Origin of the sequence: Dysgonomonas sp. UBA7710 (genome assembly GCF_002482385.1) — a bacterium.
Taxonomy (GTDB): Bacteria; Bacteroidota; Bacteroidia; order Bacteroidales; family Dysgonomonadaceae; genus Dysgonomonas.
Genome location: NZ_DLFW01000041.1, coordinates 167,542 through 225,040 on the forward strand (window position 1 = coordinate 167,542; position 57,499 = coordinate 225,040).

The window sequence follows — 57,499 nt, forward strand, 5'->3', positions numbered from 1 at the left end:
ACCGGCCGTATATTTTGAAACAAATTCACCTCTGACCAAAAGTATTTGCGTTTTTTTATTTATTTGAAATACAATCTAAAAATAACTATTAGTAAGCTATACAATCATTCCACCACCCTGACGGATTTATGTAGATCAATTACAAACAATAAGCAATTCAATAAAGTAACAAATTGAAACAAAAATGTATTTTTTAAAATTTTAATCTATATTAAGCAAAATTAATACAAGTTTCAAAAAAGGTAATTTCTATGTAATTCTAGGCAAGTTTGAATAACAAAACAGATAAAAAGTCCAACTACTTTTGTAATTGTTCAATGAGAGACATGATAGCAATGCCTGCACTTCCTGATTTGTTAAATAGATTCGAACTCCAATTATAAAGAAAAAATAATTATGATTTCACAGATTATCCAAAAAGATAAACTTATAAAGAAAGGAGAATATCTGCATATCGACCTACAGATAAAAATGCCGCCTTTTTACATAGCAGAGAATGAATATATGACACTGATACCTCTGTTGGCTGTAGGTGAATATAAAAAAGAACTCCCTTATTTTCTGATTAACGGAAAAAGCCGGCACAAAGGCTATAAACAAATGGTACGTTCGATAGGAAAAAAAACTGTTACTTCCATTTATAATATATATAAAGCAATCAATGGAAGTAAACCATTAAATTGCACATATTCAGTGCAAATCGAGTACGAAAACTGGATGGACGAAGCCAAAATACAAATGGTATTGCAATAACGGATCTTTCTGGTTAGAATTCGACAGATATAATTGCATAGCCCAAAATGCATTTATAATCCTAATAAAGAGTATTTGAGAATTGCGGAAAAATAGTGGATGGCAATATACTCTTTAACTAAAATCACCCACGTAAAAAGGATAATCTGCATAGATATATTATTCTACGGTCAGACCTGATGTCATTTAAAAATATTCTGATAACACAATTAATTTATTATTTATTAAAAAACAATTGAAAATGAAATTTAAGTATGTAATGATTACAGCTGCTACTCTCCTATTCGGTTTTGCGAGTTGTGGTAGTGATGAAGTTGTCCCGGCAGACACCGGAGAACCGAAAAACGTAACAGTCAAAATCGTGAAGCCAACAACGTATGCAGAAGAAGAAACTGCGATCGATGTGGCTCCGGATATTTATGATGCAGAAGTATTCTTTATCGGTGGTGGAAATATACTGAAAAGAGGCTCTATGGACGATAGCGAAGTTGGATTCCCTGTTAAGCAGTTTACAGATGTCCCTGCGGCTGCTACAGAAATTATTATAGTTGGTAATAGTACCACCTTAATGTCTCCGGCATTGCCAACCACTATAACTACCAAGGCCCAGCTAGAAGCTGTAATGTTTGAGCATGGTGTACAAACTCATGCAGAAACTGCGGTCAACTTGTTAGGCTCTGGTACTATTACCGGAACTGGGGATGCAGCTGTAAATGTTCCCGTACGTGCAGCTATTTCCCGCATCGAAATCGGTGAAATAAAAGCTAAAACGGCCAGTGCGGAACTGCCTCTGGTAGATTTTAAATTAACTGGAATTTATATCAATAATACTTATACAAAAGTCAGCCTGAACTATGCAGATGTTCCAACTCTCGCAACAGATATTCTGCAATACGGGGCGAATGCTACAGCATTTACAGACGGATCATATCCGGTACGCTTCAAAGATGAATGGGCAAATGCCAGCGTAACTGCCGATGCATCTTTCAAGCCGCTTAATCCTCTACACAAATGGGCATACTTCATTATGCCGCCTGCTGCCGGGAATGGTACCACTATTGACGCCGAAGTTCAAACATCTGTACCTCATATTGTTGCAAAATTAGAAGATGTAACAACAACCAGTGGTAACCTCGGGTTTTCTCCTGCTTATTTGACAATAACAAAATTGATAGATAGCAATACAACTCTTGAACTGACTCATCTCGAAGCCGGAAAAGTATATAAAATCACATCTATCGATATAGATGGAAAAGATTTAAGCCCAAAACCGGAAACCGGAGCCAGAAACGTTACTGTGACCGTTCAGGTACAAGCATGGGTAGGTGTAGATGTTGAACCTGCTCTATAATCTAAAATAGGCGCACTAGACTTAATTATAATTCATGCAGGCAGGCTTTTCTGCCCGCTTGCATGGATTTTTAAAAAACGAGGAAATTTAAATAGAAAATAAATGAAACTGTTGAAAGCTCTGCCTGTATTTATTCTATCTATATTCTTATCCGGATGTATAGGCGACAATATGGACGACTGTCCTCCTCTGAAGAATGTTATTTTACATTTCAACTATCCCAGTTTCCCGGATCATGTAAACCGGGTGAATATTGGTATTTTTGATAAAGATGGGGCACACGTTCTCAATCAACAGATTGACAAGGAAGATCTAAATATATTCCAAGGAACATATTTAACACTCAATACAGGAGAGTACACTGCTATTTGCTGGGGCAATGCTTTTGATGATACACGTATTACCTGTTTCAATCCTAATTCATTTATGCACGATGGGGAAGTTTCACATCCCAACTATGGTACAGCTCTGCAAATACCGACACATGATTCGTTATATTACGGAAAACATAATTTCACGGTTACATCCAGAGACAGAGTTGAACATACTGTTTATTTCAAACCTTCACACATCAAAATATATGTATATGTAAAAGGTCTGGCAGCATTATCTACAGACCTCTTACCTGCACACTATCCGGTAGTAAGGATAAACAATCTCAACCCTACCTGCAATTTCGACATGCAAACGGCAGGAACAGGCACAACTTACTATCCTGATATAAATATAGATAGTACAGAAAAAATGGCTATCGCACGATGCAACGCTTTGCGATTTGAAAATGACAATCCTATAACGATAGAACTTTTGGACAATGCTATCGGAAACAACATATTATGTACAGTGGGACTCCGTAAATTTATGGAAGATAATTCTATTACTGTTCAGGAAGGCGAAGAACTGACTATTCCTATACTGATTCTGTTCAAAAATGGAAATGTAACGATAGAACTTCTTAAATGGGAAGAAGTACCTGTTGAACCAGAAATTTAATATAACAGATTAATGATGAAAAAAATATTATCCTATATCATATTAATCCTCTTTATTCTGGGATTTTCCTGCCAAGACAATGACAAATCAAATGACATTGTAGATGAGGGAAATATGAAAACTGTTACGCTCTCATTGAAACTACCCGGAGATATGCGTAAAAACGCCTCTTCCGGTACCAAGTCGATGACGGAAGAACAGGAACAGGAAGTAACAACAATTGATGTCCTTGCTTTTATGAATGATGGTAGTGGAAATTATCTGTATGCATACAAGTCGAAAGGGGAGAACATATCCCTGCATGACGGAGAGGGCACATTCAAAGTAACTCTTGCCGAATATTATAAATCCCAGGCTTTAATTATATTAGCGAATGCGTCTGACGAATTAAGCACGGTTAATATTGCATTGAACGATAATATAAATTCTGTCCTTCCCCTTCTGGTAACCTCCAGCGATACGGAATGGGATGCAAACAACAACAATTCAGGTATATTACGCAATATTCCGATGTATTGCAAAACAGCCCCTGCTATTATCAGTAATACAACCTCGAATTTAGGTACTTTCGACCTGACAAGAATGCTGGCCAGACTGGATGTAAGAACAAAGACCGGCATCGCTAATTTCCAATTGGTAAATGCATGCATATTTAATCGTAAAAACAAAGGATACATAGCTTACAAAGATTACTACTGGGACGGAGCAAAAGTAATGATGGCGGATGTACCTGAAGATGCCACAACAACAAAGTTGAACAATATCCTATATAGTACAGATGCCTCTCATCAGATTATACAAAGTATATATACATTCGAAACTAAAGGAGCGGAAACCCGGAGCGAGGCTACAACCATTATTATCGGCGGCTATTATGATTATCCGGCTAATGCGTCAAAAGTGACATATTACCGGATAGACATTCCGACAACATCTATCAGGGACTTTAGTGGGGATATTCTCCGAAACCATCTTTATGATATTGAGATACAATCTGTAGATGACGAAGGCGCGGAAACACCCGAAAATGCTTTTGATGGGGAAATAAAAATAACCGCTACAATTACTCCATGGAATCTCGCCAGGCAAAATGTAATATTCGAAGGCCAGTATAATCTGACATTGGACAAAGCTTCTATTGATTTCAAAAATCATATTGGAGACCAGGAGATAGAAATAAGTACGACCCATCCGTCGGGAATAAGTATAAGCCCTATTACATACACTAATGAAAACGTGACAGGATGGCTCGAGATAGCACAGGTAAGCGCCAACAAATGGAAAATATCTACTAATGACGACAACTATCAGGCAAAGAGACAGGCACAAATAACTGTAACTGCCGGTAATATGAATTATGTGGTAAAACTGTCCCAGAAAGGCTGTGGTGATAACGGAACAGCCGAATTAATGGAAATAACCGAAAACAGTGCCTATTATACTCATTTGTATAACGGAAAATGCTGGATGGTTGAAAATTCAAGAGAAGAAAAACTGTTAAGTGGAAACGAACCCGGCTATGCTTCTGATAAATATGGAGATGGAGGCACAATTATAGGCCCTGTACCGGGAACGGAGAATCATCAGCACTACTATACATGGGGACAGGCAACCCTTGCTGACAACGCATGTCCGCAAGGATGGCATCTGCCTACAATAGCGGAATTCAATACACTTATCAGTGCAATTACAGCGCAACCTTCCACTCTGGGTAAGTTCTGGATCGGAACCAATTATAATAACAGTATGTCCGGTTATTATATTAACGCCAATAATGAATGGCACGACTGGAATATTAAAGGATATTGGTGGTGTTCCTCAAATGACAATAATCCTTACTATTATACAGGTAACGCCAATAACATGTATGGCCCTGTACTGACCGACGGAAACAACTGGCTCTCGGTACGTTGTGTAAAAGATTAATATTCAATTCTATCATAATGACGATTTACATTCATATAGAAAATGAAAAATAAAATATATAACATAAAGAATATAAATAAGCTGACCTACTTGCTGTTAATCTCTACGTTGCCTCTGATTATCTCTTGCCGTAACGAAGAGACTAACATTGAGCCGGATGATACGTCAAAGCATGCCATAAACTTTACATTAAACATTCCGGGGCTGAATCTGCCATCTACATATTCTATGGATGGTACTAAAGAAAATGAAGTGAATGAAGTCGACGTATTTATTTTTAAAGTAAATAATTCGGGAGACCAGACTTTTATCTATCATAAAAAAGCGACAAATATTAAAAATGGGAGTGGCACTGCTAAATTTCATACTGTAATAGAGGAAGATACCGATTGCAATATACTACTGGTAGCAAATGCACGGGCACAAGTCGATAATATTTTAGGTTCGCTCACAACCGGTATATCTACAAAGGTCGATGTACTAAATCTATTGGAATACTCCTACGAAAACAAATGGGAGGCGGATGGTAATGGTATTTACAGAAATATACCCATGATAGCCGAAACAGGCAAGATAAATATAACAATAGGAATGCATATAACAAATGTATCCTTAGTCAGAATGCTGGCCCGTATAGATGTTAAGGTAAACGCAGCTGTTGCTCCGGCTACATTCGAATTATCCAACATCTATCTATGCAATTATAATACCAACGGGCGCATTGCATCCATATGGAATGCTCTGGGCGAATTATCTTCCGCAGCAGCAACCAGCCCTAATCTTCCTGCTTCCACCGGAAGAAAATCCGGTGCGGAAAATGCAATAAAATATGAAGCGAACGGATCGGCCGGATTCAGCGGTGAAATATATACATTCGAGGCAAATGCTGCCAGTGACAACAACGGGTATGACCACAGCGACCGTAAAGATGCAACCTGCCTGATTATCGAAGGAAAATATAACGGAGCAAATGAAGCTTCTTTCTACCGGGTCGATTTCACATATCCTGAAGCTGCTACAGGAATCGAAAAGGGAGATTATATGCCTCTATTGCGTAATTACAGATATGAAGTAGAAATAAATGGCGTTACAGGAAGCGGACTTCCGTCTATTGAGGAAGCTCTGGCATCATATATGGTTCATTCTAACCTGGATATTATACCTATAGTATATGATGAGGGCCTCATTAAAGATATTGTTTTTAACGGACGATATATGCTTGGTGTAGATATAGGGGAATTTTTGTCGTACTCGGGTAGAAATCTCAATGGAACTGAAGAAGCCTCAAAACTGGTAATCAATACCAATGAACCGGAAGGTTGGAAAATAAAAATCACTGATAAAAATGGTAAAGCAGATCCCGATTGGCTGAAAGTAACCAACAAACAAGGAAATACAGGCACTACCCAGATAGGTTTGATTGTAAATACCACCGCAGCGGATAAAGCAGAAATTGGATATCTGGATATCTTAGCCGGAAATCTGATAAAGAGAATAACTTATTATAGTGTTGATCCTCTCTTCGAATTTAAAGATCTGACAGACGGAGCAACTATCGACTTTGGAGCGGCAGATCAAAGCCTGATTTACAATGTAAGATTCAGAACCAATGCGCGTTGGAAATATTCTGCATCGGATAATACAAATAACAATGCCTTTCCAAACACAATTTTAAGCATGTCGCATCCATTAGAAGCTCCGTATAATGTCGGGGGAACTTCAGCCCAGATAGCAGACATAACGTTTCACTTTATGCCGTCGATAGACGATACTCCTGTTGCAGGTACAAAGTTTTCCACAACACTGACATTCTCTACAAGCTATACCGGTGATTCAGGAAACGATGTTGTGAGAACTCTCACATTCAAGAGAACGGTTCCTGCATATGTCGGCTTGTTCAGCATGGAACCGAATGATATAGATTTACCATCAGCTGGTTCTGTAGTAAAGATTACGGCCACAGCTAACGTAGCATGGAGCGGAATAGCAAGATATGCAGACAATAGTATGCTTGCATCTACCGGTTCCACAACTGTTCCTGCTACCCCGAAAAGCTCCGGCTTTTCAAACGTTACGGTACGCGAGAATCTCGAATCTTCTGCCCGTGTCATTAATTTCTATATTAAATATACCGATACCAATGGTGTACAACATGAGTCGTATGTAGGTCAGTTGATACAGAAAAAAGCAGGGCAATAAATATAATAGATGAAAAGAAATATACCATATCGAATATCAGCATATATATGCATAATAGTATTACTATCGGCTATCTCGTGTTCCCATAACCAATCCCGGTCATATGAGAATTACACTGAAATAGAGAATAGATACTACCATCTGAAATCCGCAAATACAGATGCAGAAAAGGAAGGCCTGAAGGCATATGTATGCGATACTTTAAACTTCACCGAGTTGTATGATTCCCCGTTATGGGATCAGTTTATTGAAGACTGGATAAGCCTGTTCCGTAAAAATCCGGCCCAAGCGTTTCCGACTGAAGAATTTACACATATTTCCAAGAGAATACTTGATCGTGTTGCGATAGAAAACCCTGAAATTATCGAGCCTTTAGTCCACACATCAACAGAAATCTTAATTGGCATAGGTCAGAAGAAAATAGCCGCTTGTATCGTAGCATATTCCAATGGGATAAATATAAGAGCGAACGACGATAGCGAGATAGCCATGAGGCTACTCACAGCAATGATGCTCCCCGGCACAAAAGCTCCCGCCCTTATAGGACTGAAACGGGCCGGAAACAAGGAGAAGCTAATCATTTTCTACGATAGCAATTGCTCCGACTGCAAATCATTATTGTCAAATATAAGCGACAGATATAAAGAATTATCGGAGAAAGGAATAGATGTAATCAGTTTATCGGCAGACACCGACAAAACACTATATACGAAATATGCTAAAAACTTTCCATGGAAAAATAAACTGTGTGATTACCAATCATTCAGCAGCGGGAATTTTAAGAATTACGGAGTAGCGGCAGTTCCCACCATGTATTTGATCGGTTCTGACGGACTAGTTGTAGACCGGTTCGATACATTGGAAGAAACCGATCTGCTTAATAAAGAATCTGATATAAAAATAATAAACAATGAGAAAAAAGCCCTTCGCTAATACTATGATTCATAAAAATTTGTCTTCATCCACATATTGGAAACACCGAAGTTGAAGATATGTGTAGTTTTGTAAAGTCTGAAATCCTGTGAGTCGGGAGATTCGCAGGATTTATTAAAAAAGGAAATTAATCTCTTCTAAAACAATAATATCAATGACGGTTGGCAGTAAAATATTCAAATCAGCGATAATCATATTGACAGCAATACTATCCGTATCCTGTATATATGATGAGGATATACACCCTGTGAACAGGGTAATACTCGTCTATCTGGGGGGAGATAATAGTTTGTCTGACGAAGTATATGAAAAGATAGAAGCTATCCGTGTAGGCTGGGACAAAGAAAATAAAGGTAAACTATTGATCTATAATGACCCTTCCGGTGCTTCTCCGCAACTGATAGAAATATGCACATGCCATAAAGGGAATCCGATAAAAGAAATTATCCATACATATGGCGAAGAAAACTCTGCAGACAGCAAGGTATTCGGCCGTGTTATTAATGAAGTGAGAACAATATACCCTGCATCATCATATGGTCTCATCCTATTTTCTCATGCCTCAGGATGGCTGCCTCAGGAGACATTGAAAAATCCCAAATCTATATTAATAGATAATAAGCGGGAAATGGATATCACCGATTTTGCCGATGCTATACCTGAAAATTACTTCGATTTCATAATCTTCGAGGCCTGCTTTATGGCCGGTATTGAAGTAGCATATGAGCTCAAGGACAAAGCAGATTATATACTGGTTTCTTCTGCCGAAATAGTCTCCCCGGGTTTTACCGAGATTTATAAACAATCGGCCATAAGCTATCTGTATGAGTCTCCTGTCAACCTGAAAGGATTTGCACAATCGGCATTTAATTATTTCAACTCACAATCAGGATTTCTCAATTCTGCTACACTGAGTATAATAAAAACATCTGAACTGGATGCTTTGGGTAATATTATAAAAAAGAATTACAATAGAGACAATACTGTCGATATAAATACAATCCAGCATTTCGACAGATATACATACCACCTCTTCTTTGATTTCGAAGATTATTTTTCATCATATCTGCAAACCGATATGCAAAGGCAGGAACTATCCGAGGCTATTAATTCCTGCATTATCTATAAAGCTGCTACCTTTCTATTCATGGATGGATATAATGGTTTTGAAATAAAAAAACACTCGGGATTAACCACGTATATCCAACAAGAACAATTCCCGTATCTAAATACAGAATATCAAAAGCTAAAATGGTATAAGAAGATTTCAGAAAATTGATTAATCAAAGGTAAATATCCGAAATGTAAGGAAAACCAAAAAATATAAGAGATAAAATGATAAAGAGGTTGTTAAATACACGAAGTTTAAAAATCGTGTTGTTTGGGACGATACTGTTACTCGGCACAATGAACAAAGCAAGTGCTCAATTTTATTCCGTTAAAACTGATATACTGGGCCTGGCTACCACTACATTGAATGTTGAGGGCTCGGCCGTTGTGAGTAACCAATGGACTCTACATCTACATGTACAATATAATCCATGGACATTTCCGGACAATAAAAAAATGAAAAATCTGACATTCCTGCCGGGTACACGTTACTGGTTCAACGAGACCTACAGTTATAGTTATTTTATAGGCTTCAATGCAATTATCAGCAGGTACAATGTCGGAGGATTATTCGGTAGTGATTACCGCTACGACGGAATGGGTTACGGAGGAGGAGTATCATTCGGATTTTCAAAACCTATCCAAAGGCGGTGGAATCTGGAGTTCGAGCTAGGTATAGGTGGTGTATATTCCAATTACGATAAATATCCTTGCATAAAATGTGGGGAGAAAATAGACGAAGGGTCAGGATTCTTTCTGTCCCCGAATAAGGCTGCGATAAGTTTGGTTTATTTATTCTGATATAAAGGATTTATGAAAAGAGAAGATTGTAAAAGGACAGAGAATAATGTTGAGAAAAAGAGGAACGCGACAAATGCTATAAAACCGCTAAAATCTTTAGTTTACAGCATATTGACAGTAAGTTCAATTTCGCTGACTGTAATGTCGTGCCGTTCGGATAAAATAATGACAGAAGCACTTTACATGCAATACAAAAATGTGAAGTTGGAGCTACCACCGGGAGACGAAATAGGAGACTCTTTCTCTTCAGGAGGAATGCTCTCCGAAGTCGTTAACTATACAAATAAAGAAAATGGTGCGAGTAATGAAGCAACGTATAGTACCACAAACAAGTTGGATGCAAATACAGTCTACCGGTTAAATGAAGTGGTGGTAACTTCGCGTTCAAGTTTCACACCCGAACGGGACGGCCGGGTATCGGTTAATTTCCTTGTACGGGTTCCTAAAGAATTAATTTCACCGAACTGGAGTATTATACTCACTCCACAACTATTGCATAACGATTCAGTAGTACCATTAAAAGATTTAATTATAAAAGGTGAAGATTTCTACAGTAAGCAACAAAGCGGTTATGAAGCCTATGACAAATATCTGGCATCTATTGTCGACAAAAAAGATTATGACAGTATATTCCTCGACAAACAGGGCATAGCCAAAGATATATATGACCGTCAGAGCCTCTATCTCGGCCTCTATAAATCCGAATGGAACGACATGATGGATTATCAGAAATGGAAAAAGATGATGGAAGGCCGTTATATGACATTCAATGTAAAACAGGAAGCTAACCGTCTTGCCTTATGGCATAAATATCAGAGAGAGGCGGAATTTCTTAAAGTGAAGAATCTGGCTACAGATAAAGACACGACAGGTATAAGTGCAAGCTACAATAAAAAATTTGAAAAACGGGCAGGATTACTCCCTCAATACAGATTAAAACGGGAAATCAAAGAAAAATCAGTACCCCGGAAATTCAAAGAAGTACATGCCGAAGGTCACACTGTTGAAGATATCAAGAGTCATTCAGTGAGTGAAAGAGATTCTGTTGATATATCGAAGCACCGTTATTTCTATGACAAGATTATAGAAAATGAGATGAAAGACAGTCTCAAGAACTATAAATTCAGAGAATTGGTACCCTATGAAATCCGTAAGGATGTCAAGCTGGATAGTATAGCTGATACTGGTTCAGATTTTGTATATCTCTACAATCACGAATATCCTGTCAGTGCAGGCCTGAAAAAAATTCGCATCACGATGAAAGGGCATGCACGCGCAATAGATGAGAGCGGATATACTTTCCCCAGAATGGATACGCTCACATACCTGATATCATCTATAGACCAGCTAATAGATACAACATTAACTATAAAAAAGACCAAATTGTATCGTAATATGTATAGCCTCCTGACTATTTATCCAAAATTTGCAACAGGCAAGGCTGTATTCAATGTGCGTCACGAAAACAATAGGATGCAAATCGATACACTTATGAGTACCTATAATGTTTTCACTAAAGAGAAAGGCTTGGATATGGATAGCGTGGTAATGACTGCCTCTACTGCTCTTGACGGATCTTTCGACAACAATGCATATCTGAGTAAACAACGTGTGGAAGCGGTCAAAGACCATTTAAAGAAAACATATGGAGGCGGTATAGATGTAGAGAATATTTTCAAGATACGATATATCGGAGAAGACTGGAACGGATTAGTAAGACTGCTCCAAAAAAGAGATGATATTGAACACAAAGGCGAAATACTACATATGATCTCCAATGCCACATTCCCTGATGCTTGTGAAGAAGAAATCAAAAAGCAATATAAAGAAGATTATAGAATCATACGTGATTCTATTTATCCTAAACTGCATAAAGTGGAATTGGCATTCAATATGAGCCGTCCGGGAATGGTTTCTACAGATTCTATACAAAGTGAATTCCGAAGCGAATATTATGAAGGATTGCGTTTACTGAAAAACCGTCAATACTGGGAAGCTCTGGAAATACTGGCAAACTATCCCGATTATAATACAGCGCTATGCTTCACGAGTATGGGATATAACGACAGAGCCTACAACCTGCTGGTACAGTTAGAGCAGACAGCTAATGTGAACTACCTTTTAGCTATCGTCTGTTACCGTCTGAATAAGAAAGAACTGGCTGTAGAATACTTATTAAAGGCCTGTGAACTGGATAATTCCAAAATATACAGGGCTCCACGGGATATGGAAACCAAAAGCCTGATAAATACATATAAATTAAAACCTAAGTTGGATAAGATAGAAGCTGACGCTGCTATTTAGGTCTGGTTGTTGAAGACGACAGAAAATCCAAAAAGAAAAACTCTATAAATATTTGATTTATAGAGTTTTTGTATAATTACCATTTATTCATATGTATCTTTTTCTCATCATATTTATCTTTCACACTTTGTGGTCCCATCGGATAACCTACCGGAATGACCACTAATGGTAATATTTGAGAAGGTAATTCTATATTTTTGCTTACAGTTCCCATCCGGTCAGGATAAGGATAAGCAGCCGTCCATACCGCACCTAAGTCTAATGCTTCAGCTGTCAGCAAAATGTTTTGTGTCGCAGCGGAACAATCCAGATACCAGTAAGAGGATTTCGTTGTATCACCACAGACTACAATAGCCACAGGAGCCTGGGAAAGCATTTTAGCTGTCGGCAACTCTTCGGCCAGCCTGTTCAGGATATTCCTGTCGTTTATAACAACAAATTCCCACGGACGTGTATCTTTTCCCGAAGGCGCAGCCATCCCTGATTTAATAAGTGTTTGAATATCTTCGTCCGACACAGGCCTGTCTTTTATAAAACTTCGGACACTCTTTCTTCCATGTATAACCGAGAGCATCGTTTCCTTCTTTGAAATTTTGCCATTATCCGATCCGTTACAACCTGAAAATAGCATAACTGTTATAAATGTACAGAGTAATACAGATTTACTTTTCATATTTATTTTATTGAATTAATAAAGCCGGTGGTTCCACAAAACCACCGACAATATATAAATTATTTTTTTAACTATTTTCTAATCGGATAATATATGGCTAATTACTCCTCCCATTTTGCAATTATAGACATCCGGTCGTAAGAGTATGCGCTAAAGATACCCAAAGCTCCCCCTTTGATATTTGTTGTAGGATTGTTCAGGGAATTTTCAGCCTGACTCAGATTTTCGAAAAACGTATAAGACGGCTTATCCACACTCTGAAATTCAATCAACAACTCGTCATTCTGCTTAATAGGATCATCGTCGTCATTCGCTGAAAATACTGTAAGTGGCATGTGCATATCGCTGCCATCGGTATTTTCAGTGTTTATCACAATCTCACCGACATCTGCCCGCTGTTTACCATTTATGTACACCAGGCAACGGTAATACTCGTTCTCTTTCCCGATCGGGTCTGTGAAATGCACCACGGGTAAGCCATAGTCCATAGCTAAAATCTTAGTTATTGTGAGCGAATCTAATTTTACCTGCTTCGGCATCCTCGACACAGCTGTATATTCTTTACCTTCATAGTTTACGGATAAGCTGTATGTCCTCCCCTCTTCTCCTTTCATTTTCTGGGCTACATACCATCCGGTATTATCCTGCTCCAGTATATCCGAATTCCCGGCATCGTCCGATATTTTGACAATGGCGCCTTTCAGGAACGGATAACCGCTATTATCACCAAAATCTAACGTTTGGCTTACGCGTACCATCGCCAGCGTGTTTTGCGGAACCATCCCTTCAATTACTATACGCGGAGGTACCGTACGGAGATCTACATCAATTTCTTTTTCGCAGGAATAGGCTGTAAAGATTAATAATACTATTGCAGCCGTCAATTTACATATTTTGAATATATTGGTCATAATGTCTTATTAATTGGAGTTAAAACTTAAAATTCCATGTAATTGAAGGAACGAACCTGAATAATGAATACTGATAGGCCGATGTCTTGCTTGTATCGTCATTATTGGTACGGAAACGAATCATATAAGCATTTTCTCTTCCATAAGCATTATAAAGGCTGAATGCCAGCTCCGATTCGAATTTCGAGGTCTTTTTCAACAGGCAGGTCGCCCCCAGATCCAGACGGTGATAGTCCGGCATACGGTAACCGTTTCTTTCGGCGTAATACATCACATCTTTCCCGTTTATCTGATATTTACCGCTCGGGTAAGTAATTGCATTACCTGTATAATATACCCACGCGGCAGACAACGTCCATTTGCGGTTCAGTTCGTAAACGCCCACGATAGAGAGGTCATGTGTCCTGTCCTGATAAGCATTATACCATTTATCTTCATTTATTCCATCAATCTTTTTCTCCGATTTGGATAATGTATAACCAACCCATCCGGTAAGTCGTCCCAATTTCTTTTTAAACATCAGTTCAAGACCGTAAGCGCGCCCTTTACCATACAGCAGCTCAGTCTCTACCGCATTATATGTCTGAAAGTTAGCATTATCTTTATAATCTATCTGGTTCCGCATATCTTTATAATAAGTCTCTACACTAAATTCGAACATATTATTAGAAAAATTACGGAAATAGCCTATGGAAACCTGGTCGGCGACCTGCGGCTTAATATTATTCGAACTCGATGTCCAACGGTCGAACGGCGTACCCTGTGCCGCGTAAGTCAGTAAATGCATATTCTGGACTGTACGTGCATAAGCAGCCTTTACTGATGATACTTTGTTGAGTTTGTACGCAGCCGACAGACGGGGTTCAAGATTCACATAAGTCTTAACTACTTTACCGCCTTTATACCACACACTGTCGGTCACATTATTCTCTTCATCCAGATTATAAAATTCACCCTTACCCAACGCCATAAATGCAGATAAGCGCAGACCATAAATAACTTCCAGTTTATCTGAGAGTTTTATTTCATTAGAGGCATATATTGCATTCTCCGAAGAATAACGGTGAAGCAGGTTCAATGAATTATTTTGCTCGGCATTCAGTTCATAATCACCGGGACCTATATCGTGATAAGTTGAACTTAACCCCATTTTCCACAGGTTGTTTTTATTGGGCTGAAAAATAAACTCCTGCCTTACTCCGTAATCTTTTATCTTTGCTCTACCATTCATATCCATCCCTATTTCCATTCCGAAATAGTAATTGTACTGATTGTAAAACACTGATGTACCGGAGTTCCATTTGTTATTGATAACCCTGTTCCATTTCAGATTCCCGAACATATTGCCCCAGTTGATTTCAGCAGCATCTTTCAACACCATTTTATCCCTTCCCAGATATCCGGAAAAAGAAAGCTGATCTTTATCCGATAAACTAAAATGCACTTTAGCATTCAGGTCATAAAAATAGAGATAAGCATTTTGCGCATCTTTAGCGCCCGACAAACGGGCCATAGCATCGGCATAGGTGCGTCTGGCCCCAATGAGGAATGATGATTTGCCTTTCTGAATGGGGCCTTCAACATTCAGCTTGGATGAAATAAGCCCGATACCTCCCGATACATGGTAATCCTGATTGTCGCCGTTACGTTGCTGCACATCGAGTACCGAAGCCAAACGCTCCCCATATGGGGATGGCATAGCACCTTTATATAAGGTTACATCACGAAGCACATCTGAATTGAAGGTAGAAAAGAACCCCATCAAATGCGATGCATTATATAAAGGTACATTATCCAACAGTATCATATTCTGGTCGGCGCTACCTCCCCGTACATAAAAGCCTGAGCTTCCTTCTCCTGCACCCTGTACACCGGGTGTAAGCTGGATCGTTTTAATAATATCGCGTTCCCCCAATAGTACAGGCAATTTATTTATTTTCTCTATTTCGAGTCGCTCCACACCTGTTTGCGGCGATGAAACATTGGCGTCGGCACGTTCACCCGAAACAACTATCTCTTTTAATCCGATAGCAGATTGCTTAAGTTCTATTTCCTGACGCATATCTTTAGAGAGAGAAATTTCAATTTCTTTTTTCTCGTAACCTATGTACTCTATCTGTAATGTATAATTACCTTTGGGAAGAGTCAATATATAGTCTCCTTTCTCGTCGGAAGCAACACCCCGCCCCTGATTATTTTTCACGATTATAGGAACTCCGATCAGCGATTCTTTCGTCCGTGAATCGTAAACTACTCCTTTTATTTTATAAGTCTGGGCATTTGTGAAATTTGAAAATAAAAAGAAGAAAATCAGCCCAAAGAAAAAAACAAATCGCCCTCTTTGGGTTGAGTTAAAATGTAATGTCATACGTTAATTAGTTTAATATTAGTACCTAAATTACTTCATAGGTTAAAATTACCTCTTCAATCACCTATAAACAACGATAAATCGACGAATTAATTTTATTTCCCGACGAACAATTTAGAATTATCTGTTAAATTTTTGCTTTCAGCAGGAAACAGAAAACAGCGATCAGTTGACAAGTAAACGAGATACGAGATACAAGATTAAAACTTGTCTACTGGTTTACTCGTCCACTTGTATCTGTTTTTGTTAAAACCTGACACATCTGACACTTTTGTCAGTTAACAGTTAGCAGTCATCAGTTAACAGTTGTGACGCACCTGCTGGCGCAGACGGCCCGTCTGTGTGTTGCGTAGCAAACATTTTTGCCCTGTCAACAAGACACGGACTGGAAGTCCGCACCAGCGGGGTGTTTTTCTTCTTTTTATGTTCGGCTTTTCTTTTTTGGGAAGAAGTCAGTACTTTCATCTCCCTTTCCATATGTTCGTTTTTCGGAGGATACTCCGTGATTGCCTCCGCACAGGTTTCCAATATTTCTTCTATCGTTTTTTGCTGCATGCCATTATCTGTTCCTTCTGTTTTTTCCAAAATCCCGGATTCATCCTTCATTGTGCATTCTTTAGCGGCTTTCTCCTCCCCTTGCGAAGACCGGGAGAGGACATTCTTCCTATCCTGCCTTTCCAGCAACATCTTTATTGTTCTCAGGTCGGGCGGACATTCTTTTTTTGTAATTGTCTTTTGCTTAAAGACAAGTTCACCTGTATGTTCACCGGGGACATAAATATCTTTTTCTACCGTTGTGTAATAACCTTCGAGCTTCTTTTTCAGCGATGCATGCACCATCATCATCAGTTCGGCCTCACGGCGTGTTACCGCCTGTTCCACTTCGCTACGAAAATCGTCTCTGGTATTCATCCAGCTGTAAAAGGTCTCCCTGCTGATACTTACCGCCTTGCATACCTGCGATACGGTAAAAAACTCCTCTTCAATCAGGTTTACAATCTTTTCTGTCAGTTCTGTTCCATATTTTGCCATAATGTTTTTGCAGTATAGATAAACGGGGTTTTTATTTATACAGAATTTTAACATTTTAGAAGTAATTAATGCGAATCGGTACGACACAGATTCCCCTCTGCCGGCAAAGGGGCGGATTTGCGATCTGCGCCAAAGTTCAATGGCCGCACGGATTAAAGGTATAAAACCAGGTAAAATAAAATATACCATGACAATAAACATATCATGGTATACTTTAAAAAAAACCGGAAACCTAAACCTATCTCTTTTTTCTCAAATTTTAATTATCCAGTTGTTGCAACGCGTATGCATAAGCTCCATACATAACTGCTTCGCTGGTTCCTATATGTGATATAATTATACCTGTTTTTTTCGATTTATTATAATGAACCAGTTCGTCGCTTCCGGGAACTTTCACCTGTACATCTTCGTTTTGTAAAAACTTACTTCTATCCTCTTCATCCATCAGATTATATATAGCCATCTGTGTTTTGGAGAAAGAAGCTCCTCCGAACATTCTTATATTTCCCCGTAATTCTTTCATTATGCCATTAAGTATATATTTTGAAGCTCCTGTAAGTCCACCGCCGATAACAAGGATACCGTCTACAATAGTAAGGACATAGGTCATCACATCACCTATCATTTCACCCATCTCCTCGAAACTTCTGATAGCCGCTTCACGATTGCCGGAGATATTCCCTTCTGCTATGTCATATATATCTTTAGGTGTAAGACCTGTACTATCCTGCCCCGACAATTCCTGATAAACCCTCTTGACAGCGCGTATACTTACACTCTCTTCGACGATATATTCCGGATATTTTTTGTTCTTCATTATCCATACATCGCCGCCACATCCGTTATCTCCGGTCAGGAGTACCTTATTTATAACTACTCCCGCACCAAAACCTGTTCCTAATGTTGCACCTAATAAGTTTGAATAACGTTTTGGATTTCCGGCATTTCCCAGCCAGTAATTAACCATCGGTAATGCTCCATGCAATGCTTCGCCATATGCAAATAAATTCCCATCGTTATTGATATATACCGGTATTTTGAATTTATTGTGAAGATACGGGCCTAACGCGACACCATTACGGAAAGCGTTAAAGTTGGGTAAGTCTCCTATTATTCCATTCTTATAATCGGCCGGCCCCGGAAACGCAAAACTTATCGCCACAGGTTCGGCTTCCAGTCCTGCCTTTATCGTTTCAAAGCCATGCACCAGCAGTTCCAGGCATTTATCCAAATTATCAGAAACAGCAGGTAAAACAAGATGCTCTCCAACTTCTTTATATGCCTGAACAGCAGAGAACACAAAATTCGTTCCTCCTGCATCGAGTGTTAATACTATCCGTTGATCGTTAATATACATAGCTATGATTTTTTCTCAAATTTAAGTGATAATATATAGATATAGGTTGCACTTAGCAATAAAACACCGAAACTGATACCAAGTCCGAAATGTTTTGCCACAACACCTACCAATGGGGTTACTACCGCACCTCCGGCAACCCCCATTATCATCAATGATGATATTTCATTTGCCTTTTGCGGACGGTATTGCATAGCAACTGAAAATATAATAGAAAACACATTAGCACATGTCAGACCGATTATAAACACGGCAGCAAACAATAACCATTTATCTAATAAAAACATTAGCATAAGAAATGCCGGAACCGCAATCAGCATATTGATTTTCATAAACTTCGGCGGATTAATCTTCAGTAGAAGAATCGATCCCAAAAAAGCGCCAAACGTTCTTGCTCCGAAGTAAAGACTGGAACCTAATGTGGCATCGTCGGTAGTAAAGCCTAATCTTTGCTCCAGCAACTGGGGTGTATTTACATTCATACAGACATCTATACCTACTATGAGCAGAATACCCAGAAACATCTGCAATATAAGACTATCTTTAAGCAAGCCTAGTGTATTGGCAAAGGATGCCTGTTCCGTATCCGCATTTTCTTCCCTTTTGATGGGCACCAAATACAACCAGACAAACGAAACAAGCGATGTAATAGCAAACACAAGCAAAATAAGTTTCCAGTCCCCGTAGTTCTTCACAGCCATGCTGGCTATAATAGGCCCTACGAAGGAAGATACAGCCTTAATGAACTGGCCGAAAGTCAGAGTACCGGCGAGCTTGCTATCATGCACAATACTAGCGACCAAAGGATTAAGGGAGACCTGCAATATAGTATTCCCAATGCCTAACAGGGCGAATGAGAAAATCACCACATAAAAATCGTAGAAGAAAAAAGGTAATATCAATGAAATACATTCAATAAGAATGGCTAACAATACAGTTTTTTTCCGTCCTATCCGGTTCATTAACAATCCCGTCGGTATGGAAAATATCGCAAACCAGAAAAATACCATCATCGGTATGATGCTGGAAGTCAGTTCATCGAGAGAGAAGTCCTTTTTCAGATAATTGGTCGAAAGGCCAACTATATCCACCATTCCCATTACAAAGAAACTGAACAGGATAGGTATAAGTATTTTGATGCTATTTGATTTATTTTCAGTCATAAGCTTAGCTCTATATTGTTAAAACCGCACATATGCTTTTATTACAATACACTCCTGCCCCTCCGATTTTCCTGTCGGGGTAATTGTATATTCTTCCAATGCCGCCGGTATTATAAATGTTTCTGCATAATGTACAACAAAAGGTTCAAACAGCCCCTTAGGGTCTTCTATTATAACTTCCTCACCTTCTACCAGGTTCAATACATTTACGCTATTATTGGTTTTATGAGATGTCTTTTTCGAAAAACGGAATCTTCTTGTCTCAATAAATTCGTTGGGGTGCAATCCGGTTTTTTCTTCCAGCCACCCATCGCCTTCAGATACAGTAGAACATACATTCACCAGATTCTTATGCGTGTATTCCGTATCCCTTGTCCAGTCAATTACTTTTTTACCTCTTTCTACATTTATGGGGCGGGGTTTTCCATCAAGGCCCAATCGCTCCCAGTCCCAGAGTTTAAATGTAAATAGGTTGGGTGTAGAACTGATTTCGAGAACAACCCCCTGTGGTCCGGAACAATGTACAGTTCCACTGGGTATCAGAAAATGATCGTGCTTTTTAGCAGGGATCTTATTAGCATATTTGTCTGCGTCGAATACGATCTTACCTCTTTCTGCCTTTTCCAGGTCGCGAATCATTTCGTCTTTGTCTATCCCTGTTTTCAGTCCAAGATATACAACAGCATCTTCTTTGGCATCAACCATGTAGTAACTCTCGTCCTGTGTATAATGTATACCAAAAGATTCGTGCACAAACTGTGTTGTCGGATGCACCTGAAGGCTCAGGCTTCCTCCCTGTACTGTATCCAGAAAATCGAAACGGATAGGAAATTCCTTTCCAAAGCGGGATTCGACAGGCTCTCCTAATAATTCACGGCTTTTCAGGAACACCACATTTACTGCGGGCATCTCAAACAGGGTTCCACTGACATTCAAGAATAGACTATTTTCTTCAGGGACACAATCGAAACACCACCCATAATTCACATTATCCTTATCCAAATCGAATGTATTCCTCATCCATTGGCCGCCCCATGGCGCCGGATCAAAGAACGGAACTACCCTGAAAGGCTTCTTTATCGTCATTTCAATACCATTAAAAAAAGTCTCCCTGTCTATCATTTTCGGCTGCCCCTTAATGTGAGTGTCCATCCAGTACGAAACCTTGTTATATAAGGTGTTCTTATGCGCATCACATATTTTCCAGTCGTTAAAGTATCCCCGTTTATGTTGCAAAGAAATAGCTTCATTTCTGTCGTCCAGCCCCAGAGCCATAATACTGCGTGAACGGAATCGCTGCTGTATCTCCCATCGTGCCATATCAATATACACAATACAGGCTGAATCGGGAACTACCAGCGACGCCCCACTGCCGACAACAATGACAGTACCTTTACAGTTTTCAATTTTGATTCGGGCTTCTGTCAATTTTTCTGTATCGAAATAGTCTATCATCGACAAGTTAGTCATATATCCGAATAAGACATCATCGGTCATAAACCGCTCTGTCATTTTCCTAATTTCATCTTCCGGCTTAAACAAATCCCTCGTCTTATATATCAGGTCAGGTTCTATATTACTAATATGTGATAAAACTTCGTCTTCGTGAACACCTACATACATATCTATACCAATAACAGAACATGTACTTAACGTACCTTTTAATGACTGTAAAATACCACTCCATCCCTCTATTATAGCACCTTTGATCTTTGTTGCGGGATATCTGTCATAATTGGGCTTCCTCATAGTATATCATTTATTAAATATTATTCCAAAAACAATATATGTTCATACATATATATTATTGTGCAAATATATATATCTTTTTTTGTTTACCAATATTTTTTTATGTTATTTTGTAAAACAGTTGAACAATTCATATAAACAATAAGCTATGAAAATAGAAGTTAATCGTGAAAGCTCAAAGCCTCTTCATCTGCAAGCAGAGGAATTTCTGCGAAGATTGATAGACGAAGAAGAATACAAAAACGGGAAGCTGCTACCCAAAGAGATTGAATTGTCCAAACAATTTAATATATCCAGGAACACATTAAGGCAGGCGATTAACAAACTTGTATTCGAAGGACTTCTTGTACGCAGAAAAGGTTATGGAACCAAAGTCGCCCGGAAAGGCTTTGTCGGCGGGGTGAAAAACTGGTTGAGCTTCTCACAGGAGATGAAAATGCTGGGGATTAAGATTAAGAACTTTGAGCTTTTTATCGGAACTCAAAAAGTATATAAAGAAGTAGCCGATTTCTTCAATGTAGAAGTAGATACACGTTGCCTGAAACTAGAACGGGTCCGCGGAAGCGAAGAATATCCCTTCGTATATTTCATATCTTATTTCAATCCCAGCATACCTCTTACGGGAGAAGAAAACTTCAACATTCCTCTGTACGAATTGTTAGAACATAATTATGATATAGTCGTTAAAACATCTAAAGAAGAGATCTGTGCCAGATTAGCCGGAGACTTTATAGCCGATAAGCTGGAAATATCTCCCAACGACCCTATACTGATCCGAAAACGTTTTGTATATGATATCAACGATGTGCCAATAGAATACAACATCGGTTATTACAGAGCTGACAGCTTTACATATACACTGGAAGCCCAAAGATAAAAGCCTTCTTAAAACAAAATAAAAGCCTTCTCTTCAGAAGGCTTTTTCTACACAGTTTCTTTTATTTTTCTTCATCTATTAGATATTTATTTAATATATTTGCATATGTATATACATATAGAATATACTTCGATTTTATTTAATATATCATGAAAAATTCACCTTTATATGCTTTACTTGGCATCTCCGTATGCATCAGTAACGGAATCATTGCCCAAGAGATAAAAAAAACGATGAATATCTTGTTCATCATGACCGACGATCATGCTTTCCAGGCATTAAGCGCATATGGCCATCCTATTTCGAAGCTTGCTCCTACTCCCAATCTGGATCGGATAGCACAAAACGGAATGCTCTTTAATAATGCATTCGTCGAAAACTCGATTTCTACTCCCAGCAGAGCAACCTTATTGACAGGGATGTATAGCCACCAACATGGGCAAACACACCTCGGCTACGGATTAAAGCCTGACAAAAAATTCTTTGTGGAGTATCTGCAAGATGCAGGCTATCAGACAGCATTATTCGGCAAATGGCACCTCAGTGCTCAGCCCAAAGGATTTGATACATATAAGATATTCGACGATCAGGGTGAATATTATAATCCAAGATTCAGAACACCACAGTCGGATGGCAAATATATACGTGAAGAGGGTTATGCAACCGATCTAGTAACTGATGATGCCTTAAACTGGCTTATATTCCGCGACAAAAGCAAACCGTTCTGTGTATTGGTTCACCACAAAGCTCCTCACCGAAACTGGATGCCCGACCTGCAATACCTCGATTTGTATGAAGACATTGAATTTCCCGAACCGGCTACTTTATTCGATGATTATTGTACCAGAGGCGAACAGATGAAAACACACGAACTATCTGTTGCCAACCATCTCGGATATGCCTTCGACCTGAAAGTATCCCAACTTCAAAACGAACCTACACTGGATTATATCAAAGCGAGCTTTGATATGGCTATAAGCACACTAACATCCGAACAACTTAAAGTATGGAATGAATCATATGATAAGAAGAATAAGGATTTTCTGGCTAACAGGCCGCAGGGTAAAGAACTAGTCCGGTGGAAATACCAACGATATATCAAAGACTATTGCCGCACCATAAAGAGTGTGGATGTTCAGGTTGGCAGGTTACTCGACTATCTGGAAAATAACAACCTTATGGAAAACACGATTATTGTATATACTTCCGATCAGGGCTTCTATCTGGGAGAACATGGACTCTATGATAAGCGCTTCATGTATGAGGAAGCTTTCAGGACACCGCTTATCATCGCTTTACCGGGAGCAAAAAAAGGAACAAAATGTACGGAACTTGTTCAAAATATAGATTATGCGCCAACCCTTCTGGATGCCGCCGGAGTTAATAAACCTGATGATATGGCCGGAGAATCACTAATCCCATTATTGACCGGAACTTCTGAAAAATGGAGAGATAATCTCTATTATCAATTCTATGATTATCCCGCTGTGGGAATGACACGCAAGCATTACGGAATACGGGACAAAAGGTATAAACTCATACATTGGTACGGCAAAGGAGAACTAAAGGACAAGGATATAGACAGTTGGGAACTGTATGATCTGAAAAAAGATCCAACAGAAATCAACAATGTTTATAACGATAAAAAATATGCAAAAGTAAAAGAACGGCTTCACATACTTCTCGAACAGAAAAGAAGAGAACTGAAAGTCACAGAATAGTATCAGAGTTAATGTAAAAAGAAAGCAGCAAGACTAGTCTTGCTGCTTTCTTTTAATAGTTTATTAATTCGTATTAACGGGCAGGTATGGAAACTTCTTTTACCTCTGTATAGTTATAGCGGTTTGTTGCATCAAACGTAACAGAAGTGCGTACCCCGAATCTGATAAAATATTTTCGCGCATAGTCCGGGAAAGACTTTGATGCCGACGAAGTATTTATTGTAAAAGTAGTTCCGTTAGGTCCTAAAATTTCAGATGCTCCCACCCCCATTCTGGCGGGATCGCATTTAACCGAATAATTAGGACTATAGCTGAAATCTCCCACATAGTCGGTCTCGCTAATAAATAGCCATCCTTCAACCAAAGGTTTCTGATATGTCGCGTTATTAGATCCGTATGTAACTTTTACCTTAACGGTTACAGTTCTGTCCGCATTTACAACCGGTTCGCCATCCCATTCTATACGAAGGATAGGTTCTACCTCATACGTTTTTTCCACTGTACCGCTAATGGTCATCTTTTCTTCAGGTAGCGGAACGAATGCACCGGATGGTGTAATTCCATATTCACCTTTGAATACCTTTGTATTATTGAATGTACCATCCATTTTACAGTTAAAGTCATACGGTTGAGGTGTATCGCTCCAGCTATACTCCATCATCCTGATGCGCACGCCGGTATTCCCAATAGCTGTCTGGAAAGGCTTATTTGTTCCTTTTTCGACAAACTTACCTCTAAATGTCTCTTTAGGCTCGGGATAATTATCATCGGCACACGATGACATCCCCAAGAACATCGATAGAGACAAAGCAATATATATTATAGTATTTCTCATATCATCAATATTTTTGTTATTAATAACCCGGATTTTGTTTACAGTTCGGATTTTTAGTTATCTCACCTGTAGGTATTTGCTGATAATAATTCTTAGTATCAAAATTAAAAATATAGTTATTTCCGGCTTTTGATTCCATGAATCTTGAATCCAGAAAATATTTTTCAGCATCGGTGGAATAAAAGGCATATAAAACTCTGTAGCGTCTGTTGGTTTGTTCATCATATATGACTCTCCAACGTTTCAAATCCCAATAAGTCTTATGTTCGAAAGCAAGCTCTTTTCGTCTTTCTGTCCGTACAACATTAATATCACTCAATGGTGCGGAACTTGCCAGCAAAGTCGCTCCCGCACGTCTTCTTATAAGATTGATACAACGAAATGCTTCTTCGCGATAGCTTTCTCCTGTCGACGCCGTACTTACACCTGCGAGAAATAGCTCGTTAGCAGCTTCTGCCCTGTTAAGCAATACCTCCGCATAGCGGATTTCAATCCAGCTCTGGCTCGACTTATTGCCATTATTATCTGTTTGGTTCGGATTCAAATATTTGCGAAGATAGAAACCACTGATATTTCCAAAATCCCACCCCGAAACGATACCGCTTTCTCCTGCTCTCTTCATCTTACTTACACCATCCTTCAACAAGATAGCATTAGCGGCCTGATTATTGAAAGAAAAATCGCTGGAAAGCTTCAAATTACTTGATTCGCCATATACTACATTATAATCGGTGACACTTCCCTCAGGCATAAGCGGACTAATACCTGTTCCTACGGTTCCCGTCCATATTCCGCGACGTAGATCTATCGTCTTACCCATGAACTGATCCATAGGGAGTATTACTGTTGCCCTCAGACGGGGTTCACAATTTGCGAAAGCGTCAAGCGGTGAATTATACAGTACATACTTGCCACTGGCATCCAGATTTTTCAATTTTCCATTAGCATCCTTATCTATACCGTCAAACATCTCAACAAAGTCTAAAGTCGGGCAAATTTCCGAATTATTACCTCCCGAAGATGTCTGCATCGGTTGTGCCGAATCATCGAAACCATGCACCGATTCCGGATTTTTATAATATCTCACAAATATATTCTCCTTCGTATCTTTAAGGAATATATTAGTAAAATTAGTTGCTTGCGCAGTCTTATCTCCATCAACCCATTCCGCTTCATACAAGCCATAGGCCGTTGTTTCATCAAGTATTTTACTGGCTTCGTAAGCAGCTTTGAAATAATCATTTGCACGGGTAGACGGTATCCCGCATATTCTGACGCCATTATATACTTCACTGATAGTATTATACTTGGCTATAGATCCTGCATGAAGCATTGTACGTGATTTGAATGCAGCGGCTACATATCTGTTTGCACGTCCTTTCTGATTCGTTTTAGGCAAATTATTTATTGCATAATCCAGATCAGACGCAATAAGATCCCATATGGCCTCTTCCGAATCGCGGAAAAGCTTCGTACCCTCAACATCGACACTCGCCGGATAATCGATTACATAATCCACCTTAGGCACACCTCCATAACGCTTAACAAGTGAATAGTAAAGGAATGCCCTTACAAAGTAAGCCTCAGCCAGATAAGTATTATAGTTGGCCTGAGTATGTGCCGAAGCGTATTTGGGCAGAGTCTCTATAAATAAGTTCGCATCACGGATTGCCGAATAAGCATTATCCCAATAGCTTGCATGCTCACCTTCTGCTCCTTTAGTGTCACGGCCCAGAGCTTCACCGGTCAGACACGATTGTTGCTTATATTTTGTATCAGCATTATTGAACAGACCGCTTTTTTCATAATTGTACCGGAAATCTTCCATAGGAAGCGTGCTATACATCCGGGCAATATAACTCATCGTACCCTCTGTAGTACCGAATATATCCGGGTCCCCGATTATATTCTTAGGCGGGATATCCAAATCTGTACATGCCATGAAAAGGCCCAGACAAAGTAATAAAATATATTTTATTTGTTTCATAATATTAAATGTTTAGAATTTTACATTCATACCTACTGTTACAGTTTTGTTGAGCGGGTAACTATATCCATAATCACCTAATCCTCCCTTACTCTCGTCAGGATTTGTAAAAAATTCAGGATCGATATACTTTAATTTTGTAAATGTCAGTAGATTATATGAACTAACATATACCCTTACATTCTGTATATTCAAAGTCGAAAGCCATTTCTTCGGAAGCGTATATCCCAATTCGATATTCTTTAACCTTAAATATGCCCCGTTTTGAATATTAAATTCAGAATTGTAATTAGGGCTTGTACCTGTATAGGCATAATATCCACTTATCCATTCTGTAGCAGGATCGTAAGGACTTGCTGTCGGGTCTGACGGACGCCAGCGATCCAAAAACTGAGTAAGAGCATTTGTGTCTGCCCATAAAGGTTGATATAAAAACTGTCTTGGAGCGACATAACGTTTACCCCCGCCTTGCCAAAGCATAGTAAGGTCTATTCCTTTCCACGATGCAGATATAGTGATTCCGTAATAGATAAGCGGTGTCATACCGTTCATCGCAAGCGGATGTACATCCAGGTCATTTATTTGTCCGTCGCCATTCCAGTCTTGATATTGATAATCTCCCATAGTTGTACCACGGCCGATGTAAACAGGGTTATGATATATCTGATCCCAGTTGGTGATACGTCCGTTTCCTCCATATCCCCACCATATATTATTGTAGCGGTCGTTGTTATTTTGGCGCCAGTTCAGATATGAGTTGCCTCGCTTCGATTGTTCGTAATAAATTGTTTTCACACGGGTAAACGACATATTACCTTTCACCTGATACTCAAAATCACCTATTTTATTGCGGTGGCTGAGTTCCAATTCGAAGCCTCTCGTAAGGTCACTGTTAAGATTTTCCTGCGGTTGAGCAGCACCTACGATTCCCGGAATCGATTGTGCCCGGGTTGCTAATAAACCTGTACGTTTTCTCTGAAAATACTCGGCAGTTAGTCCAAAAAGACCGTTCCACGCATCCATGTCCAGACCGATATTCAGCATATCGGATTTATACCAGGTAATTGCTGTGTTTGCCAATCCCTTATTGTTGGAACTATTAACAAATGATCCATCGAAAACATAACCGGAAGGTAAACCTGCACTATTGCCGCCCGAAGATGGATAGTAATATCCGGTCAAGAAATTATAGTCATTTGTTGAAGCATCATCAAGCATTCTGCCGTAAGATCCGCGTAATTTCAGATTATCAATGAATTTAAGCGGTGATTTCTTAAAGAATCCCTCTTCCGATATACGCCAGGCTGCCATAACCGCCGGAGTTGTTGCCCAACGGGAATTATCCGGAAATCTTGATGACGATTCATGTCGTAAAGTAAATTCGGCCAGATATTTCCCGGCAAAGTCATACTTAACACGGCCTACACAGGCATTATACGCGTAATCGTAAAGAGATGAAGCGGCTGTAGACTGATTAATCTGCATTTTGTCTGTTATACCGGTAAATAGTTGATCCAACGGCAATAGAAGCTGCCTGTTTCCATAAAAATTATCTCCTTCTCTATGTGTATTTTCATAGAGTGCCATTGCCGATACATTATGCTTGCCAAATTGCCTGTCAAAACCGAGCTGAACATTCCACAGAGTACCATCTTTACCATAAAAATAACGGGCTACCCTGTTAGGCGCATCACTCTGAGCATTCCATGTCTTGGCCGCGCCGCCCGAGTCGTAAAGTTTATAAGCTTTCATGAATTCTTTATTGTCATTCAATGTATAATCGTAGCTATACATACCTTTCACATACAAGCCTTTAACGAACGGCATATCATATCTTAGCGAAGCATTCGACTGGAACCATTTACTTTTGTATGAATTAGCACCTGTCATATCCTTGTTCATCATAGTTACCGGATTTTGCAGACCGCCATTGGTCGGTTGCCAGTATTGACCTTCCTCTTCATTGTAGTATACTTTATCCATCGGTTGCATAAGCCACATGCCACGTATTATATCACTGGAACCATATACTGACGATTGTCGCTCATCGAGTAATCCGGCCAGATTCAAGTCGAACCGGAGATTTTTTGTAATCTGAGAAGAAATATTACTACGAATAGTATATTTCTCATAATTAATAGCATTTGTCTTCAAGAAACTCTCCTGAGTCTGATATCCGATGCTTGCATAATAGCTCAAAGCTTCTGTTCCACCTGTAGCACTTAATGTATGCATAGTCTGAGGTGCACTGCTGCGAAGAACCTCTTTTTTCCAATCGGTGCTCTGCATTGTGCCATTGCGGTAAGCATCGATCTGCTCATCTGTATAAGGACGGTTGGGACCGTCTACATTGTGCATTGTGCGCTCGTTGAATAAGGTCATCCAGTCTACGGCATTTGCCAGATCCGGAAAATTTGTAGGCATCTGCCAGGACATATTTCCTGAATAACTAAGGTTGACCTTTCCTTTTTCACCTCTTTTGGTTGTAACCAAAATCACACCATTTGCCGAGTTGACACCATAAATAGCGGCCGAAGCATCTTTAAGTACAGAAATACTCTCGATATCCTCTGCATCCAAACGCGCCATATTACCACGTGGTACTCCGTCGATAACTATCAGCGGGGTTCCCAGGCCCCGTATATCCATTGAGCCACTGAACTGGCCTGGTTCCGATGAATTCTGAACCACACGCAAGCCCGCGACTTTACCGGTAAGCATATTCTGCACGCTTTCATTTTTGGTAGTGATAATCTCTTCATTTTTAATGGCAGAAACCGCACCTGTCAATGTAGCTTTCTTTTGTACGCCATATCCTACAACTACCACTTCGTCCATAATCCTGCTGTCTGCTACCAACACAATATTAAGGGAAGCGAGGGAGGTTTGATTCCCCACTTTTATTTCCTGCGTTACATATCCGATAGAAGATATTACCAATGTAGAATTTGGATTTACCTTTATCGAAAAACTCCCGTCTACATCAGTCGCTATACCATTGGTAGTACCTTTCTCTACCACGCTTGCTCCTATAATGGCCTCATTCGTCGCATCTTTTACAACACCTGAAACCTCTGTCTTGCTTTGCTGCGAATAAAGATTTGCAGAGGCCAGCAATAATGTGGCACACATACAAATTTTAAGCAGGCTAAATAGATTTAAGAAGTTAACTTTAAATTTCATACTTCATAGTTTTTAATGTGTTTGATAAATCAATAATAAGTAACAGATAGAATTTGATGATATACTTTCGAATCATAATTTATCCTTGTTATTTTACTTACTCAAATAATAAACAGGCCTGTGACCTTCATTTAAATTTCATTTTCACTTAAGCATTGCTAAGTAGCAGCATCAAACGAATCTTTCATTTTCATGGATTGTTTTTTAGTTAATATTTTAGAATCATTTATTTAGTTCTGTGTTAGGTTTATCTGATAGCCTGATCGACATGCGGCCGCCTTTGACCACTTCCGAAAAAGGCAATTGAACCGTATTGTGCGGCTTTCCATTTACATCTACTGATTGGATGTAAATATTATCTTTGGTATTATTCAGTGTTTCTATCACAAACTTCTTACCCGGATAATAATCCTTGTTGAGCCTGATCGTAATTTTATCGAACAACGGGCTACCAATCTGGAATGTAGGATCTATCCCGGTCAAACCTTTTACATCGAAAAGTCCTATTGCCGCCATTACATACCATGCACCCAATTGCCCCTGATCTTCATCTTGCCCGTAACCATAGCCGTGTATGCCTTCTACTCCGTAGAATTCGTTACAGATAGCCCTCACCCATTTTTGAGACAGATATGGTTTCCCCGAAAAGTTGAACAACCAGGAGATATGCAGATTCGGCTGATTGCCATGATTGTAATATGTATGCAAACCTGCGAATGCATCTATAGTCTCTCCTCCACCAAATATATTCTTTTGTGATATCTGGAATGTGCTGTCGAGACGTACATTAAAATCATCAGCCCCTATCAGTTTTATAAGTTCATCTATTTGATGAGGTACATAGTATGTGTACTGGATTGCATTACCCTCCTGAAATCCTATCCATGGTGCAAACGGATCGAAGTCTTTTATAAATTCGCCCTTGTCGTCGCGCGGACGTATCAGTTTTGTCTCAGGATCGAAGAGAGTTTTCCAGCCCTCCGATAACTTCGATAAAAGTTTATAATCATCCTCTTTATTCAAATGCTTTGCCATCTGAGCCACAGCAAAACTACTGAATGAATATTCCATTGTATGCGATGCTCCGAAACCCGAACCTTCGGGAGTCGTACGCATAGACAGGCCGGTTGTATAAGGTGAGTAACCCCTGTTTACGAACTGCTCCACATCCAGCTTACCTGCTCCTGCCAAACGGTCTTTTCCATCTACTTCATTCTTCAGGGCCGCCTCGTATGCAGTATTCACATCAAAGTCGCGGATACCGCAATTATAAGCTGCCGCAATAGCCAGACTGGTAAAATTAGTTCCTACACCCGATACATATTTGCTACAGGCAATACCATCGCCCAGCCACCCGGCATCTTTATAAACAAGAAGCTGGCTTTGTATCCAGTCCGAATAATATTCGGGATAAGCAACCGCCCACAATTGAGTAAGATTCCAGAATGCGCCCCAAATAGCATCCGTATTATAATGATTATGAACCGGTTTTCCTTTTTCATTCAGTGGTATCTGCCCTACCCCGCCATCATTCTTCGGATAAGTTCCGTTTACATCGCTTGCTAACCCACGGCCAAGCAGCGCATGATACAAACCTGTATAGAATTTCACACGATCGTTATATTCCCCGCCTTCCACTTCTATGCGGCCAAGATATTCTTCCCATGTATCCGTCGCATTTTTATGAGCTTTGTCGAAACTCATATTTTTAGCTTCAGTTTCCATATTCAGGCGTGCATTTTCTATAGAAGTATAGGATAGTCCTATCTTCACATTTACAGCCTCCTGCTCTCTGGTATTGAATTTGAAATACAGCCCGGCTCCGACACCTGTCTGAGTCTTCGAATCGGGATATACAGTATCTTTCACAAATGAGCCGAACGCGGTTGGTTTCTTATCCAGTTCCGCACTGAAATACATAGACACAGTAGCGCCTTTTTGATATATATTCACATAGACCGGCGTAGTGGTAACCCATCCTTCTATACGTCCCTCGTCTGTGTATGTCACCGAGGCTTCTTTCACATAACCGCTTTCTCCCTGACGGTTACCGATATCGAATATCAGATTAGCTTCCTTAGACGCAGGGAACGTATAACGATGAAAGCCCACACGCTTTGTAGCCGTTAGTTCGGCTTTCACATTGTAGTCTTTGAGTAATACGGAATAGTATCCCGGAGAAGCGGATTCATCTTTTTTGTCGAAAGATGAGCGATAACCGCTCTCAACACTATCCAATGTTCCCGGAACAGTTTGCAGTTTGCCGACTGTAGGTGCTATAACAACGCCACCAATCTGGAACTCATGAAAATTAGCAAAACCCTCGATGGAAGTATGCCTGGCATCGTAACCAACAGCCTGCCATCCACCCGTATTTCCTAAGTGTCCGTCTGTAGACGGAGCGAGTTTAGCCATACCGAACGGAACGGCAGCCGGTGTATAAAAGAACCAGCGAGAATGGGCAGTCCCAATGCCCGGATCGACATAATCAGACAAGAGAGGCTTTTTCTCGCAAGACGCTATTATACAAGAAAATGCAAGTACTGTGATTGGAATAATTCGTTTTATCATATTATAAAATTGTTTTTCGGTTTATTTTTTACTGATAACTTTCAAGGTTATGCATTCATAAGGTTTAAGCCAAAAAGAAGAATCATCGAACTCCCCTGTTTTTTGCTGGTTATGATCGCAGAGGTATACTTCATCAGCCTGCATTCTGTTCCAGATAAATGAAGAATGTACACTCTGGTCATTGAGGTTCAGTAAACGGATAATATAGCCTTTGCCATCGTCGGAAGGCTTTATTGTAGAAACTGAAATCTGATTCTTACCTTTAAGCCTGAAAAGATTATCTATTCCGACAGGTTTTTCAGAAACAACCGCAATCATTTTTTGCGCCTGTTCCGTGCCTTGCTTCTTCAGTTGCTGATCGAACGGATCGAAAAACTCCAGTGAGTAGCGGAATGTCGCGATACCTTCCTGAGAGGCTTTGTAATTTGTCCTCCATGAGTTATTCATCACCCACGAATATATCTTCGGAGAAATCAAAGCCGAAGACCACCAGCCAAGCCCGCCTCCTTCCTTACGCCATACATCGCTGGTCATCTCTCCCAGTTCTACGAAAGGAGCATCCGTTGTTGTCAGGTAGATACCATGGCTAAGATTGCTTGCACTGATGCCATTCTGTATCGAATAGTAATTTTTATTCACTCCTGCCAACTGGTCACGCTCGGGATGCATATCCCCCATTGCCAGATCCATTTTGATATCTGCATGGGCTATATTGAAAGGGAAAATAAAGCGGACATTTTCCGGCTTATAAATATTTTCTTTATCTATAGTGTTCAAAATATCTACGCGGCCCAACTGTTTATAGACCGTAATATCCCTCCATAACGAACGGCAACCCGGCGCATCCGACTCTACGCGCAAGGTCGCTGCAACTTCGCCATCGTCCAGTACAATAATCCGTTTGATATTATCCACCCATTGCGGGTCTGAAGCGAAACGCCCTGTGTAGATATAATCATTCAAACCTCGCTCTGACGCATAATTATATTCCTCACCAACCTTTATAAAAGAAGAAATTGTACCTTTTCTCTTATCTATTTCTACCTTTACAATGCCATTATCCAGTATATTATCATTTACCATCGTGGATATATTCGACTTCTTTCCCTTATCATCAGTGATCTTGTAAGCTACGGAGGAAAGGGCCGGAATGTCTTTTGCCATAAATATCCATCTGCCGTCGTGCAATTTCTGCAAAGGAATCATCTCGCCTGATGGGCTTTCCAATACTTTACCGGTCAGATCGTTATCGTTATCAATCGTCACTACATCAGTTCTTTTCCACAGATTCGTATTGAATACATGTATATAGCCGCCTTTGTCGGATTTCATTTCTGAAAAGACATCGGTATAGAGTTTTCTCGACTGCATATCTGCATTATCCGCATATAATTTCTTTCCTGCCCACAGTTTTTTTGTAAACTCCGATTCAGGTTCAGGTCCACTGGCCGAGGCCCCCCAGGTATGCTCCGAAAACAAGACGACATTCTTCCATGCTTCCAGAAAATCGTTTGCGGGAAACTGCTTCGGATTAAATATACTCCATAGTATCTCCGTCTGGTTCAGACGCTCCGAGCTTTCACGGTTCATAGCCAGTTCACGGGCAGTGGAAGCGGCTCCGTCTTCCCATGTAGGAGTTATATCGCCACCATAAACCGGGATCTCATCGCCGTATTGTTTTTCAAACTCAGTGAAAAGTTCTTTGGTTGTACCTATATAAAATTGGGGTGATTCGTATTTTTCATTCCATTCTTTTATTACATCCGGCATCCACTGATCGGGCGGCCCGTTATCTCCGTTTACCGTATAGCGCAGATAAGTAGTAGCATACGGATATTCCTTCGATTCCAAATCGGTAAGGTATTCCCATATAGGAGTGACTCCACAGGCCGAAAGTCTGTTTATCAACCAGCCATGAAACCATGAATATCCCCTGCCGGTCTGCCAAAACAATACTTTTTCCTTACCAGACTGAGACAGCCAGTAAAACGGTTTATCACCCCACTTCACATGCAGGTGTGCAGCCCTGTCGTTACCAACCTTTCCATAGAAAGGCACATAGTTGGGTCCTGATGAATAGTATTTCACACCATTCTGAGCCATTGCCGTAACCATCCCCCACGATTGTCCGGGAACATCGCTCATCATCGCCGTATTGAATTCCACTCCTGTCAACCCAGAAATACGATGCGCATCATCGAACATATGCATCAGTTCCTCCTGCTTGCAAATTCCGGTGAGTATGCTGCCCAAAGATGCATCGACGCCAATAATACCGTCTTTTATAGCCTGGATCATCTTATCACCTTTTTCCGTTCCTTTGTAATGATCGAGATATCCCATCAAAGCCCATGTAGCCTCCGAATTCCATTTGAACCGTGACCCCTCGGGATTATCGGCCGTACGCTCCGCCAGTTCCAGTGCCCGCTCAAAATTGCGCCATTGCAGTTTCATTACATCATCCTGCGCATGTGTATAACCTATGTCCAAATGCGAATGAGGTAAGAAATACAGTTTCCACCTGCGGGCTCCCAAAACAGTATAACTATCGGCTAAATTGCCCTGTCTGCTGCGAAGATTCACCGATACTTCGGCACTCTCCTCCATATAGCCTGCCGGAAACCGTCCCTCGATTACAGTTGTTCCTATCGCGGATGGCTTGATGTTCTCCGTCCATTTCCGTCCGTTTATATCGAAATCGAGTTGACCTCCACAAAACAGGGGCGCATCAAACTTCAATGTATATTCACGGGTCGGCCCTTTATCCGTTTTCAAATATCCTTGTGAAGCAACTAAAGACATCTTGCTTAATGGAGCAAGTTTTGCTATCTGTTTGTTTTCCTTCCGGTAGAATCTTATCTCACTCAGTCCGTAATAATTTACATTCTGCTGCATATCAATAGCTTCCCTGATTATATATTTGTCTTCAGGGTCGTAATAATTACCGTTTCCATCAGCATCGGCTGTAAAACATATATATTTCGCCTTAATTCCTCCTGTATCAAATGTGAAATTTGCAGGCTCGGGATTCTGCCCTTTCGATTCATTTATAATATGATAGTCCAGTCCATTGTTTTTCAAGAGTTTCCACGTATTCCCATCAGCAGAGTATTCTATGTATACTTTCTTCAATCCCCTGCGTGTATGCTGACTTTGGTTGTCATTCCATATTCTGATTAAATCGACATGTGCAGGATCTGATGTTTTTCCTATCTCGCACATAAACCAGACAATGCCCTCTTTGGTAAATCCATTAGCTCTCACCTTATGTATAGAAGCCTGAGATGTCCACATTGTATGTCCAAGATTATGCGCTATATGCATATCTCCGTTCATTCCTTCGCCATTAACAGCCATCATAGCTGTCGCCCCCGGCAATTCACTACTTGCCGTTGCCTGAATCTGATCGGATGGAATCTGAGTATATACTTTGGTGCTTTGTGCATATATTCCGATGGTATTCACTAAGATCAGAAGAGAAAAGATGCCTTTTCTTATCATCCTCATATTTTTAGATTATTTGTTAGTATTAATGGTTAATCATGTTAGTTATAGATAACTCATTTTATAAAGAAGAAATTTCTCCCTGATTTGAACTATGATAAAATGAGCACTTTCGAGTATTTTAGCCTGTTTTCAAATTCGAAAACACCTCCATTCCCCAAGTTAGTATATCCTATTTTTCTTTTTGCTCAGCTTTTGCAATATGTATGAACATATTTTCAGATTGCTAATATATAAAATGTTTTTATCTTAAACATTATTTTCGATTATTTTTTTCAATAAATAGAATTCATCAAAATAATAAATAACAATTAAATAGCTGTATATAAAATATATAAATATAATATACAAAACATTTTTAACTATGTTAAATATTAATTAAATATCAACAAACCTGTAAATACATAATAATTAATTGTTCATACAATTATATAAAAAGTAAAAAGAATACAGGGATAATATTAAAACAGCCTGATCCTCAATAATTATAACCCCATATCCTTCTCTCAAAGATGAATAGAAGATGAATAAAGAACCAATCAAACCTTAACACGAGCATATTTTAAAAATAAAAGCAAATAACTAGTCATCCACCCTGCCATCATCCATTAACGTACATTCATCGTAAGATTACAGGCAAGAATACCGTACACATACATCTAACCTCCATCTATATGTCACAATTAATGTATGAACATATTTAAATAAAAAAAGGAAAGGGAGAATAACTATAGGAATAATAATCACAAAAAACAATCTTAATATTTTGAATATTAGAAAAAACTAATTTACTTTACATCCCAATAATGTATGAACATATATATAATAATAAGCTAACCCAATAAAGATCTAACCCAATAAACACATAAATTAATATGAAAAAAAGCATTTTATTGACAATCACGATGTGTGTATTCGCAATCATGACCTTTGCGAAGCAGACATCGGAAAACAAAGTCTGGTCGATAGGGACTTTGAATAATTCTTCTGCCGAATTTGCCTTAGGGCCGGACAATTTCAGGCAATTCCTGGCCAATGATTTTGGATATGAGGATAAATTCTATTTAGTAGGTCATTCAGATATAAAAAAAGATTTTCCATATGTACTCCCCGGTCCCACCGACACATGGGGTGGGACATGGCCAACCTCCGGCTGGCGTACGCATCAGATAAATATATTGTTCGGTCTTGATAATATTCCGGCAAACGGAGAATGGAAGCTTGTAATCAATCTCCTCGATTATGCCAAAACATTTCTCCCATTGGTTAAAGTAAGTATAAACGCGCAAGACGAAAAATTTCAGCTAGGAGATAAAGAAGCTCTGGCTAAACAGCGTAAAGCACATACTCAGGAAGCAATAACGGATACATTAGCCATCACAGGTAAGCTACAAAATGCTACAAAAAAAACGATTGAAATACCTATTAATACCAGCACCCTCAAAAAAGGCGGTAACCTTGTATCGATAACAGTTCTGGAAGGTTCCTGGATATTATTCGATGAAGTACATCTGGAAGGTCCCCAAAATGTAAAAGTTACAAACGCCGATAAGTTTTTCATCAGGGATGTATATCCGGCGGCTTATGAACTGAATACCGGAAAGAACCGATATCAGCCGCTCATTGTAGATACTCAATGGCTCGATGGCTCATCTAAAATCAGTGTTCAACTTGATGGTAAAGAAATTCTAAGTCAGGTGATTGAAGCCGGAAGATATCAACTGGAAGCGCCTATGCCTCAAGTAAAAAAACAAAAAAAAAGCAACTACCGTATTTTAAAAGATGGCATTGAAATAGAGCGGGGCACAATAGAACGTTCTCCACAAAAGCTGCAAACTCCTGCCGGCTATGTAGATACCCGTATAGGAACAGCCCATTCGCGCTGGATGATAGCACCCGGCCCATGGATGCCGTTCAGTATGGTGAAGATGAGCCCTGATAACCAAAACAACGGCTGGCAAGCTGGCTACCAGCCTTCTTTCGAAAATGTGGGCTGCTTCAGCCATATACACGAGTGGACATTGGGCGGACTTGGCGTGATGCCCGCAAACGGAGAGTTGAAAACCCAAATAGGAGACGAACAAAAGCCGGATGAGGGCTACCGCTCCCGCATAAATAAACATACCGAAGTCGCCGATATAGGTTACTATGCTGTAGACCTTACAGATTATAACATTAAAGCGGAAGTTACAGCAACTACACGTTGCGGGTTCGAACGGTTTACATTTCCTGCCGATCGTGACGGAGCACGGATTATGATAGACCTGCATCCGCCTACAGAGCAGAATTTTCAGCTTAAAGGAATAAAACTCCGCAAAGTCAGCGATTATCGTATCGAAGGTTCAAGTCATCAATTTTCACCGAATGTGTGGAGTTATGATGCCGACCAGGACTATACAGTACATTTTGTTATAGAGTTTGATCAACCGATTAAAAACATGGGACGTTGGATTGACAAAGATGTATCGCACAACATAAATGATTTAATCACCGGAACATGTAAGGATGCAGGCGTATTTGTCGAATTCGATCAGACAAAACACCCTGTGGTACAGGTGCGGTCAGGTATTTCATTCGTTAGCATCGCTAATGCGGACGAAAACCTTAGAACTGAAGTTAGCTCTAAATTCGGATGGAATTTTGATGCAATCCGTCAAAATCAGGTAAACACATGGAACGACATCTTTAACCGGGTACAAATCACAACTAACGACAGACTGGAAAAGGTACGCTTTTATAATAATATGTACCGTGCATGCAGCCGCAATACATGGAGTGACATAAACGGCGAATGGATATCGACTGACGGAAAACTACAAAAGGTTGCTGACCCGTCCAAAGACGCTATGCTGGGTTGCGACGCGTTCTGGAATACATTCTGGAACCTCAATCAGTTCTGGAATCTGGTCACTCCCGAATGGAGCAACAAATGGGTTAATTCGCAATTGGCTATGTACGATGCTAACGGATGGCTCGCCAAAGGTCCGGCCGGATTAAACTATATACCCGTTATGGTGGGCGAGCATGAAATTCCGTTGATTGTAGGAGCTTACCAAATGGGAATCCGTGACTTCGATGCGAACAAGGCTCTGGAAGCAGCTATAAAGATGCAAACAACTCCAGCTCAGAAGGTATTTAAAGGATTTGCAGGAAACCGCGACCTTGTTCCTTATATGAAGTATAAATATGTACCGTCAGACCTGGGACGTTTCTCTAATACGATGGAATATTCATACGACGACTGGACTGTCGGACAATTTGCCAAGGCCTTGGGTAATACAGAGGTATATAATACATTCAACGATCGCGGCTACTGGTGGAAAAATGTAATAAGCGACGAAGGATACTGCCATATGAAAGACAGTACCGGTAAATGGATGGAAAATTTCGATCCGTTCCGTAGTGGAGCCAATCATCACTATGTAGAGGGAAATGCCTGGCAGCTAACGTTCTTCGTTCCGCAGGATGTTCCGGCGTTGGTAGAAAAAATAGGAAAAGAACGTTTCCTTGACCGCCTCGAATGGGGATTCAATCAGGATGAAGCTTGGCGCTACAATGCCCCTAACGACCAATACTGGGATCACCCTATCGTACAAGGCAATCAACAATCAATGCATTTTGCATTCCTGTTCAGTTGGGCAGGTAAACCCTGGCTCACTCAAAAGTGGAGCCGCTCCATACTCGATCGTTACTATGGATATGAACCGGCAAATGCATATCTGGGCGATGAAGACCAGGGGCAAATGAGCGCATGGGCTGTAATGACTACTATCGGGCTTTTCCAGGTCGATGGAGGAACGCGCGTAAATCCTATCTATGAAATAGCCAGTCCTCTCTTCGAAAAAGTAGAGATCAATCTGGGTGGAAAATACGGACGGGGAGAAAAATTCACAATTGAAGCGAAGAATGCTTCGAAAAAGAATATGTATGTACAGAAAGCAACATTGAATGGCAAGGAGTTGAATACATTCCATTTCCCTGCATCGGAGTTGCTGAAAGGCGGCAGCCTTGTCCTTGAAATGGGTAATACTCCCAATATGGACTGGGGTATAGGAAAATAAGCATTCCTTAAATTAATACGAATCACAAATAAAAAAGTATTTTGGTATAGCACAGCTTTCAAATTAAAAAATAATCCCCCAACAGGAAAATTGTTGGGGGATTATCATTTTTATTACAAAGTGAAAACAAATAATAGCGGCAGATGTTTAAAATCAAAGCAGATTTGACCGGCTTCCCGGATAACAGCCAGTATATAAGATTAACTCTGAATTTTTCAGTAAACTTTATTCAAAAAACAAATCGTTTTTGTATGTTTACATAATCTAACTTTACAATAAATAAACAATATGAAACTTGACGGAAGAAGAAGGAGTGAGAATGTAGATGATCGCCGCGACAAAGGATCATCCGGTAAGATATCCTTGGGCATAGGGGGCACTATTGTAGTGGCGCTAATCGTATGGTTATTAGGTGGTAACCCGATGAATTTTGTTTCGCAACAAGCAGTCGAAAGCATGTCTACAGGACGAAATTATACTCCAACCGCAGAAGAGGAGCAGGCTGCTGCCTTTGCCGAGACAATTCTGGCAGGAACAGAGGATGTCTGGACTAAAATTTTCAATCAAAACGGGATGAAATATGTACCTCCGAAGATGGTATTATTCAGCGGGGCTACCGATTCGGGTTGCGGAAATGCATCCTCTTCTACCGGACCATTCTATTGTCCGGCCGATCAGACTGTCTATATTGACCTGTCATTCTTCAATGAAATGCAGAATCAACTGAATGCCGGAGGCGATTTTGCATACGCATATGTAATTGCCCACGAGGTAGGACATCACGTACAATATCTGTTAGGCACCCTCGACAAAGTGCATCAACAGCAACAACGCATGAGCCAAAAAGAAAGTAATCAGCTTAATGTCAGACTGGAACTGCAGGCAGATTTCTACGCGGGAGTGTGGGCATATCATGATAATAAGAATTTCAATTCAATAGAAGATGGCGATATTGAAGAAGGCCTGAACGCTGCGTCTCAGATCGGGGACGACCGCCTGCAAATGCAATCGCAGGGATACACCGTGCCCGATGCTTTCAATCACGGAACATCTGCCCAGCGTTCCCGCTGGTTGAAAAAAGGTCTTCAAAGAGGGAATATATCTGATGGAGATACATTTTCTATTCCTTATTCACAGCTGTGAGACAATAAGCGACAAATATCTTATAATCAAAAATATGAATGGCTACTCAACAAAATTGAGTAGCCATTCATATTTTATCACATCGTACAGATATGTTTTAGAACATACTATTAAATGTTCATTTTACACTTAATATATATATTTTTGCCATATAACTTTGAATCTAATATAGATGCTTTATAAAGAAAAGACAGATAAACATCTTGCGGAACTACTTTCCAAAGGCGATGAAAATGCTTTTTGTGAATTGTATATACGTTACAAAAGACGCTTATTCCTGTTTGCTATAAAGTTTTTGAAAGATAAAGAATTAACAGAAGATACCATACAAGATATATTTACACATCTGTGGGAAAGCCGTCTTTTCATTGATTCTAATTATAATTTCTCTTCTTACCTTTTCACCATCACAAAAAACAGGATATTAAACACACTGAAGAGATATAATACAGAGGAAAATATAATGAATCTTATTATGAGTAAAAGTCTGCTCGAACAGGTGTCTACTGACAATGATATTATAGATTCAGAGTATAAGAGCCTTTTTAAGGCTGCAATAAACAAGTTGCCTCCTGCCAGAAAAAAAGTATTCGTATTAAGCAGAATAGAACATATGTCACATAAAGAAATTGCTGCGGCACTGAATATTTCGGTTTATACAGTTCAGGAACATATTTCGGAATCATTGAAGTGTATTAAGGGATACCTCTCGGCACATACAGACATCCATTTCTGCCTCCCTCTATTCTTATTTTTTCTTTATCAATAAAAAAATCAAGTTTTTATAAAAAATTTCAGCTTACACCCCCAGTTGTGTAAAGGTTAATTGTATTACGTATATCAATACCATTAAAAATGCGCAAAAAAGACCTGGATATAGAAAAAATTATAGATTGTTACCTGACCAATAAATTTTCGAGACAGGACTTTATCGATTTAATGGAAAGTATAGCCCATGAGAAAGGAATGGCTGAATTTCAACGTAAGTTTAGCGAAGAATGGGAAGAAAGTATGGAGCAAAATGAAGAAGCGGATATACAGGAAAGATCAAAATTATATCATGAAGCTTCAAATATTATTGCAGACGCGAAAAGACGCGAAACTCCCATTCCCTCCCGGTTTAGAATAAAAATAGGCTATACTGTACGTTACGCCGCTTGGCTAGCAGTAATCATAGCTGTCTCAGCTTCAATATACCTTTTTACACATAAAAATAAAGAACAGACTGACGCGAAAATGTGCAATATCTCCATACCTGCCGGAGAGAAAAAAGAGATAAAATTACCCGACGAGTCTGACATATACATTAATTCTGCCAGTACACTAAAATATCCTGAAACTTTTGGAGAAAAACAGCGTCTTGTGGAATTAGCCGGAGAAGCATTTTTTAAAATCACTCCTGATAAAGAAAAACCTTTCATTATAAATACAGGCCAGATTTCAATAAAAGTCCTTGGCACATCATTTAATGTAAGGAGCTATGATGAAGACGAATGGATAGGTGTTACAGTATCTACGGGAATCGTATCAGTCAGCATTTTCGATGAAAACAGCTCTATACAATTGACTCCGAGCGAAGAATTATGGATAAATAAGAAAAACCATTACTTTCAGAAAAGTAAGAAAGATGTATTGCAAGCCTCTTCATGGAGAGACGGATATTTATACTTTGATAAAGCTCCGATCAAAGATGTAATCAATACGCTTAACAGAAAATATGCAGTAAATATTGTTCTGGCAAGACCCGGAGAAGAATATACCATAACAGGTGAGCATGACAACAAAAGCCTGCAATCGGTACTGGAATCAATCTGCTTTATAACAAAGTTGAAACAGAAAAAAAATGGAAATAATATTACTCTTTATTGACAAATACCATAATTACCAAATGAAAAAGACAATAGCCTATGAAGAAATGAGAAAGATTTACAAAAATGAATGAGCAGCAACTATCACATCACTGCTCACACTTTTACCCCGGAAATATCAAGTCTACCAAAAATGATTACCGGAAAAAGTTTAGTTTAAAAGAAAAGTTAACTCTTAAACATCACAAAATTATGAATTTAATTTCAAAAAAACAGATAATAATTGTAATATCGGCAATTATGCTGTTTCCGTTATTCTCTAGTCCGACATATGCGAATAATATTATTTATGAAAAATATCAGGATAAAAGAATTACATTGAAACACGCAAATGCTCCTATCAAAAGTATTTTTGCATCAATTACCAGTCAGACCAGCCTCAAATTTATATTTGAAGAATCTGTACTGGAAAAAGTTAAAAACATATCTATAGATATTAAAAGCGGTACATTGAACAGCGTTTTAGATGTAATATCCAAACAAACAGGATTGGTATTCAGACAAAACGACAACACCATCGCTGTAAGTATGGGGACAATACAACATCAAACGGCACAAGTTCCCACCCGGCAATCTGATAAAATATCAGGGACAATACTGGATGTCAATAATGAACCTCTCATTGGCGTATCAGTCACAATAAAAGGAACTACCAAAGGAACAATTACAGATGAAGACGGCAAATTTCAATTAGATGTACCAGAGAATGACATTCTTATATTTTCATATATTGGTTATGAAACACAAGAAGTTGCCGTAAAAGGTAAATCCGTGATTAATCTCACATTGAATGAAAACCTGAATGACCTAAATGAAGTTGTAGTTATCGGTTATGGTACACAGCGCAAAGGAGATATTACGAGTTCGGTAGCCAGTGTAAAATCCGAAAACTTTACAAAAGGCGCGGTAAAAGATGTGGGACAACTGATTCAGGGTAAAGTGGCCGGATTAGCCATCTCCAATCCTAATGGTGACCCAACAGGAAGTACACAGATACAATTACGTGGTAACAATTCCATCAAGGGAGCAAATACCGATCCGCTTATTCTGATCGATGGTATACCCGGAAGTCTTAGCACAGTTGCTCCGGAAGATGTTGAGTCCGTTGATGTGTTGAAAGACGGATCTGCTGCCGCTATCTACGGGACACGGGGTACAAACGGGGTAATTTTAATAACAACCAAAAGAGCACAGGGTGCACAGATAAATACAGTGGAATACAATGGTTATATCAGTACATCTAAGATAGCCAACAAACTGGATATGCTTAGTGCGAGCGAATTCCGCGAATTGTATCCTACTGAAGATCATGGCGGAGATACCGATTGGCTTAACGAGATTACACGCACTCCGCTAACCCATGTTCATAACCTTTCCCTTCAGGGTGGAACTGCAAGCACAAACTATATTGCTAATATAAACTATACTTCGCAAGAAGGTATTATGAAAAAATCGGATTCTGAAACTTTTCAGGGACGAATTCAGGTTTCCCACCGCATGTTCGATGATAAATTGCAATTAAGATTCGGAATCTTGGGTAAGAAAAATCAATTTGCATCTACCAATAATGCAGGAAGCTGGAACGGCTATACATACCGTCAGGCAACACTCCACAACCCAACTGATCCGGTAAGGAATGCTGATGGAAGCTGGTATGAGAATGTAAACAAATTTGAATATGAAAATCCTCTTGCAAGGCTGTATGAATGCTACGGAAATGTAAAAAACACAGATATCCGCTTCAATGGAAGCATCATCTACAATCCCATCAAGGATTTGACTTTGAGTGCTGTTATGTCTTATAATCGTCAAAACAGAAACCATGGATATTCTGAAACCAGAAACCATATTTCAGCACTCCGGGATGGTTTGGCAGGTTGGTCTTCGGTAGGAGCCTATACTAAAATGGAGAAATTAGTTGAACTCACGGCTCAATACAACAAAGAAATAAATGCCCATAAATTCAGTATATTGGGAGGATATAGCTACAATGAAACCGATTTTGAAGACATGTATTTTTCCAATTACGGATTTCAGGACGACTATATGGGCGGCTGGCATAATATAGGAGCCGGATCTGCTCTTAAAGAAGGTTTAGCTGAAGGGTCGTCGACAAAAACGACAAGCAATCTCATCGGTTTTTTTGGTCGTGCTACCTATTCTTATATGAATAAATACCTGCTCATGGCAAGCTTGCGTTACGAAGGTGCAAGTCAGTTATGGGGAACAGATAATGAATGGGGAGCTTTTCCTTCCGTATCATTAGGATGGAGAATTACAGAAGAGGCCTTTATGAAAGACCAGCATATATTTGACGATCTAAAACTTCGTATAGGATATGGAGTTACGGGATCTCAGCCTAGTGCCAGATTTTTAGGTATAGCAATGGTTAATTATGGAGGCTACGCATATGTGAACGGTAAATGGGTGAAGACTGTAGTTCCGGCATCAAATGCCAATCCTGACCTGAAATGGGAGGAGAAAAAGGAAACAAATATAGGTATTGATTTTACAGCTCTCAAAGGACGTTTATCGGGAGCTATTGATATTTATAACCGTGAAGTAGATGGCTTATTATTCGAGTATACCGTACCTACTCCTCCCAACTTATACCCAACGACTTGGGCTAATGGAGGAAAACTGCAAAATAGAGGTCTCGAGCTCCTATTATCAGGAATTCCTGTTGTGAATAAGGATTTTGAATGGAATACAACAGTAACCTTCTCAACTAACTCAAACAAGCTGAAAAGCCTGTCAGGAAGTGTATTCAAGACGGAATATGACTATTTCGATACAGGAACTGCCGAATATTCTGGACAAGTGACGGGATCACACCGTGTACAGGTAGGGGAGAAAATAGGGAATTTCTACGGATTCAAAGTGGTAGATGTAGATGATGAAGGTAAATGGATTTATTTGGATAGAGATGGTAATAGAGTACCTTACGATAATTTCACGCATGCTCCGGAAGATAAGCATATGATAGGGAATGGTGTTCCTACATGGTATGGCGGATGGAATAACAGTTTCCGTTATAAAAAATTCGATCTGAATATTACGATGCGTGGCGCTTTTGGGTTCCAGATAATAAATGCCGCTCGTATGAACTACGAAAACACGAAGAACAGTAGAATGGAAAACAGACTAAAATCTGTAACGGATAAAGTTTTCGGCAAAACGCAACTGAGCAAATCCGTTGAACCGGAATTCAATAGCTACTACATAGAAGATGGAGATTACTGGAAAATAGATAATATTACATTAGGCTACACTTTCGACAAAGTAGGTAAATATATCAAGTCGCTTCGCGTCTATGGTTCTGTACTGAACGCCCTGACTATAACAGGATACAAAGGCATCGACCCTGAGTTGGAAATCAACGGATTGACTCCGGGGTATGACAGTAGAGACAGATATCCGACAGTTCGCTCATTCACTCTTGGTGTAGGCGTTAAATTCTAACTAATAAATTGAATATAAAATGAAAACAAAAATATTATCATTCGGACTTTGTACCATTTTTATATTGCTTAATATCACTTCTTGTACCGATCTGAAGAGTGATAGCTATGGAACAATCCCATCCGATCAGTATAAACCTACCACAGAAGAAGAAATAGGTTATTTAGTCAATGCTGCTTACGTGTCGTGGCGTGAAACGATGCTACTTTGGAATGGGGTTGTCCGTTCACAGGAACTTTGTGCCGACCAGGATGTTATACCGGGACGTGATGGTATCGGTTGGGTTGACGGATATATCTATAAAAGATGGCATCAGCATACCTGGACATCAGAAGATGATGGTGTTCTTCAAGGATGGGCACGTACATATAAGGGCATCAATACCTGCAATCGTTTATTATCTCAGATTGATGATGGAGCAATTGCAGTATCAGGAGAAACGAAAGATGCTCTGATTGCCGAACTAAAAGTGTTACGTGCTTCTTATTATTACATTTTGGTGGATTTGTATGGGAATGTTCCTATCGTTACCGACTATAAAGATGTATCACTCCCTCAGCAATCAACACGGTTACAGGTGTATAATTTTATTATAGATGAATTAACTAATAACGTCGATCTCCTTTCAGAAACTCCCAGAGGTGCTCTTTACGGACGTATGAATAAATGGGTTGGTTATACCATATTGGCAAAGATGTACCTGAACGCGGAAGTATGGAGCGGTACAGCCGAATGGCAAAACTGTATCGATGCATGTGATAAGGTGATTGATTATGCAAATGAATCAAAGGAATATGGCTTGGAAAGTGAGCAGAAAAACATCTTTGTAACTAAGAACGAGAACTCTAAAGAAATCATATTCGGTCTCCCTTTTGATGAAGTTTACGTAACTGACTGGAACGCTTTCGACTTCCACCTGTACACACTAGCTCCTGAAAACCAAACTACTTATGGATTCACTGCCAGACCTTGGGGTGGCGTTTGTGCTATTCCTCAGTTTATCGATTCTTATGATTCTGATGATATACGGTTAACTGAAAATTACATTTCAGGTCCGCAATACACATCGCTTACCGGTACACAACCATTGGAGCGTAGTGATGGCGGAGGACAACTTATTTATATAAAATCTGTTCCTTCGATCGACAACTCGGATATGGCCGATGGATTCAGATGGGGAAAATTTGAGTATGCAGAAGGTTCTACCAACCGCTTGAGCAATGATTGGCCGCAGTTCCGGTATGCAGATATTCTGATGATGAAAGCTGAAGCATTGATGAGATCAAATCAGGCCGGAGCAGGTGCACTTGTAACAGAAGTCAGGGAAAGAGCATTCAGGAATACCAATCCGGCAAAAGCTACTGTGACAGATGCAGAACTGAAACTGGGAAGTGTTTATGACTATGGTCGCCGCGATGTATACAGTACCACCAGCGAAGGTGGAAACGATATTCAATATGGTCGTTTCCTCGATGAATTAGGATGGGAATTTGCACAGGAAGGTCGCCGTCGTCAGGACTTGATCCGATTTGGAGTTTTCTCAGCTAAATCATGGTTTTCACATGATGCCACAAAAAATAAGAACCGGGATCTTTACCCAATACCAAATTCCATATTACTAACTAACAGCAACTTAAAACAGAATCCGGGTTATTAAAACAAGATTCATTACCGGTAGTATTAGCATATGCTACCGGTAATAATTCCGAAACAATAACATATTTGACCGATTATTCATCCATTATGACTAATCTCTGGTCGTAAGAGGTCTGAAATAATACCTACTTTAGAATTATTAAATCTATAACCATAAAACAATGAAAAAAAAACTTTTACTTACCGCTTTAGTTTTAGTTAGTTCCTTTTCAGCTTTCTCACAGCAAAAGGATGTATCTATCCGCATTTATCCCGAAAGAGGTAAGCAAATTATCAGTAAGCACATATACGGACACTTTGCCGAACATCTCGGCACTTGTATCTATGGAGGCTTATGGGTTGGAAAAGATTCAAAGATACCCAATACAAAAGGCTACCGTACCGATGTGCTGAATGCTCTGAAAAAACTTCAGATCCCTAACCTGCGTTGGCCGGGCGGATGCTTTGCCGATGAATATCACTGGATGGACGGGATAGGCCCGAAAGAAAACCGTCCGAAGATGGTTAATAACAACTGGGGCGGAGTTGTAGAAGACAACAGTTTTGGAACGCACGAATTTCTCAATCTTTGTGAATTACTTGAATGCGAACCATATATCAGCGGAAATGTAGGAAGCGGCACTGTCGAAGAACTTGCCAAATGGGTAGAATATATGACATCCGACGGTGATAGCCCGATGGCAAACCTGCGCCGTAAGAACGGACGGGATAAAGCATGGAAAGTAAAATATCTGGGAGTTGGTAACGAAAGCTGGGGTTGTGGAGGAGACATGCTCCCCGACTATTATGCAGACTTGTATCGCCGTTATGCCGTTTACTGCCGCAATTTTGACGGAAATAAACTCTTCAAAATAGCCAGTGGAGCCAGTGACTATGATTATAACTGGACAGATGTACTGATGAAAAAAGCCGGAAAGAAAATGCACGGGCTTTCACTTCATTACTATACGGTTACAGGATGGAGCGGCAGCAAAGGTTCGGCAACGGAATTCACTCCGGATGATTATTATTGGACAATGGGAAAATGCCTTGAAATAGAAGAAGTCATTCAAAAGCATATGACCATTATGGATAAATACGACAAAGATAAAAAAGTAGGGCTCATGGTAGACGAATGGGGTACTTGGTGGGACGTGGAACCGGGTACTAATCCGGGATTCCTGTTTCAACAGAATACTATGCGCGATGCGTTTGTTGCCGCCCTCTCATTGAATGTATTCAACAAGTATGGCGACCGCATTCAGATGGCTAATATAGCGCAGGTAGTCAATGTACTTCAATCAATGATATTGACCAAAGACGATAAGATGACCCTGACCCCGACTTACCATGTCTTCGACATGTACCGTGTACATCAGGATGCAACTTATCTGCCGATGGATATTATCTCGGAGACAAAAGAGATAAGAGGCCGTAATGTAGCATTAGTAAATGCTTCTGCCTCACAAAAAGACGGATTGACACATATTACGCTGGCAAATATAGACCTGAATGCAGAACAGAATGTAAATATAGATTTCTCAAACGCGAAGATAAATAGTGTGAAAGGACGGATTCTGACCTCGAAAAACATTGAAGATCACAATACTTTCGAAAATCCTGACTTGGTAAAACCTCAGACCTTCACCGGTGCTAAAATAGAAAATGGCAAGCTAAATATCAAACTGCCGGCCAAATCGATTGTTGTTCTTGAAATAAAATAGTACAACCATGACTTTATCCAGACGAAATTTTATAAAAAAGGCTTGTTTGAGTAGCGCATGTATCTGCGGATTCAATACAATCTCCGGTGTTAACATCACCAACAATGCTGAAACACTCAACGACGATCGGAGTGCTGTTATATTTCAAAAGTGGATATCGGAAATACTTACTAATCTGGATAACAATCTGCCTGAAACAGAGATCCGGAAATTAGTAAAATCTGCGTCTGTAGCCCATTATCAAAATTTAAACATGGATGTATCGTTAACTCCTTATATAGGAAAAATGGATGATTTCATTCAATTTATAGAAAAAGAATGGGGTTGGATATTTAGTTACGAAGACAACGGAAAAGTTATATTGGCCGACGAAAACAAATCAGCCTGTGTATGTCCTCTGATCAATAAGAAAGAGGCTGTCAGATACCCTGCATTATGTTTTTGCTCCGAAGGGTTTGCCGAAATGATGTTTTCCAAAGTGAACGGAAGTCCGGTAAAGGCAACTGTTATTTCTTCCATACAACGGGGAAATGAAAAGTGTGTTTATCGTATTATTCTGAAAGAGTAAAAATCTGAAAATTCAATCATTAATTAATTATGGTTAGTATTAGAAAGAATAGCTTACTATTCATTTTATTCATCATAGCCGGGCAATTATTCGCCCAGACATATCAAGAGACTGACAAGGGAATAAAAACAAATGTACAGTCGATGGATGTAGAAATACAATTCTACAGTCCGGCAATCGTACGCGTAATAAAATCTCCGGAAGGCAGAGTTTTCAAAAAGGAAAGTCTATCGGTAATCAAAACACCGCAAACAACAGCATTAGACATCAATCAGAATGGGAATATAGTATCCCTGAACAGTGAATTGCTGCAAGTTACCGTCAATCTGAATACAGGAAAAGTTGCTTACTCCGACAAAGCCGGAAAAACTCTTTTTACAGAAAAAGATTATGGCACACAATTCTCCAACTTCAATAATGCAGGAAGTAAGACATTCAGTGTGCGTCAGGCCTTTCTTCTCGACAAAGACGAAGCCATTTACGGGTTAGGCCAGCAACAAACGAATAAACTGAACCAGCGCGGAGAAAAAATATTCATGCGTCAGCGCGCCTTATACGCAAGCATTCCTTTTATACAATCGGTGAAAGGATATGGTATATTCTGGGACAACTACTCTCCCACCACATTCAATGATAATCCGCAGGAGATGTCTTTCGACTCGGAAGTAGGCGAATGCTCCGATTATTATTTCATGTACGGTAAAAGCGGGGACGGAGTTATCGCCCAGATGCGTGACCTAACAGGACAGGCCCCGATGTATCCGTTGTGGACATTCGGATTCTGGCAATCAAGAGAAAGATATAAGAGCCAGAAAGAGATGATGGAAGTAGTGGATAAATACAGGCAACTGGGCATTCCTCTCGATGGTATTATACAGGACTGGCAATACTGGGGACCTAATACCAACTGGAACTCTATGAGCTTCGACAATCCGGAATTTCCCGATCCGCAAGGTATGATCGACCATGTACATAAACAAAATGCGCATATCATGATTTCTGTCTGGGCCTCATTCGGCCCTGATACGAAACCATATAAGGTGATGAAAGAAAAAAATATGTTGCTCGACTTTATCACATGGCCGGCTTCCAGTACTGACACATGGCCGCCCGACCCGAATAAGCCTTCGGGTGTAAGGGCTTATGACGCCTATAATCCTGAAGCTCGCGACATTTATTGGGATTACATGAATAAAGGACTTTTTTCGAAGGGGATAGATGCATGGTGGCTCGACTCCACCGAACCCGACCATCTGGATGTCAAAGAATCCGACTTCGATATACCCACCTATCTCGGTACTTTCCGCAGTGTACGCAATGCATTCCCGCTTCAATCGAACAAAGGTGTGTATGAACATCAGAGAGCTACCGCGTCAGATAAACGTGTCTATTTGCTCACCCGATGCGCTTTTGCCGGACAACAACGATATGCAGCTAACACCTGGTCGGGAGATGTAGTCGCAAAATGGGACGTTCTGAAAAGGCAAATACCTACCGGACTCAATTTCTCTCTTAGCGGCATTCCGTACTGGAATACCGATATAGGCGGTTTCTTCCTATGGGAATATGAAGGAGAAGTAAGCAACAAAGCATATCACGAATTATATACACGCTGGTTTCAGTACGGTACATTCACACCTATGCAACGTTCGCACGGTAGTGGTGTATCAAAAGAAATATATTTCTTCGGGAAGAAAGGTGATTGGGCTTATGACTCGGAAGAAAAGTATATCAACCTGCGTTATAGCATGATTCCTTACATGTATTCTACAGCCTGGGATGTAACCAGCAACTCCGGTTCATTCCTGCGTGCCTTATTTATGGATTTCAACGAAGACAAAAAAGTGCACGATATAAGCAATCAGTATATGTTCGGCAAATCGTTCCTTGTTACACCTGTTACCGACCCGATGTATGTTTCCGCAGAAGAAAAAGATAAATGGAAGAATCCGGTGGAAAATTTTAGCAAAATAAAGACTCAGGCAGTCTATTTGCCTCAGGGTACAGACTGGTTCGATTTCTGGACAGGCGAGAAATTAAACGGAGGCCAAACTATCGATAAAGAAGTGCCGATAGATATCATCCCTTTGTATATAAGAGCCGGATCGATTATTCCTTGGGGGCCGAAAGTACAATATGCCACCGAAAAGAAATGGGATAACCTCGAAATAAGGGTTTATACAGGGGCAGACGGAGAGTTCGTTCTGTACGAAGATGAAAACGACAATTATAATTACGAAAAAGGGATTTATTCGACAATCAAACTTAAATGGAATGACCAAAGCAGGACTCTAACCATTGAAAACAAGAACGGAGACTTTCCGGGTATGCTGAAAAATCGCAGATTCCGGATTGTACTCGTCAACCAACTGAAAGGGATTGGCGTTGAAAACTCTCTGAAGATAGATAAAGTAGTTACCTATAAAGGAAAAGAAGTTTCAATAAAACTCTGAAATAGACAAACTTCTCTTCGCCGAAGCATGGCGCAGTAATACACCTGACAAAAAAAGAGGCAGAATGACTGGCAAAGCACTGGGGTTTGAAGATGAAATTTTAAGTCGGCGATAATTAAGGACAAAGCTGTTTATTCCGATCCCCTACCCGATTAATACATATTGATAAATTAATATTATATGAAGAAAAATTTTATTTACCTGTCATTATTGTTCACCGTCTTGCTCACAGCATGCGGAGGTAGTAAATCAACAGACTCCCGGGAAACGACGGAACTTCGCAGTCCGGTTATTCCCGGCTATTTTGCCGACCCTTCTATTGTACAATATGAAGGCAAATTTTATATGTATGCAACGGCTGACCCTTGGGGAGCAGAATTCCTCTCGTGTTGGGTATCGGATGATTTTCAGAACTGGACATTTCATCAGTTAAACTGGCCTACCAAGGCACTGTGTACTTCCCTTACATCGAATAATAACAATGTATGGGCGCCATCGGTCGTAAAAAAAAGAGATACTTTCTACATGTATGTATCGGTAGGCTCGGAAATATGGTGCGGCAAGGCTAAACATCCGCTGGGCCCGTGGGAGAATATGATGGGCGACCAACCGATGTTACCGTTCGACACCACTCGTTTTTACCATGTAATAGATGCCGAAGCCTTTATTGATGATGACGGCAAAGCCTATCTCTACTGGGGTTCGGGCTGGGATTGGATAAACGGGCATTGTTATGCAGCCGAACTGAATGATGATATGCATACGTTCAAAACAGAACCGAAAGAGGTTACTCCCGCTCATTATTTCGAGGGGCCGCTAATGATAAAGCACAGTTCGAAATATTACCTCACCTACTCGGAAGGAAAAACCATTGACGAAACCTATGAAGTAAGGTATGCAGTGGGCGATACGCCGTTAGGCCCTTTCACCGAAGCTGAAAACAGCCCTGTTCTGAAAACAGCGGACAGCCTTAAGGTATATGGCCCCGGACATCATACCATCATGCCATTCGAAGGAAAAAATTATATCGTGTACCATCGTCACAGCCTTCCATTCAATACGGGAACAGCCTTCCGTCAGATATGCATCAACGAACTTGAGTTTGACGGGCAGAACGGACAGATAAAGAATATCACGCCATACAGCGTACAGTCTTTCCCTAAACTTTCGCCAAAGGAAGTTATTTACATCCAACCTGCATCAGTATCCGCAAGTTCGGAGAAAGAGGAATACACTGCTGTAAAGGATTTGACGGATAACGATTTCAGCACCTTGTGGAAAGCCTCGGAGACAGATGAAAACGCATGGATTAAAGCAGATTTCAAATCTGATACTTTCATCAAAACAATGGAAATACGATTCGAATATCCCTGGAAAACCTATTTCATAAAAGTAGAAAGTTCTGTGGACGGAAATGTATGGGAGACCATCGCCGACCATACAGAGAAAGGAATATCAGGTTCACCGGTAAATATTGATATAAATAAAAAAGCTTCATATATCCGGATTGTATTCAATAGTTCCGTAAAAGAGCCCGTTCCGGCTATCTGGGATTTGTTTTTTTATTAATATGATATATCCAAATCAAATATAAACGTACTTTAGAATGAAAAAAGCAAGTATCTACCTCTTAATTATTTTACTCTTTATTCCTGTATTTAAAACAATTGCCAGTGAACCCACATCGGCTTATCTGTTCGCGTACGCTACTGATAAGAATTCCAATCACAACGGCCTGCACTTCGCATGGAGTGTAGACAAGGAAAACTGGTTCCCCATAGGCCCCGAACACAGTTATGTAAAATGTGACTACGGACGCTGGGGCTCTGAGAAAAAAATGTTTTCTCCTTTCCTCTTCCAGTCTCCCGATGGTATGTGGAACTGCGTATGGAGCATGAACGAAAGAGACGGGGCGTTTGCCGCCGTATCATCTCCCGACCTTGTCTACTGGGGGCGGCAATCCTACCCTCTGGTCATGGAAAACGGGAATTGCCTTTCACCTGAAATCACCTACGACAATGCAAGTAAACTTTATACAATCACATGGTTAAGCTCGGATAAGCAAGCCTATGCCGTTACCACGAAAGATTTTAAAGATTACAGTTCTGCAAAAAAAGTTGCAGGCATTCCCAATCTGCGGGAAACTGCAATTATATCAGGAAAAACTGAAACTGGAACATTGCACCAAGTGTCGTGGAAAGTGATTGACGGACTGATAAAAGCGCAGCAATTAGTGGCTTATAAAAGTATATTGAACGCCGAGAATTCAAGCACTGACAAAGAGCGTTTTGCTTCTCTAAAACCTGTGGATGCAACCATCACCCTAGATGCTTCCAAAACTAAAAAAATAAGCGATCTGCTATTGGGAATGTTCTTTGAAGATATAAACTATGCTGCCGATGGAGGTCTTTATGCGGAGCTTATCCAGAACAGGGGTTTCGAATACGCTCTGAGCGATAAGGAAGGACGCGACAAAGACTGGAACAACTACAAAGCATGGAGTGTAACCGGCGATCAGGCTGTATTCACAATCGATTCCGTATCCCCTATCCATCCCAATAACAAGCATTATGCCATGCTTCAGGTCAGCCAGCCAGGTACAGGGCTGATAAACGAAGGATTCGACGGTATCGCTGTAAAAGCCGGAGAGAAATATAACTTCTCGGTATTTGCACGCACACCGGAAGCAAAAAAAGGAAAACTAATTGTAAGACTGACTGATAAGAACGGGAAGATTTATGGAGAAACTACCACAAAAGCCATTTCCGGCGACTGGAAGAAATATGATGCCGTAATAACCGTTAGCCAGACTATAACAGACGCAAAACTGGAGGTCGTTCCACAAATGACGGGCAGAGTGGAACTGGATATGATTTCTCTTTTCCCTCAAAAAACGTTCAGAGGACACAAAAACGGATTGCGGGAAGACCTCGCTCAGGTTATCGCCGATATGAATCCGCGTTTTGTCCGCTTCCCCGGAGGTTGTGTGGCTCATGGCGACGGACTGGGCAATATATACCATTGGAAAAATACGATAGGCCCGCTCGAAGCCCGCAAACCTCAACGGAACCTGTGGGGATACCATCAGACAGCCGGATTGGGGTATTTCGAATACTTCCGGTTCTGCGAAGATTTAGGAGCTGAGCCGGTTCCTGTGGTAGCGGCAGGAGTACCGTGCCAGAATTCGGCGCACCACGGTTGCTCTCTGGGCGGGCAACAAGGCGGAATACCGATGAGCGAAATGGGAAATTATATACAGGATGTACTAGACCTGATAGAATGGGCAAATGGCGATGTAAACACCACATGGGGTAAAAAACGTGCAGAGGCAGGGCATCCCAAACCATTCAACCTGAAATATATCGGAATAGGAAACGAAGACATTATCTCCGATATTTTCGAGGAACGTTTTACCATGATATTCAATGCCGTAAAAGAAAAGTATCCCGAAATAACCGTAATAGGCACAGTCGGGCCTTTCTATGAAGGGACAGACTATGTGGAAGGCTGGGGTATCGCCGATAAATTACATATCCCGATGGTAGATGAGCATTATTACAATCCACCGGGATGGTATATCCACAATCAGGATTTTTACGACAAATACGACCGTTCGAAGTCGAAAGTGTATCTGGGTGAATATGCCGCCCACCTTCCGGGCAGGCCGAATAATGTGGAAACAGCTTTGGCTGAAGCTCTTCATCTGGCCAATGTGGAGCGTAACGGAGATATTGTAACAATGACTTCTTATGCGCCACTGCTGGCAAAAGAAGGACATACCCAATGGAATCCCGACCTGATATATTTCAATAATACCGAAGTGAAACCGACTGTGAGCTATTATGTACAGAAACTGTACGGACAGCATTCGGGAGACGAATACCTGACAAGTAAGATAGAGCTTTCAGACAATCGGGATGCTGTTCAGAAACGTATTGCAAAATCAATCGTCCGCGATAGCAAGACCGGAGATGTGATTGTGAAACTGGTGAATTTGCTGCCTGTAGAAGTAAATGCAAAATTAGACCTGACGGGCATCAGTATAACAAATCCTATGGCTTCAAGAACTTTGCTGACAGGCACACCTGACGATAAATCGGCCAAACCGGTATCAGATAGTTTCAATGTAGGGGATAACTGTAAATTACCCGCTTATTCTTTCACTGTGCTAAGGTTTAAGACGAATTAAAAAGTTTATCTATATAGTAAGCTATTAGCCTCTAGCTGTTAGCTTATAGCTCTTTGAAAAAATAATTAGCAGATTTGTAAATTAGCATATTAGCA

34 protein-coding genes are annotated in these 57,499 nt (G+C 40.1%); 22 read left to right on the forward strand and 12 right to left on the reverse strand.

Annotated features, from left to right (window positions below; all coding sequences use genetic code 11):
* Positions 1–396: 396 nt before the first annotated feature.
* The 9 genes from B3317_RS13125 (at position 397) to B3317_RS13165 (ending at position 12,370) form a co-directional block, all read left to right on the forward strand.
* Positions 397–753 carry a hypothetical protein gene (locus B3317_RS13125; protein WP_291112325.1) on the forward strand — a complete coding sequence of 119 codons (357 nt, stop codon included), beginning with the start codon at positions 397–399 and terminating at the stop codon, positions 751–753.
* Positions 754–994: 241 nt separating this feature from the next.
* The gene (locus B3317_RS13130) at positions 995–2,104 is read left to right on the forward strand and encodes a hypothetical protein (RefSeq protein WP_291112326.1); all 1,110 of its coding nucleotides are present in this window, start codon (positions 995–997) and stop codon (positions 2,102–2,104) included.
* Between the two features lie 102 nt (positions 2,105–2,206).
* The gene (locus B3317_RS13135; protein ID WP_291112328.1) at positions 2,207–3,097 is read left to right on the forward strand and encodes a FimB/Mfa2 family fimbrial subunit; all 891 of its coding nucleotides are present in this window, start codon (positions 2,207–2,209) and stop codon (positions 3,095–3,097) included.
* A gap of 15 nt (positions 3,098–3,112) precedes the next feature.
* Positions 3,113–5,023 carry an FISUMP domain-containing protein gene (locus B3317_RS13140; RefSeq protein WP_291112329.1) on the forward strand — a complete coding sequence of 637 codons (1,911 nt, stop codon included), beginning with the start codon at positions 3,113–3,115 and terminating at the stop codon, positions 5,021–5,023.
* 42 nt (positions 5,024–5,065) lie between these two features.
* Positions 5,066–7,222: a hypothetical protein gene (locus tag B3317_RS13145; protein ID WP_291112330.1), complete on the forward strand. Its 2,157-nt coding sequence runs from the start codon at positions 5,066–5,068 to the stop codon at positions 7,220–7,222.
* Positions 7,223–7,231: 9 nt separating this feature from the next.
* A complete protein-coding gene (locus B3317_RS13150; RefSeq protein WP_291112331.1) occupies positions 7,232–8,155 on the forward strand; it encodes a peroxiredoxin family protein in 924 nt (307 codons plus the stop codon).
* Between the two features lie 154 nt (positions 8,156–8,309).
* Positions 8,310–9,434: a clostripain-related cysteine peptidase gene (locus B3317_RS13155; RefSeq protein ID WP_291112333.1), complete on the forward strand. Its 1,125-nt coding sequence runs from the start codon at positions 8,310–8,312 to the stop codon at positions 9,432–9,434.
* Between the two features lie 56 nt (positions 9,435–9,490).
* Positions 9,491–10,066, forward strand: a complete 576-nt coding sequence (locus tag B3317_RS13160) for a DUF3575 domain-containing protein (protein ID WP_291112335.1) — start codon at positions 9,491–9,493, stop codon at positions 10,064–10,066.
* A gap of 12 nt (positions 10,067–10,078) precedes the next feature.
* Complete coding sequence (locus B3317_RS13165) at positions 10,079–12,370, forward strand: hypothetical protein (RefSeq protein WP_291112337.1); 2,292 nt, start codon at positions 10,079–10,081, stop codon at positions 12,368–12,370.
* Positions 12,371–12,446: 76 nt separating this feature from the next.
* Here B3317_RS13165 and B3317_RS13170 read toward each other — a convergent pair whose 3' ends face one another.
* The 7 genes from B3317_RS13170 to B3317_RS13200 form a co-directional block, all read right to left on the reverse strand.
* Positions 12,447–13,043, reverse strand: coding sequence for a nitroreductase family protein (locus B3317_RS13170; RefSeq protein WP_291112339.1), 597 nt, complete (start codon positions 13,041–13,043; stop codon positions 12,447–12,449).
* Between the two features lie 101 nt (positions 13,044–13,144).
* Complete coding sequence (locus tag B3317_RS13175) at positions 13,145–13,954, reverse strand: DUF4249 domain-containing protein (RefSeq protein ID WP_291112341.1); 810 nt, start codon at positions 13,952–13,954, stop codon at positions 13,145–13,147.
* 19 nt (positions 13,955–13,973) lie between these two features.
* The gene (locus B3317_RS13180; RefSeq protein ID WP_291112343.1) at positions 13,974–16,322 is read right to left on the reverse strand and encodes a TonB-dependent receptor; all 2,349 of its coding nucleotides are present in this window, start codon (positions 16,320–16,322) and stop codon (positions 13,974–13,976) included.
* Positions 16,323–16,607: 285 nt separating this feature from the next.
* Positions 16,608–17,354, reverse strand: coding sequence for a hypothetical protein (locus tag B3317_RS13185; RefSeq protein ID WP_291112345.1), 747 nt, complete (start codon positions 17,352–17,354; stop codon positions 16,608–16,610).
* Between the two features lie 259 nt (positions 17,355–17,613).
* Entirely contained in the window at positions 17,614–18,711 is a 1,098-nt protein-coding gene (locus B3317_RS13190) for an ROK family protein (protein ID WP_291112347.1), read from the reverse strand.
* A gap of 2 nt (positions 18,712–18,713) precedes the next feature.
* A complete protein-coding gene (locus B3317_RS13195; protein ID WP_291112349.1) occupies positions 18,714–19,874 on the reverse strand; it encodes an MFS transporter in 1,161 nt (386 codons plus the stop codon).
* 18 nt (positions 19,875–19,892) lie between these two features.
* Complete coding sequence (locus tag B3317_RS13200) at positions 19,893–21,623, reverse strand: class I mannose-6-phosphate isomerase (protein WP_291112351.1); 1,731 nt, start codon at positions 21,621–21,623, stop codon at positions 19,893–19,895.
* Positions 21,624–21,771: 148 nt separating this feature from the next.
* Between B3317_RS13200 and B3317_RS13205 the strand changes: the two genes are divergently transcribed.
* On the forward strand, positions 21,772–22,500 hold the full coding sequence (locus B3317_RS13205) for a GntR family transcriptional regulator (protein WP_006797843.1): 729 nt from the start codon (positions 21,772–21,774) through the stop codon (positions 22,498–22,500).
* Positions 22,501–22,649: 149 nt separating this feature from the next.
* Positions 22,650–24,221 (forward strand): sulfatase family protein, encoded by a 1,572-nt coding sequence (locus tag B3317_RS13210; protein WP_291112355.1) that lies wholly within the window; start codon positions 22,650–22,652, stop codon positions 24,219–24,221.
* A 73-nt stretch (positions 24,222–24,294) separates the two neighbouring features.
* Here B3317_RS13210 and B3317_RS13215 read toward each other — a convergent pair whose 3' ends face one another.
* The 5 genes from B3317_RS13215 to B3317_RS13235 form a co-directional block, all read right to left on the reverse strand.
* Entirely contained in the window at positions 24,295–25,056 is a 762-nt protein-coding gene (locus B3317_RS13215; protein ID WP_291112357.1) for a DUF3823 domain-containing protein, read from the reverse strand.
* 19 nt (positions 25,057–25,075) lie between these two features.
* Complete coding sequence (locus tag B3317_RS13220) at positions 25,076–27,043, reverse strand: RagB/SusD family nutrient uptake outer membrane protein (protein ID WP_291112359.1); 1,968 nt, start codon at positions 27,041–27,043, stop codon at positions 25,076–25,078.
* Between the two features lie 12 nt (positions 27,044–27,055).
* Complete coding sequence (locus B3317_RS13225) at positions 27,056–30,226, reverse strand: SusC/RagA family TonB-linked outer membrane protein (RefSeq protein ID WP_291112361.1); 3,171 nt, start codon at positions 30,224–30,226, stop codon at positions 27,056–27,058.
* A 222-nt stretch (positions 30,227–30,448) separates the two neighbouring features.
* Positions 30,449–32,797: a GH92 family glycosyl hydrolase gene (locus B3317_RS13230; protein WP_291112363.1), complete on the reverse strand. Its 2,349-nt coding sequence runs from the start codon at positions 32,795–32,797 to the stop codon at positions 30,449–30,451.
* Positions 32,798–32,818: 21 nt separating this feature from the next.
* Complete coding sequence (locus B3317_RS13235; RefSeq protein WP_291112365.1) at positions 32,819–36,304, reverse strand: glycosyl hydrolase-related protein; 3,486 nt, start codon at positions 36,302–36,304, stop codon at positions 32,819–32,821.
* A gap of 872 nt (positions 36,305–37,176) precedes the next feature.
* Here B3317_RS13235 and B3317_RS13240 point away from each other — a divergent pair.
* The 11 genes from B3317_RS13240 to B3317_RS13290 all read left to right on the forward strand — a co-directional run bounded on the left by B3317_RS13240 (position 37,177) and on the right by B3317_RS13290 (position 57,404).
* The gene (locus tag B3317_RS13240; protein ID WP_291112367.1) at positions 37,177–40,362 is read left to right on the forward strand and encodes a GH92 family glycosyl hydrolase; all 3,186 of its coding nucleotides are present in this window, start codon (positions 37,177–37,179) and stop codon (positions 40,360–40,362) included.
* 288 nt (positions 40,363–40,650) lie between these two features.
* Positions 40,651–41,505 carry a KPN_02809 family neutral zinc metallopeptidase gene (ypfJ, locus tag B3317_RS13245; RefSeq protein WP_291112369.1) on the forward strand — a complete coding sequence of 285 codons (855 nt, stop codon included), beginning with the start codon at positions 40,651–40,653 and terminating at the stop codon, positions 41,503–41,505.
* Between the two features lie 172 nt (positions 41,506–41,677).
* A complete protein-coding gene (locus B3317_RS13250; RefSeq protein WP_291112371.1) occupies positions 41,678–42,274 on the forward strand; it encodes an RNA polymerase sigma-70 factor in 597 nt (198 codons plus the stop codon).
* An 86-nt stretch (positions 42,275–42,360) separates the two neighbouring features.
* Positions 42,361–43,374, forward strand: a complete 1,014-nt coding sequence (locus B3317_RS13255; protein WP_291112373.1) for a FecR family protein — start codon at positions 42,361–42,363, stop codon at positions 43,372–43,374.
* A gap of 191 nt (positions 43,375–43,565) precedes the next feature.
* Positions 43,566–46,835 carry a TonB-dependent receptor gene (locus B3317_RS13260; RefSeq protein ID WP_291112375.1) on the forward strand — a complete coding sequence of 1,090 codons (3,270 nt, stop codon included), beginning with the start codon at positions 43,566–43,568 and terminating at the stop codon, positions 46,833–46,835.
* A gap of 19 nt (positions 46,836–46,854) precedes the next feature.
* Positions 46,855–48,492, forward strand: a complete 1,638-nt coding sequence (locus B3317_RS13265) for a RagB/SusD family nutrient uptake outer membrane protein (protein ID WP_291112377.1) — start codon at positions 46,855–46,857, stop codon at positions 48,490–48,492.
* 160 nt (positions 48,493–48,652) lie between these two features.
* The gene (locus tag B3317_RS13270; protein ID WP_291112379.1) at positions 48,653–50,194 is read left to right on the forward strand and encodes an alpha-N-arabinofuranosidase; all 1,542 of its coding nucleotides are present in this window, start codon (positions 48,653–48,655) and stop codon (positions 50,192–50,194) included.
* Positions 50,195–50,201: 7 nt separating this feature from the next.
* Positions 50,202–50,762 (forward strand): DUF6144 family protein, encoded by a 561-nt coding sequence (locus B3317_RS13275; RefSeq protein ID WP_291112381.1) that lies wholly within the window; start codon positions 50,202–50,204, stop codon positions 50,760–50,762.
* 29 nt (positions 50,763–50,791) lie between these two features.
* Entirely contained in the window at positions 50,792–53,215 is a 2,424-nt protein-coding gene (locus B3317_RS13280; protein ID WP_291112383.1) for a TIM-barrel domain-containing protein, read from the forward strand.
* A gap of 180 nt (positions 53,216–53,395) precedes the next feature.
* On the forward strand, positions 53,396–54,784 hold the full coding sequence (locus B3317_RS13285; RefSeq protein WP_291112385.1) for a family 43 glycosylhydrolase: 1,389 nt from the start codon (positions 53,396–53,398) through the stop codon (positions 54,782–54,784).
* A 37-nt stretch (positions 54,785–54,821) separates the two neighbouring features.
* Entirely contained in the window at positions 54,822–57,404 is a 2,583-nt protein-coding gene (locus B3317_RS13290; RefSeq protein WP_291112388.1) for an alpha-L-arabinofuranosidase C-terminal domain-containing protein, read from the forward strand.
* Positions 57,405–57,499 lie beyond the last annotated feature (95 nt).

What these genes read in the sequence shown, in the direction of transcription:
- ypfJ (WP_291112369.1), top strand. Translation starts at nt 40,651, where the DNA reads ATGAAACTTGACGGAAGAAGAAGGAGTGAGAATGTAGATGATCGCCGC.
- B3317_RS13235 (WP_291112365.1), bottom strand. Translation starts at nt 36,304, where the DNA reads ATGAGGATGATAAGAAAAGGCATCTTTTCTCTTCTGATCTTAGTGAAT.
- B3317_RS13185 (WP_291112345.1), bottom strand. Translation starts at nt 17,354, where the DNA reads ATGGCAAAATATGGAACAGAACTGACAGAAAAGATTGTAAACCTGATT.
- B3317_RS13215 (WP_291112357.1), bottom strand. Translation starts at nt 25,056, where the DNA reads ATGAGAAATACTATAATATATATTGCTTTGTCTCTATCGATGTTCTTG.
- B3317_RS13135 (WP_291112328.1), top strand. Translation starts at nt 2,207, where the DNA reads ATGAAACTGTTGAAAGCTCTGCCTGTATTTATTCTATCTATATTCTTA.
- B3317_RS13145 (WP_291112330.1), top strand. Translation starts at nt 5,066, where the DNA reads ATGAAAAATAAAATATATAACATAAAGAATATAAATAAGCTGACCTAC.
- B3317_RS13265 (WP_291112377.1), top strand. Translation starts at nt 46,855, where the DNA reads ATGAAAACAAAAATATTATCATTCGGACTTTGTACCATTTTTATATTG.
- B3317_RS13275 (WP_291112381.1), top strand. Translation starts at nt 50,202, where the DNA reads ATGACTTTATCCAGACGAAATTTTATAAAAAAGGCTTGTTTGAGTAGC.
- B3317_RS13220 (WP_291112359.1), bottom strand. Translation starts at nt 27,043, where the DNA reads ATGAAACAAATAAAATATATTTTATTACTTTGTCTGGGCCTTTTCATG.
- B3317_RS13170 (WP_291112339.1), bottom strand. Translation starts at nt 13,043, where the DNA reads ATGAAAAGTAAATCTGTATTACTCTGTACATTTATAACAGTTATGCTA.
- B3317_RS13165 (WP_291112337.1), top strand. Translation starts at nt 10,079, where the DNA reads ATGAAAAGAGAAGATTGTAAAAGGACAGAGAATAATGTTGAGAAAAAG.
- B3317_RS13180 (WP_291112343.1), bottom strand. Translation starts at nt 16,322, where the DNA reads ATGACATTACATTTTAACTCAACCCAAAGAGGGCGATTTGTTTTTTTC.
- B3317_RS13205 (WP_006797843.1), top strand. Translation starts at nt 21,772, where the DNA reads ATGAAAATAGAAGTTAATCGTGAAAGCTCAAAGCCTCTTCATCTGCAA.
- B3317_RS13155 (WP_291112333.1), top strand. Translation starts at nt 8,310, where the DNA reads ATGACGGTTGGCAGTAAAATATTCAAATCAGCGATAATCATATTGACA.
- B3317_RS13130 (WP_291112326.1), top strand. Translation starts at nt 995, where the DNA reads ATGAAATTTAAGTATGTAATGATTACAGCTGCTACTCTCCTATTCGGT.
- B3317_RS13195 (WP_291112349.1), bottom strand. Translation starts at nt 19,874, where the DNA reads ATGACTGAAAATAAATCAAATAGCATCAAAATACTTATACCTATCCTG.
- B3317_RS13225 (WP_291112361.1), bottom strand. Translation starts at nt 30,226, where the DNA reads ATGAAATTTAAAGTTAACTTCTTAAATCTATTTAGCCTGCTTAAAATT.
- B3317_RS13280 (WP_291112383.1), top strand. Translation starts at nt 50,792, where the DNA reads ATGGTTAGTATTAGAAAGAATAGCTTACTATTCATTTTATTCATCATA.
- B3317_RS13240 (WP_291112367.1), top strand. Translation starts at nt 37,177, where the DNA reads ATGAAAAAAAGCATTTTATTGACAATCACGATGTGTGTATTCGCAATC.
- B3317_RS13125 (WP_291112325.1), top strand. Translation starts at nt 397, where the DNA reads ATGATTTCACAGATTATCCAAAAAGATAAACTTATAAAGAAAGGAGAA.
- B3317_RS13140 (WP_291112329.1), top strand. Translation starts at nt 3,113, where the DNA reads ATGAAAAAAATATTATCCTATATCATATTAATCCTCTTTATTCTGGGA.
- B3317_RS13230 (WP_291112363.1), bottom strand. Translation starts at nt 32,797, where the DNA reads ATGATAAAACGAATTATTCCAATCACAGTACTTGCATTTTCTTGTATA.
- B3317_RS13190 (WP_291112347.1), bottom strand. Translation starts at nt 18,711, where the DNA reads ATGTATATTAACGATCAACGGATAGTATTAACACTCGATGCAGGAGGA.
- B3317_RS13210 (WP_291112355.1), top strand. Translation starts at nt 22,650, where the DNA reads ATGAAAAATTCACCTTTATATGCTTTACTTGGCATCTCCGTATGCATC.
- B3317_RS13150 (WP_291112331.1), top strand. Translation starts at nt 7,232, where the DNA reads ATGAAAAGAAATATACCATATCGAATATCAGCATATATATGCATAATA.
- B3317_RS13160 (WP_291112335.1), top strand. Translation starts at nt 9,491, where the DNA reads ATGATAAAGAGGTTGTTAAATACACGAAGTTTAAAAATCGTGTTGTTT.
- B3317_RS13200 (WP_291112351.1), bottom strand. Translation starts at nt 21,623, where the DNA reads ATGAGGAAGCCCAATTATGACAGATATCCCGCAACAAAGATCAAAGGT.
- B3317_RS13250 (WP_291112371.1), top strand. Translation starts at nt 41,678, where the DNA reads ATGCTTTATAAAGAAAAGACAGATAAACATCTTGCGGAACTACTTTCC.
- B3317_RS13290 (WP_291112388.1), top strand. Translation starts at nt 54,822, where the DNA reads ATGAAAAAAGCAAGTATCTACCTCTTAATTATTTTACTCTTTATTCCT.
- B3317_RS13260 (WP_291112375.1), top strand. Translation starts at nt 43,566, where the DNA reads ATGAATTTAATTTCAAAAAAACAGATAATAATTGTAATATCGGCAATT.
- B3317_RS13285 (WP_291112385.1), top strand. Translation starts at nt 53,396, where the DNA reads ATGAAGAAAAATTTTATTTACCTGTCATTATTGTTCACCGTCTTGCTC.
- B3317_RS13270 (WP_291112379.1), top strand. Translation starts at nt 48,653, where the DNA reads ATGAAAAAAAAACTTTTACTTACCGCTTTAGTTTTAGTTAGTTCCTTT.
- B3317_RS13255 (WP_291112373.1), top strand. Translation starts at nt 42,361, where the DNA reads ATGCGCAAAAAAGACCTGGATATAGAAAAAATTATAGATTGTTACCTG.
- B3317_RS13175 (WP_291112341.1), bottom strand. Translation starts at nt 13,954, where the DNA reads ATGACCAATATATTCAAAATATGTAAATTGACGGCTGCAATAGTATTA.